Origin of the sequence: Streptomyces sp. NPDC048623, from assembly GCF_040650755.1 — a bacterium.
Classification (GTDB): Bacteria; Actinomycetota; Actinomycetes; order Streptomycetales; family Streptomycetaceae; genus Streptomyces.
In genome coordinates, this window is sequence record NZ_JBEZHV010000021.1 from 56,256 (window position 1) to 110,302 (window position 54,047).

Genomic DNA, 54,047 nt, shown 5'->3' on the forward strand with positions numbered 1-54,047 from the left:
CGACCCTGCGGGCCCGATCGAAGTCCGTTGCGCGCTCATCCCGCAGCGCTCGGCCCGCGCCGAGGTTCCCGGCCAACAGCAGATCAACATCACCCGCATGATCGTCGATGCCCACATACCCGACGTGACCTTGTGGTCGCGGGTTGAAGTGCTCGGCACGCAGTGGGACATCGTCACGCCCCCGGCCTACCACCACGGCACCCGCAAGACGCGGCACTGGTCGATCGACATCCGGGAACGCCCGTGAGCATCGACTGGGAGCAGGCCGTCAAGGGCAAGAAGCTCGAACAGTTCCTCGCCATGATGGACGGCGTCCAAGGCGCGGTCGAAGAGAGCCAGTTCGTCATCGGCGTACGCGCAGAGGAGAACCTCGCGGCACTGCGCTCGGGCAGGGACACCAAGGACGACGTCAAGGGCGCGGAGATTAAGACCGATCGCGGCCGGATCGACCGGTACGTGATCTTGGAGGACGTCTCCTCCAGCCGCCAGGGCGGCAACGTGAACTCGGCCCTCTCTATCGAGTTGGGCCGCAACGCCTACGACGTGACCCTCCTGTCCCCGGACGGCGAGACCGTCAACGAGTACACGGTCGGCGCCAAGGGCGGCTCGTACATCCTCACCGACGCCGCGCGACTGCCACGCCGGAACAAGGGCGGGGCCAAGGTCAAGCGCCACGTCAAGATCCGCATGAAGAAGGGGGGTCGAGTCCGTGGCCGGCCTTCCCGCGGAGATTAAGGCCCTGGCCGAGCTGTCCCCCGTCGAGGATCTCCTCCTCGCCGTGCTCCGGGACGGCCTGCCAGGCATCAAGGTCCAGTCGCTTATCGAGCGCGACCAGCAGTTCCCCTTCGTCCTCGTCCGCCGCGACCCGTCCTTCGGGCTGTGGGCGGGCGATACCCGATTCACCGACTCCGCCCGCGTGGTCGTGCAGACCTTCTGCGAGGACCCGGACGGAGACGCAGATGCGGCGATCCTCGCCGAGGCGGTCCGCGTAGTCCTGCGCGAAGCGTGGCTGAACCAGAAGGTCTATCCCGGTCGCGGCCACATCACCCGCGTGGACCTCGCCTCCGCCCCTCGGCGGGCTACCGACTGGGCGACGGCGAGCGGGCCCGTTCAGTACGCCGACCTGCCCACGGGTGTGTGGCGCTACGAGACGCAGTACGACGTCGAGATCCGCAAGCCACGCACCCGCCCGTTCCCCCTCCCTTAACCGCTACCCCGCACGCACCAGGCCCCGGCCGCGCACAGCGCACCGGGGCTTCTTCGCGTGCGCGAGTGAGGAGTCCCCTCAGTGGCACTGAACGACGCCGCAACCCTCGTCATCGGCTCGGGCAACTACCTGACCGCCCCCGTCGGCACTGAGATGCCGGCCGACCTCCTGACCCCGCTCTCCCCGTGGGAGGCCGTGGGTCACACCAGCCTGGAGGAGATCTTCTCGATCACCTCCGAGGGCGGCGAGGCGACCACCATCGGATCGCTTCAGAACAAGAGCCTCCGCACGAAGTACAGCGCGCGGACCGAGTCCATGACTTTCACGCTCCAGCAGTTCGACGTCGAGGGTCTGAAGCTCTACTACGGCTCGAACGCGCCCGTCCTGCCAGACGGCTCAGTCGGCGTCCCGACCGACCCGGTACCGACCACCGCGGCCTTCCTCGCCGTGTTCGTGGACGGCGAGAACGTGTTCGCCTTCTACGCCCCCAAGGCCGAGATCTACCGAGGTGACGACCTGTCCTTCGGTGACACCGAGTCCCTCGCCGGCCTTCCGCTCAGCGTGAAGCCGATGCCGCACGGCGCGAACGCCTGGTCGTACGCGATCACCCCGCTCGGCACCGTCACCGCGACCGGCGCCACCGCCGGCACCCCGGGTTCCTTCACCCCGGTCGGCGCCTCCGCCCCGGCGAGCCTCGCCGGCATGACCAGCGTGACCGCATCCCCGGTGACCGCCTGGACCACCGGTCAGCACGTCGTCCTCGGCGACGCCTCGAAGGCGTACTGGGACGGCGACTCGTGGGAGCCCGGCCAGGCCGCCTGATCCTGCACTCCCCCAGCGCGTGAGCGGTGCGCGGACCTCCTCACGCGCTGGGGGCCTCCCCTGCGGAGGCACTCCCCTCATGGTCCGCCGCCTTCCCTCTTTCCCCTTACTCCCTGGAGGTCCGCACCCCATGGCCACTTTCTCCCTCGACGACATCCGCGCCGCGGCCGACGCGAAGTACGGCTCCACCGATATCCAGCTCGACGAGAAGACCACCGTCGTGCTGCGTAACCCGCTGCGCCTGGCCAAGGCCGAGCGCGACGAGCTGGCGTCCCTCCAGGACAGCCTCGACGGCGACGACAGCAAGGACCAGGCCGACGTCCTGGCGGACGCGATCCGCCTGGTGGCGGAGGACAAGAAGCTCGCCGAGAAGCTGATCGAGCAGGTCGGTGGCGACCTCGCGCTCCTGGCGCAGATCTTCGAGACGTACAGCGCGGGCACTCAGGCGGGGGAAGCCTGAGCCTCGCGCACCTGATCGACGAGTACGGCGAGGGCCTGTATCCCGACCTCCTCTTCCACTACGGCATCGACCTAGCGGACGTGGTGGCCGGGCGCGGGCCCTCGCCGGCCCTCGTCCACCTCTTGGTGCGGAGGCTCCCAGACACCTCTCTGACCATGGCCCTCGCGTCGGGCGGCAGGGAGCACTTCGGATGGGGCGCCGACCGGCACATGACCGCCGACCTCTTCGACGCGCTCAACCAGAACACGCGGGCGACAGGCCAGTGGGGAAAGAAGGGGGCTCCGAAGTTCCCGGAGTACCCGCGCCCGAAGGCGAAGAAGAAGTCGCACAAGGGCGAGAAGAAGCGCCGCCTCTCTGTGGCGGAGATCTACAAGCAGCTCACTGCCCGGAGGTAAGCCCATGTCAGACGCGCAGATCGTTGGCCGCGTAGCGGTCAAGATCCTGCCCGACACGAGCAAGTTCAAGGAAGAGGCCAACGCCGAACTCAAGCGCGCCGAGCGCGGCTTGGAGGTCAAGGCCAAGGTCGTCCTCGACGGCGACGCGATCAAGGCTCAGGCCGAGAAGATCCACACCCAGGCGCAGCAGGCCCTCAAGGACATCAACCTGAAGGTCAACCTCGACAACGAGGCGGACCTGCGCGCCGGCATCGCCCGCATCCAGTCCGAGCTGAACCGGCTCGGTGCCGTCGACATCAACATCGACCTCAACGAGGGCGATCTGAACGCCGGCCTCGACATGCTGCGCGAGCGGCTGGCCGAGGTGCAGTCGATCAAGCTGCGCATCGACGAGTCGAGTCAGTCATCGATCAAGTCGGCCATCGACCGGATCGACGCCGAGCTGTCCAAGCTCCGCGAGGTCGAGATCGACGTCCATGTCGACGAGGCCGAGCTGCTCGCCGTGCGCGAGATGCTCGCCAACGACCTACGCCTGGACCTGACCGTCGACTTCGATGACGACGCCTCGCTGAAGGCGGCCCTCGCCAAGATCAACGGCGAGCTGGCCAAGCTGGCGGAGGTCAACCTCTCCGTCGGCATGGACGAGGAGTCGCTGCGCAAGGCCCGCGAGGAGATCCAGAAGCGGCTCGATCTGCGCGCCGAAGTCGCCCTGAACTGGGATTTGGCCGAGGCTCAGGCCACCGCCGATCGAGTCAAGGCCATGCTCACCGACATCAAGGTCAGGCCCAAGCTCGACACCGGTGAGGTCGCCAAGCTCAAGAGGCAGCTCGAAGCAGCTTTCTTCCAGATGGAGGAGCTGAAGGCGAAGATCACGCCCGAGCTGGACGCCGTAGCCAGGCGGAAGGTCGAGCGGGAGATCGACGATCTCCAGGACAAGATCGATGGCCTTAAGGCGGAGATCGAGCCCGAAACGTCGAAGGGCGCAGTGGCCGGAGTGGTCGCGGCTATGGCTCGGCTGACACGCGACCGCGTGGTCAACGTCTTCCCCAAGGTGGCGCTCTCCGCGTACGCGACGGCTGCCGCGATGCTGAAGTCGCTCTCAGGTGCCGGCCTGATCGGCGAGACCTTCGAGAAGCTCGGCAACGTCCTGAAGGACCTCGACAAGAAGGTGCCGATCGTCGGCACGCTGGCTTCCGCCATCGCCGGCCTGTCCGCCTGGGCCATCGCGGGCGCGAGCAACCTCTTCGCACTGTCCGCGTCGCTGGCGCAGATCGGCGCAACGTCGCTGGCCCTGCCCGGAATCCTCGGCGGCATGGCGATCGGCGTCGGTGCAACCATCGCCGCTTTCAAGGACTTCAACAAGGTTCTCCCGCAGGTCAAGGGCCAGCTCTCACAGCTCCAGGACTTGATCAGCAAGAACTTCTGGGCCGAGGCCAAGACGCCGATCCGCGAGCTGATCGACACCCTGCTCCCTGAGCTGACGTCCGGCTTCGCGAAGACGAGCACGCAGCTTGGCCAGTTCTTCGGCGGCTTCGCCGACTCCCTGAAGACCGCGCTCGCGCCCGCGCTCGGCGGCATGTTCGCGGACCTCTCGAAGTCGATCGAGATCGCCACGACCGGCACCGGGGCGTTCGCCAACATCATCAAGGTGCTGGGCGAAGTCGGCGCCGGCTACCTCCCGAGGCTCGCTCAGTGGTTCGTCGACATCGCCACCAAGGCGTCGAACTGGCTGAACATGAAGGGCGAGGCCGGCCTCACCCAGGAGATCAACGACGGCATCGACGCCCTGAAGGCGCTCGGCGGCGTGCTGTACGAGATGTTCGGCATCTTCGCCGGCATCTCCCGCGCAGCCACCGCGGCTGGCGGCTCCACCCTGGAGATGGTCCGGAACACCCTCGCGGGCATCCACGAGGCCATCGACTCCAGTGCTGTCCAGTCCAAGCTGACCGGCCTGTTCACTGCCGCGCACGACGCCATGTCCAACATGTCGAAGACTGGCGGCGACGAACTGAAGGCGTTCCTCGGGCAGTTCGTCGGACTCCTGACCCAGATCCTCCCCCAGGTCGGCACGATCCTCGGCACAGCGATCGGCGGCATCGCCGCTGCCCTGAACCAGGATGGCGTCTTCGCCGGGGTGTACGCCTTGTTCAACGGCCTCCAGGCCGGAGTGAACGGCGTCCTGCCCGTGCTCGCCCCGCTGGGTGCGGCACTCGGCTCCGTCATGACGATCATGGGTGCGCTCGCGGCCCAGCTCGGCCCGCTTATCGCGGCTGCGCTGACCCCACTTGCGGCGGCGTTCACCGCGCTGACTCCCTCGATTCTGCCGATCATCGACCTGCTCGGCTCGACCCTGACGGGCATCTTCCAGCAGCTCCAGCCGGTAATCGCCGCACTGGTGCCGATCATCGCCGAGGCGCTCGGCATGGCCTTCCAGGCGTTGAGCGTGATCCTTCCGGTCGTCTCCGAGGCGTTCGGTCAGATCCTCACGGCGGTCACCCCGCTGATCGAGGGGCTCATCTCGGGCCTGGCTCCGATCCTGCCGGTCGTCGCCGAGTTCCTGGCCGGGATCGTCACTGCGGCCATGCCGCTGGTCGACATCCTGATCCAGATCCTCACGGCCGCGATCCTGCCGCTGATCCCAGTGATCCAGAGCGTCGCCGAGACGATGCTGCCCCTGCTCAAGGACGCGTTCGACCGCCTGGTCCAGGCGCTTATGCCATTCCTTGAAGCGATCAAGCAGGTGATCGACTTCCTGATGCCGATCCTCGCCCCGATCATCCAGTTCATCGCCGAGCTGCTGATCGGAACGCTGGTCACCGCGATCAACGGCGTCGCCCTGGTCCTCGAAGGTTTCGTCGAGATCTTCAAGGGCGTCTGGCAGATGATCAAGGCGTACTTCGAGATCTGGATCGGCCTGTTCAAGGGCATCTTTACCGGCAACTGGGACGACCTGTGGAAGGCGTTCGAGGATCTCTGGAATGGCCTGTGGACCTTCCTCAAGGGCCTGTGGGACGTGATCCTCGGCGCGCTGATCACGTGGCTTTCGGTCGGCGTCCTCGGCGCAGCGAAGAAGGGCCTGACCGCGATCGGTGAGGGCTTCAAAGCCGGCTGGAAGGCCGTGCAGAAGTTCGGCTCGGACGCGTGGAAGTCGATCAGCGAAGGGTTCACCTCCTTCTTCTCCGGTCTGGGGACGAAGGCGATGGACGGCCTGCGCGCGATCGGCCGGTTCTTCTCCAACGGCTGGGACGACGCGGTTCGGACCACGAAGGACGCGTTCACGCGACTCGTGTCGACCGTGACTGAGTGGCTCGGCAAGGCCGTGTCCGAAGTCGGGAAGCTGCCCGGCAAGGCCAAGGATGCCCTCAAGAGCATCGGCTCAACGCTGAAGGACGCCGGTATCCAGTTGATCAAGGGCTTCATCTCGGGCATCACCGGCATGTTCGGTGACGTCAAGGACGCCCTCGGCAGCCTGACCGACAAGCTGACGAGTTGGAAGGGCCCGGAGTCTCTCGACCGCGTCCTCCTGGTGAACGCCGGCCAGCTCGTGATCAACGGCTTCATCAAGGGCCTGGAGTCCCGTTACGGCGCGGTGAAGCGATCACTTCAGGGCCTGACCCAGGATGTCGCCGACACCACGTTCGACGCCCCGGAGCTCAAGGCGTTCGGCACGTCTCGCGGCGTCACGGCCGCCGTCACCTCGGCCCTCGCCAGCCGCGACGGCGGCAGCACGAAGATCCTCAACTACTACGCAGCACCCGGTTCCTCTCTCGGCTCCGAGGAGGATCTGTTCGCCGCTGCCAGCCGAGCACGGATGGGATGGTGATCCGCTAGTGCCCAAGCTGCTCCTGAGCAGCGGCGCGGACACGCTCGACCTGAACGAGGTCATGGACAAGGGTCTGGGCTACCAGGCCACGACGGGGGCGACAGGCTTCGGCCTGCCCCCCGTCAACGTTCAGTGGCTCGAAGGGGCGGGCGACGGCGCTGTGTACCGACGAAGGCGAGTCCTGCCCAGGGACATCGACATCCCCCTGGAGATCCTCGCGCGCAACCGTCGCGACCTCCAGGCCCGCATCTCCCGGCTGGCCCTTGCGCTGGCCGGGAGGTGCACCCTCACCCTCCAGAACGACGACAACACCCGCTGGCAGACCGAGGTCTACCGCACGGGCGGAGGCGATTTCACGTACGGGATCGAGACAACCGGCGAACGTGAGTTCTCCACGATCATCTCCTTCCGCGCGCCCGACCCGTACTGGACCTCTTCGGTTACCGAGACTCGACAGATCACCGGAGCCACCTCGACCCCCTTCCTGTCGAACATGACCAAGCTGCCCGTCGCCGCCTCGCAGGCCATCGGCGAGATCCAGCTGAACAACTCCGGCGACGCCGAGGCGTACCCGATCTGGAAGGTCTACGGCCCCGGCAACACGTTCACCGCCGTCTCCCCGTCGGGCGAACGGCTGAAGTGGAACGGCACGCTCGCATCTGGCGACGTCCTGACCATCGATACGAAGCGCGGCACGGTTACCGACCGGACCGGCGCCAACCGCTACAACCAGCTCGACGCCGCGCCCCGGTTCTGGACGGTTAAGCCCGGCCTGTCGACCGCCCAGGCGTCCCTCCTGGACGTCGTGGCCAGCTCGCGCATCGTGTGCTCCTGGCAGCCGCGGAAGTGGATGGTGGTGTGAGTGCAGCTCCGAGACATCACCGTTGAGGTGCGGGACAAGACGCTGACCCGCGTCGGCTTGGTCCGCCCCGAGGAGCTGGTCTTCGAGATGCAGGACTCCTTCAACAACATCGGGTCCTGGAAGCTCACCCTCGCGGCAGAGCACCCGCTGACCCCACATCTGCGGACCCCCGGCTCAGGCGTGATCATCACGGGCCCGAGCTACACCCTGATGTCCGGACCGACCACGAAGTTCGAGCACGCTGCCACACCGGAGGACCCGGGCGGCAGCGTCGTCTTCGAGGGCGTGTCTGACGACATCGTTCTACGGGACATGCTTGCGTTCCCCGAGCCGACCAACCCGAACGGAGCGACGCAGAAGCTCGCACACGACGTGAGACAGGGCGCGGCGGAGACCGTCATGCACTCCTTCGTTCGCGCCAACATCGGTCCAACAGCCCCCGTTGGACGGCGTAAGACAGGGCTCGTCATGGGCACTGACCACGGCCGCGGACCGCAGGTCGTGAAGAGTGCCCGATTCCCAGTGCTGGGTAACCTCCTGACCGAGATCGCCCTCCTGGCCAACCTTGGTTTTCGCGTCATACAGCGCGGTGACCAGCTCGTTTTCGAAACGTACGAGGTGTTGGACAGGACCGACTTCATCCGTCTCGACGTGCTCAACGGCACGCTCAGCGGGCAGCGCGCGACGATCTCGGCGCCGGGTGTCACCCGCGCGATCGTGGCTGGCCAGGGCGAGCTAACTAAGCGGCAGCTCCTCCAGGTCTCCTCGCCGACGAGCCTGGAAGCCGAGGACGACTGGGGCCGGCGCATCGAGCGCTGGATCGACCAGCGGAACACCGACAAGTGGGACGAGCTTCAGCAGGCCGGCGATGAGGCCATCGCTGACGAGGGCTTCACCGCCGTCGATGTGCAGCTCGTTCCCATGGAGGACTCGACGATGGTTTTCGCCAGGGACTGGGGTCTGGGAGACCGGGTCGCGGTCGTGGTGGACGACCAGGAGCTGAAGTCCAACGTCACGGGCCTTGCTCTCAAGGCAGGGTCCAACGGCTTCCAGGTCGGTGCCCTCCTCGGGGACGCGACGGGGTTCAACCTCGACGTCGCACTGAACAAGCGACTGTCCCGTGCCGAGAAGCGCGTCTCCCACCTGGAGCGCGCGGACGCCGGGGGCGGCTCGGACATCATGGCGATCATGGGAGTTTGGTAGTGGCTACGCCGATCAACTTCTTCCGGGGCGCAGCCCCTACCGCCCTCACCACGGCCTACACCGTGCCCGAGGCCGGACAGGCGATCGTGACGAACATCGTCGCCGCCAACCCGAGCACCACGACCGTCGGATCGGTCGCGGTCAAGCTCGGCGGAATCGACATCGTCCCCGCGGTGAGCCTCGCCGCCAAGGGCGTACTGACCCTGGAGATCAACCAGGTGCTCGATGAGAACGAGGCGATCCAAGTGCAGGGCAGCGGAGCGGCGTGCACGCTGCACGTCTCCGGAGTGGAGGTTTAACGAGTGGGACTGAGCGTTTGGCCGGCCCCCGAGGATTCCGGCGTCGTCGGTCCCACGGGCGCGACCGGTCCACAGGGACCGAAGGGCGACACCGGAGCTTCCGGCCCGAAGGGAGACACCGGAGCGACCGGCTCGACCGGAGCCCCCGGCAGCCAGCTCCTCACCGGCACTGCGGCGCCGAACGCTGGGACCGGCGTGGACGGCGACTTGTATGTCCAGGACGACACCCGCACGTACCTCGGCGTCACGAGCACCACCCTGACCTTCTGGAAGAAGACCGCCGGCACCTGGGCCAAGGTCGGCAACAACGTCGGCGGCTCGAAGTGGTATGTCAACAACACCTCGACCTCCAGCACCGACACCAAGCCTGGCGACATGCTGCTCCGTATCGACACGGGCGACATCTGGCAGCGCGGCGCGTCTGGCTGGGGCACCGCGATCGGCAACTTGAAGGGCGCGAAGGGCGACAGTGGTGAGGCCGGCCCGCAGGGGCCGAAGGGTGACGCGGGCAGCGTCGACACGGTGAACGGCAAGGCTGGCCCGGCAGTCACACTGACCGCCACCGACGTGAACGCCCTCTCTCTCGCGGGCGGCACCCTCACCGGCCACACCGAAATCAGGCCGACCACCGGACACACGCTCACCGCGTACGGCAGCAGTGACACTTCCACGTTCTTCCGTGTCACTGACGCTGGACACCCGTACAGCAACAGCCTGCGCTCCACGTTCTACAACGTCGGCGTCGGCGACACGACCACGCCGTTCGGCGGAGGTGTACGCGTCCTCGGCATGCAGAACGCATCCACTGTGCCCACGACCAACCCGCCCAACGGCGTCGTCGCCTACGCCGAGGGTGGCGTCATGAAGGTTCGACAGCAGGACGGCACCGTCGTGACCGTGGCCAACCCGCCCGCTACGGCAACGAAGAACTCCTGGACTCCGCAGGCACTCGGCTTTCAGGCGTGGTCCCACGACCCGGCTACCATCCCCAACGCCTTCGACTGGAAGGCATACATCGATTCGAACGGCGCGACTCAGCGAAACGCCCTGAGGGCAGCCACGATCGGCCGCATGTACCTGGCTGGCATCAACATCACCGAGCCGACCACCGTCAGCAAGGTCGTCGTCTTTGCTCGCGGATGGGGCGGGTCCACGATCCTGCCGAACACCCGGTTCTTCGCCGGCATCTACAACGAGCTTGGATCTCGGGTCGCCTGGACTGGAAGCACCGCCCTCGGCGGCACCTCTAACCCCGTGCCGGGGGCCGGCCAGGAGCCAGGCACCCCGACCGACATCGTGGACAACCACACCGGCGCCGTGCCGTTCAGCCTGACCGCGCCCTACGTGATGCAGCCCGGCCGATACTGGGCGGCCTTCCTGGTGTCGGCTGGCTCCGCCACGGACTTCTACTACCACTTCGTCGAGAACTGGGCAGTCTCAGCTCCGGCCAACTTCCACCTCCTGGCTACCGCGTTCATGCGCGCCGCCCACCTCAACGGGCAGACCACGCTTCCCGCCTCGTTCGTGAAGACGAACTTGCTGACCAGTCACGATCCGATCGTCATGGCGCTCGCCTGACGTTCCCCTCATCCGCGGACCCCCGAGACATCGCACTCGGGGGTCCTTCGTCTTCCCAGGAAGGACCCCCGAGTGGCGATCACCTCCTACCCCTTTGACGAGCAGCCGGTCAGCGAAGGGGAGTTCTCCTACCTCTTCCGCGAGCTTCAGTCCACGGGCGTCGCCGACACCGTTGGAGGCCCTGGCTTCTCCGTCTACGCCGACGGCTCCGGGATGCAGGTCAAGGTCCCCTCTGGCTTCGCCCTGATCCGCGGCCACGCCGTGCAGTCCACCGACACCGAGATCGTCCCGATCGGCGCGGCCTCGACGAGCGCCCGCACCGACCGCGTGGTCCTGCGGCTCGACCCGACTGCGAACCAGATCTCGCTCGCCGTCGTCGAAGGCACGCCCGGCGGTGGCCTGCCAGCCCTGATTCAAACCGACACCGGTGTCTACGAGTTCCCCCTGGCCCAGGTGAGCGTCGCCGTCGGCGCCGCGACGATCACGCCGTCCGCCGTCACGGACGACCGCAGGTTCACCGGCAACAGTGTGGGTGGCTGGACTACGACCACCAGGCCGCAGAGTCCGCGCGTCGGCCGTCTCGGCTACAACACCGCAACCAAGACGTGGGAGTTCTGGAACGGCACCGCGTGGGCCGACCTCGCACCCACCGTCACCTGGTCGTCGATCTCGGGACGGCCGAACAACTTCGAGCCGACGTCCCACACCCACGAGTGGACCGAGGTGGTCAACAAGCCGACCTCGTTCAACCCGGCCAGCCACACCCACGACTGGGCCCAGGTCACGGGCAAGCCGGCCACCTACGCGCCGAGCACGCACGCTCACGACTGGGACACCATCACCGACAAGCCGACAACCTTCGCGCCCTCGTCACACTCCCACACGTGGGCGTCGATCACCTCGAAGCCGGCCACCTTCCCCCCGGACTCTCACTCCCACTCGGGATACCTGACGTCCGGCTCGACGATCGCCTGGGCCAACGGCACCAAGCGCGTACACGCTGACAGCGTCAGCGGCTCCGGCACCTACTACGCGGTCTGGGTGCAGGGCGACGGCACCTTCGCGCGGAACACCTCCTCGATCAAGTTCAAGGAGAACGTCCGCGACTACGAGGTCAACCCGGACGACGTCCTCGCGCTCCGCCCCGTCATCTACGACCGCAAGGACACCGTGGACGGCGACGGCACTGTGCGCCTGGGCCGCGACAACGAGGTGGGCCTGATCGCCGAGGAGGTCGAGCCTCACCTTCCGTGGCTGATCAACTACCTCGACGGAGAGGTGGACGGCCTTCGATACGACCTGCTCGGCGTCGCCCTGATCCCGGTCGTCCAGCGCCAGGCCGCGCAGCTCACCGACCTGGAGTCCCGCCTGGCGGCCCTGGAGGCGAAGGCCGCGTGACCCTCGCCCTCGAACCGACCGTACAGGTCTCCCTCGTCACGGCCGGCGGCACCGTCATGGTCGCGCTGATCGGCATCGTCGCGGAGTTCATGCGCCGCCAGGCCAAGGCGATCAGCGAGGTCGCCGGCCACGCGCAGGAGGCCCGCGACCAGGTGGCCAACACGCACAGCACGAACTTGCGCGACGACCTCGACGCCGTGGCGTACCGCATCGACCGCGTCCTGGCCCTACAGGAGCGGCACAGCGAGGAGATCAGCGCCCTGCGCCAGGACATCGCCCACGAGCGCCGCGAACGCCTGGCCGTGTCCGAGCGCCTCGACGACCACATGGCGGCCACGACCGCCTGACCACCCCACCCCGCCACGGCCCCGTCTCCATGTGAGGCGGGGCCTTCGTGTTCCCTGGAGGTTCCACTCTTGTCCGTCACGATCATCTCTCGCGCAGCCTGGGGCGCTAAGCCCTGGGACGGCTCCCCCAACCAGGTTGCGCTCAGCCAGCGCACCGAGTTCTTCATCCACTACGACGGCGCGAACCACATCGCCGCGACCGGCAACGCTGTGCCGCAGGCCATCGACCGTCAGCATCACGCGCAGGGCTGGGCGGGCATCGGCTACAACTTCGTGGTCGACCAGACCGGCGCCATCTACGAGGGCCGGGGCTGGACCTTTCAGGGCGCGCACTGCCCGGACCATAACGTGTCGGGGCTCGGCGTTCAGATCGCCATCGGCGGTGACCAGGAGCCGAGCACCAAGGCTCTGTCTGCCGCGCGTGCCCTGTACGACGAGGCGTGCCGGAAAACTGGCCGCAAGCTCGCGATGAAGGGCCACAAGGACGGCTTCGCGACGCTCTGCCCCGGCTCCAAGCTCTACGCGTGGGTCCGGGCCGGGATGCCGGCCGAGGGGTACGAGCCCACCCCTGGCGATGGCTCGTCTGGCTCGGGCTCGACTGTCGCCCGCTACCAGGTCACGGTCGGCGGTCTGACCTACGGGTACGGCGCGACCGGCGACCACGTGACCAAGGTCGGCAAGGCCCTGGTCGCGAAGGGCTTCGGCAAGCACTATGCCGAGGGCCCCGGTCCCCGCTGGACCGACGCGGACACCGAGAACTACGCCGACTTTCAGCGCAGCCTCGGCTTCTCCGGGAAGGACGCCGACGGCGTCCCCGGCGAGTCCAGCCTGATCAAGCTCCTGGGCTCCCTGCCATCCGCGGCCAAGCCCGTGCGCTTCGAGCCCTTCCCTGGCGGTGCCTTCTTCAAGAGCCGGCCTCACTCGGCCATCGTCACCGCGATGGGTAAGCGCCTGGTCGCCGAGGGATGCTCCGCCTACGCCTCGGGTCCGGGTGCGCAGTGGACCGAGGCCGACCGGCTCTCGTACCAGAAGTGGCAGCGCAAGCTCGGGTACACCGGGAGCGCGGCGGACGGATGGCCGGGGCAGGCGTCCTGGGACAAGCTCCGCGTCCCGGAGGTGTAAGCCGATGGCGAAGCACGGTAAGCCCGTGCCCCTGATACTTCCGCTCCTGCCGAAGAGGGTGCAGCCGTACGCCAAGGCGGCTGTCGCGACGATCGGCACGCTCGCCGGCCTGGCCTCGTTCTACCTCGCCGACGAGCCGAGGGTTGCGGTCGCTATCCATGTGCTGACCGCGCTGGGTGTGTATGTCCAGCCCAACGGCGAGTCCGAATAACACAACGCCCCTCACCGACCATGGCGGTCAGTGAGGGGCGTTCTCGTCGTCTCAGCCCTTGGCCTCCTGCTCCCTGAGCTGGGCCTCGATCTCCTCCATGGTCGTGACCGTGGCCTTTCGCCTGCCGTCTGCCTTCCTGGCCGACTGGGCAGTCTTGCGCGTCCTGGGTGCTCGCGAGCGGGGGGTGGACTGTGCCGCAGGTTCGTCCGACTGTGCGACGCTGGGGGCCGGGGCGTCGTCCGCCTTACCGCGAATCTGCTCGATCAGGTCGTAGACGGGGCGGGCGTGCTCTGCGCACAAGTCCATCACGACCGTCTCACCTTCCGTGGTTACCTCGAAGGTGGTCGCCGGCGTAGCTCGGTCGATGTCGCAGGCGGTGACCTGGATCTTCATCCCCACTCCCTTGTGTTCCTTATGTCCTCTTCACAGGGTACCCGATGGGTAAGGTTGACAGAACCTCGGACGACATGGGAAAGTAAGACCAAGATGTCAAGCGAATTACAGTTGCAGCATCAAGTCGAGGCAGGCAGAAGAGATGGCCAAGAAGAAGATCCAGAACGAAGAGGAAGTCATCCAGTGGTTCAGGGAGGGCCGCAGCTACCAGTGGATGACTGACATGTACATGGAGAAGTACAACATCCCCATGTCCTCTTCGTCCTGGGGGAACTTCCGGTACAGGAAGGGCCTCGATCGCCGCATCGCGCGTGACGACGACCTGATCCCGTGGGCCATGGAGGAGGAGCATCGCCAGCAGTATCCGGTGATCATGCTGCGCGCCGAGGCCCGCCGGCGAGCCAAGCTCAAGTTGAGCGATGACAAGCTGAAGCGCCTGGAGTCCTGGAAGGAGATGCTCAAGGAGCGCGATGCGGTCGTCCACTATGAGCCGAAGCTCGACGGTTTCTACTACGTCCCACGCCAGGCGGGCGACGGTGAGTTCATCCGTCCGCCTAAGGCGAAGACGACCAAGCGCCGCAACGCTGACGAGCGTCACGACGAGAACGCCAAGAAGGGCAAGCCGACGACCCGCTAAGGCCCTGACTCGCTGAGACCCCCTCTGTCAGAGGGGGTCTCTATGTTGTTCCGATGCGCACAAAATCTACTTGAGTGCTACACCAAGCGGGATAGGTTTTAGCTAACTTCCCACGTCAGACGGTTGACGCGGGGCTCCGGCACGTGACATCATCCCGGTCCGAGCTTGTCTCACTATCACACACGGAGGGGGGACGCGGAGTGATTCGAGTCCTGGAGCGGGCCGACATGGTTGCAGATGAGGGGCGCATCCGCATCTTCATCGACGCCGAGTCGGAGGACTACCGGATGATCACCAACCCACATGACCACGATCCCAAGATCATGAAGGAAGCGCTCGTCTTTTTGAAGCAGCTCGGTCTTGAGATGGTCGACCAGTTCGAGTATGACGAAGAGTTCGACGACGACGGCAACGTCATCACCTATCTGTGCGAGTGCGAGCCCGCGGTGGCCGCATGACCCTCAACCTGATCGAGATGCCGCAGAAGCCGATCCATCCGAACTACGCCGTTCCGCGGGACGGCTGGGGGCGTCCGCTCATCGTGCCGACGGCTGGCGGGAAGCCGAGGGGCTACACCCGTACGACGACGTTCATCGACTGCATCGAGGACAAGTCGAGCCTGATCGACTGGGGCAAGCGCATGGTCCTGGTCGGCGCCGCAAAGCGCGGTGACCTCGTGGATAAGGCGCGCAGTCTGGACCCCGAAGACGCAGCGCACAAGAAGACGCTGAACTTCCTCGCGGAGCAGGCCACCGACGCATCGGGCGCCAACGACAAGCGCGAGCGCGGGACCCACCTGCACAACCTGTCCGAGTTGGTCGACGCCGGCCAGCCGCTCCCGCCTACCGCCTCGCCGCAGGATGTCGAGGACATGGGGGCATACCTCATGGAGACGTCCGTGCTCACGGTGAAGGCCATGGAACAGTTCGTCGTGGTCGACGAGCTGGGAGTCGCGGGCACCTTCGACCGGATGGCCGAGTACGACGGCCCCGGCCCGGATGGCGAGCCGTTGTCGGGCAACTTCATCTGCGACCTGAAGACGGGCTCGGTGGAGTACGGCGGCCTGAAGATGGCGGCGCAGCTTGCGTGTTACTCGCGCGGAGTGCTGTACGACCACACACGTTTCCCGGTGGACGTCAACGACAGGGCCGCGGTTGCGGCCTTTAAGCAGAGTGTGATAGACGTACGGGAAGCCACTGGGGCCTACCGACCACTGCCTCCCGTCAACCAGGACTGGGGCATCATCATCCACCTGCCGGCAGGCAGGGCGGAGTGCACCCTGCACTGGGTTGACCTGAACCTCGGATGGGAGGCGGCGCAGTTGGCGCTGACGATTCGGGGGATGCGATCTAAGTCCCGTAAGGCCCTGCGCCCGTTCGCGGGGAACACCGGTAAGAACCGGGCGGCTTCGGCCGCTCAAGGTGTGATAAAGTAACTGAGCTGCCATGAGAGAGGAGCATTAGAGAGTGAGTGATTCGGGTCGGAGCATCACCGTCACGATCAAGTACGGCAAGGGTTACGACGAGTCTTGGCTGGTCTTCAAGGGCCGATCGGGGGAGGTTCGGGAGGACATCCTCGAATCGTTCGGGCTTGATAGTGATAGTGTGACAGGACTGACGCTGTCGGACATCGTCGTCAACGCGACGAACATCGCCCACGGCAAGGGGCTGATCGCGACCCAGCTCGGTGCGACGGTCATAGCCGAGGAGCCGGCGGCGCCGGCCAAGCCTCAGGGCGACCCGTGGGCCAACGTCGGTAGCACACCGCAGGCGTCGAGCGCCTGGTCGGACAAGCCGGCTACCTCCCCCGAGCAGGACAAGAGCGCCTGGATTCTCGGGGAGATCGAGAAGCAGACCACCCGCGCGGACCTGAAGAAGGTCTGGGCCGCGAACCAGTCGTTCTTCGCCGACCCGGCCGTGATGGACGCCTACAAGGTCAAGGGGAAGTCGCTCCCCGCGTGAAGCCCGCCGAGATTTCCGCGGTGGTGCTCCTCGTCGTGGGCATCATCGCCAGCTTGCTGATCTGGACGTCCGCGCCGTGCGGGATCTGGACCCTCGGCAAGGTCGGCGACATGCCGGCCCGCTGCATCACCAAGTAACTCATCACCGAACACCTAGGAGATACGCCCAGTGGCGCTCAACCTCATCGAGATCCCCGTTCAGGCCGGCGGTTGGTTCAAGCCCGGCGACAACCAGTCCGCCGTCGCCATCCTGGTGGAGGTCCACTCCTTCGAGCGTCAGCGTCCGACGCCGAACGGTCCGAAGGACTCCGTCCTCGCGGACATCACCGTTTTCAAGGACCAGGGCCAGCTCGCGGCCGGCACCCCCGAGGTGACCAAGGGCCAGCGCATCGAGCAGACCATCCTCGCTCGTGACCTGGAGACCATCGTCGGCGGCGCGACCATCGTGACCCTCGACCAGATTCCCCCGAAGAAGCCGGGCCAGCGCCCCGCGTGGGTGTGGCGTCCGCTCAACGACGCTGACGCCCGGACCAAGGTGATCGCGTACGCCAACGCCCGCGAGGCCAAGACGGAGGCGGCCCTGGACGACGCCCCCGACTTCGACTGATCTACGTGTGATAGACGTACAGATCGAGCCCGTAAGGAGGGCGATGGCGGGCGGAAGCCCCGCTGAAAGGAGGTCCCGAGTGCGTCCAACCTGGGACCAGTGGGCCCTGGAGATCGCGAAGGCAGTCTCGGCCCGCGCAGACCGGCACGAGTTGCCCGGCGCCACCTTGTACGTGACGCGCCGCCCGGGCCCTGTCTGCCACACCCTCATCGCTTCCGCTGGCGTCCAGCGGATCGTCGTCCTCGGAGAGGAGTCCGGTACGTGCTCACCCCTGGTAGGTCTCTTTCGCTCCATGCGGAGTCGGGCCGTGAACTCCCTCGAATAGAGGCGTTCGCCGACCTGTACGCCGCTGGAGTGCGACCCCGCCACGGCGAGGTTGTCATGGTGGCCGGCCGGTCGGGCACGCAGAAGTCGGGCTTCGCTCTCTTCTGGGTGGCGCAGATGAATCTACGTACCCTCTACTTCTCCGCCGACATGAGCGCGTTCACCGCCTCGTCCCGACTGGCGTCGATGGCCACGAGGGACACGACCGAGATGGTCGAGGCCGGCATGGCAGAGGGAGGGAAGTACCGGCAGGCGTACCTCGCTGCGCTGGCCGACTCGCAGATCACCTTCTCGTTCGGCAGCCCCATCACGTGGCGGCAGATCGACGAGGAGATGGAGGCGTACATCGAGCTGTGGGACGCGTACCCGCAGGTCATCGTCTTCGACAACCTGATGGACTTCGAAAACGCGGAGTCGGACTACACCGAGCAGATGGCCGTGATGCAGGGCTGCACCGAGCTGGCCCGCGACACGGGCGCAACCGTCATCATCCTGCACCACGCGAGCGACAAGGCATGGGAGGCCAAGACCTCTCCGTGGAACCCGCCGAGCCGCGACCAGGTCAAGGGCGGCCTGTCGGAGAAGCCCGAGCTGTCGCTGTCCGTGGCCCTCGACCCGACGTCGATGGCGTACCACGTGGCGTGCATCAAGCAGCGCATGGGCCCGTGCGATCCGACCGCACAGCGCTACACGACGATGATCTGCGAGCCCAAGTACACGCGCTTCCGCCGCGCGGAGCCGAGGCAGATCATCCAGGCCGCCAAGCAGCCGGCCGCACAGGAGGAGTGGAGCCCGACGAAGGTGCTCCTCGGTTCTTAGGACAGGGTGTGATAAAGTGACGGATACTTCAGCGCGGAACAAGCGCAACAAGCGCAAGGGCTCCCAGTGGGAGAGCGACCTGCGGGACGGCCTGCGCAGCGAGGGGTTCGACGTCGAGTCCCTGCGCCTGGCCGGCGCCGAGGACGAGGGCGACATGGTCCTCCGGCTCGGCAGTGAGTTCCTGGTGATCGAGGCGAAGAACGCCAAGCTCGAACCGGCGACGTTCGTCCGAGAGGCCGGCGTCGAACGCCTGAACTTCGCCAAGCACCGCGGCCTCGACGAGAAGGCGGTCCTGTCGATCGCCGTCGTGAAGGCCCGAGGCAAGTCCTGGCGGCAGGCGTACGTCCTGACCACGCTGGAGAGCTACCTCGGCCTGGACTCGAAGTGATCGGGTTCATCGGCTGGGAGGCCGTCGACTACGAGCGCGCCTGGGACGAGGCAGAAGCCTTCCGGGGGTACATCGACGACCCGGAGGCCGACCTCGCCCTGGTCCTGGCCGTCGAGGAGTGGCTGGGGGTGGGGCCGTGAGGTACCGCCGCATCGGCGAGCGCGAGCACGGCGACGACGAGAACAAGCCCAGCCTCGAAGCAGTGATGGAGCACTTCGAAGTCGACTTCAACTCGGAGCGCAACACAGGGATGGCCAAGTGCCCTCTCCATGACGACAACACGCCGTCCATGTCCTACAAGCTCGACGCCGGCCTCTGGAAGTGCCACTCCTGCGGAGAAGGCGGCGACAGCTACACGATGATCATGTTGAAGGAGAAGACCGATTTCCGAGGAGCACGAGCCCTTGCGGCCACTCTCGGCCTCCCAGCGGGCGCTGCTGGAGGAAGCGACCCAGGCGTACGAAGGAGCGCTTACGGCGGAGGTCGCTCAGTATCTCCACGCAAGGGGGCTCGGCCGGGAGGAGGCAGTTTCCGCCCGACTTGGCGTCGTCGCTGATCCGTTCCCGGGTCACGGGAAGTACCGGGGGATGCTCGCGATCCCCTACCTGGACAAGGGCGGCAAGCCGCTGACGATCCGGTTTCGCTGCCTCCAGGAGCACAACCACCGGGACTTCTTCCACGGCAAGTACAACACGATCAAGGACGACATCCCGCGCATGTACGGCATCGACGCCATCCATCAGGCCGGCGACACGATCGACATCACGGAAGGCGAGCTGGACCGCGCGATCCTGCGCAAGCTCGGCCTGTTCGCGGTCGCCGCGCCCGGCGCCAACATGTGGCAGGGCAGGCACCGGAGGATGCTGGCCGGCTTCTCCAAGGTCCGCGTGTGGGGCGACCCCGACGAGGCGGGCGCGGAGTTCTCCTCGAAGATCTGCCGCCAGCTCCGCACGGCGCAGGCCATGCGGCTGCGCGTGGGCGACGTAACCGAGACCTACCTGGCAGGGGGCGCTGAAGCCGTCCTGTCTCTTATCGACGACGAGGTGTGATAGTGGAACAGACGACGAAGCCGAAGCGAGCCCCCCGCAAGGTCGACCCCCTGGTGCGGGTCGTCGAGCAGGAGGTCCGACCCGAGATCCCCAACTACGCCGCGAAGACCAGCACCCCCAAGAAGCGGATGACTGCACACGAAGGCCGTGCGGCGGCCTGGGGCGGCGAGTTCGAGAAGACCGGCAGCCTGGACTCCCTCCTGCTGTCCCTGACCTTCGAGGTCGGCGCCGCCACCGGCCTGGCGATACGGCCCGCGCTCGTTCAGCTCGCCGCCGCAGCCCTCGGTGAGATCGAGCGCATCGACAAGGCCGGCCGATGAGCGAACCGAACGACTTCGAGGTCCCGGAAAACCTTGGCGAGCTGCTCGGCGGAGAGATCGCGATCGACTTCTACTCCAGCGTGCGGCGGGCCGCGTCCATCGTGGGCGACCTGCGCAAGGCGCTGCGCGAGGAGGGGTTCACCCGCGAGGAGACGTTCGAGCTGGTTCAGGCGTACTGGATCTCTGAGATGGGGGTGATCTAGTGCCCCTCCCCGGGAACCCGGGCCCCTCCCTCGCGCAGATCTGGGCCGCCCTCAGCGACCGCGAGCGCGACCTCTTCTTCGACCACCTCTTCGGGGGCACGTCGGCCGACTGGCTGGCCACCACCCTGCGCAAACACGGACACGAGGTGTCCGCAACGACCATCCGAACTTACCGGCGCTCCCTCGCGCCAGAGGGAGTGTGAGAGTGACGACGCTGAAGGACGAGCTTCTGGCGAAGCCCGTCGGGCCGAGCGTCCCCGCCAGGACGACGGACCCCGACAAGGACTTCACGAAGCAGATCGAGGTGACCGGCGACCAGGCGGCCGTCACCGTGCGAGGGCCGGCTGACGGGGTCGACGAGGACGCCGCAACCGCCTACCTGCGCGCACAGGGCCTCGATCCCACCGAGTGGCGGGCAACCGGCTTCCGCTCCTCTGAGTGGACGATGGCCAACGGGGACACGGGAGTGTCGACCCGCTTCACCTTCGCCCGCCAGGGCCTCGTCGAGGAGACTTACGCGATCGACGACCTTCTGGCCACGATCCAGGCGTACGAGCCGGGCCCGCCTCGCCGGGCTGGCGGTGACCACTCGTTCGTGATCGCCCTCGGCGACATGCAGTTCGGAAAAATCGACGGCGACGGCGTGGAGGGCACGCTCCAGCGCACGGTCGAGTGCATCAACGAGGCCGCGGAGCGTCTGACCTGGTACCGGAGCCGGTTCGATGTCGGACACGTTCACGTTGCTTGGCTGGGTGACCACATCGAAGGTTTCCAGTCGCAGGGCGGCGCGAACGTGTGGCGGACGCCGCTCACGCTGACCGAGCAGATCCGCCTCGACCGCCGGGTGAAGCTGCACGCGATGCTCACGTTCGCGCCGCTGGTCGAGCGCCTGACGATGGCCGCCGTGCCGGGCAACCACGGCGAAGCCGTGAGGATCAACGGCAAGGGCGTGACGAGGTACGACGACTCTCACGACACCGAGTCCCTGATCGCGGTCAAGGATGCCGCAGACCTCAATCCGGGCCTGTTCGGTCACGTCGAGTTCTTCGTGCCCGACACGGACGAGCTGACGGTCGTCGTCGACTGCTCGGGCACGGTCGCGGCGCACGCCCATGGCCACCAGTGGAGGCCGGGCAAGCACTTCGAGTGGTGGAAGGGGCAGGCGTTCAACCGCGAGTCCGCGATGCACCAGGCGGACCTTCTGCTCGCCGGCCACCTGCATCACGAGCATGTCGACACCGACGGGCACCGCACGTTCCTCCAGCCGCCGGCCATGGAGAGCGAGTCGACGTGGTGGCGGCACGCCAAGGGGACGACGGGGGCACCGGGCCTGATCGTCGCAGTGACCAAGGACGGGCGGGTGCCCGTGAAGGAGGTAGTGCACGGTTGATCAACCTGATCGACATCGAGGAGACGGCGGCCACCAACGCAGAGGCCGCGTACGCCGACTGGTCCCGCACCCGGGACCCCGAGGTGCTGAAGGTGGTGGAGCGGGCCGCCTGGCACATGGCCGACAAATACGGCAGCACCCGGACGATCGAGCGGGACGACGCCATCCAAGAGGGCCTGATCCTGGTGGCCACGAACCGCCGGCTCGCCGAGTGCCTGGACGACCCCGAGCTGGGTCCGGGGGTGCTGTACCACCGGCTCGTGCAGCTCCTGACGACGAAGGTTCGCACCGAGGCGAAGTACCGCTCGCGCAGCACCTCGTACGAGGTGGTCACTGGGGCGGCTGCCTGATGGGGGGCTACCAGCGCGCTGATGTCGAGCAGGTCCTTCCCTACCTGTTCGACGCCGAGGCGGCGTACGGGATCAAGGCTGAGGTGTACGTCGAGGACGGGATGCCCAAGGGCTACTCGGACCCGAGCAAGGGGAACTCGATCTTCGCGGCCCTGTCGGACGTCCGGCGGGCCTGGCGGGACACGGACCTCTCCCTCGTCGAGAGGCAGGCCGTACTCATGCGGCACGTCCTGGACCTGGAGCTGAAGGTGATCGCCGCCTTCCAGTCCGTCGAGGCGTCGACCGCGATGCGGCGGCACGAGCGAGGCGTCGGGAAGCTGACGGCCTGGCTGAACGGCGAGACCTACGTGGACGGGTACGACTCCCTTCCGGAGCCGGCCGCCGCGTAGCGAGCAAGGACTGGGGAAACCCCCCAGACACGTCGGCCCGGGGGGCTTCCACTCAAGGGGCGGGCGGGCCGCCCTGTCCGCCGCCGGCAAGGAAAGCGAGGACGCCGAGGCCCAGGGTGCCGACTCCGATAAAGCCGCCACCACCCCACACGACGCTGGTCGGCACTGCCTCGCCCAGGATGGCCGCAGCGATCCCGCACAGGAGGCCGCCAATCACGGAGGCCATGAACCACATCACGACAGCGGCCGGACGACTGACGTTCACCTACTCGAATCCCCTCATCTGAGGGTGGTCGGCGAATCGCGACAGACTCGACCGACCACCAGGCGTAAACACAGGTGGCGTGAAGCGCTCCGCTCTTGGCGGACTGGGAGCACTTCGGTCGAGTTCTGTCGAGCAGCCATCAACAGGACCCGTGTGGCGGATCTGGTTGGCCCGCTACTGAGGGGCCAGGTCCCTGCGAGTTCGTGCGTCCGCGCCGGCTGCTGGCACGTTCGCTCGTTAGCCTCCAAAGGGGGCACGCAGGCCCCCAAGCTAGCACAACGCGACAGCGCGAGGAGAAACCGCGACACGACGAAGCCCCCGGCCAACGCCGGGGGCTTGTCGTTGAGTTGAGGCGGCTACGGTCGATCGACCAGCGAATGTTGCCACCGTAGCGCCGACCCGTCGCTGAGCCAGTGGGATGACGTGCGGGTCGTGATCTGCTGACCGCCGATCCAGTACGTGTGACCGTGCTTGGTGACGTGGAGGCGGACGGAGGTGATGTCCGGGCTGCCGGCTACCTGCCAGGCGACGAGGGACTCCTCGACGTCATCCCACAGGGTCGCGGGTCCACCCTGCCGAACGCGCCAGCTCTCGCCGTCGTCGATGAACTCGGCGAACGATTCCCGCTCGGGATCGAAGAGGTAGAGGAGCTGTCCACCCTCGCTCGTCCTGGCACGGACGAGCTGAGCACCGGGTGCCGCAAGCTGGGTGATGAAGGCTGGCATCCACTCGTCCATCATGAGCGGCGACACCTTCGTCTGCCGCTCGCTGTCGGCGTAGGCGGCGCGGGCCGAGAGATCGCCGGACACGGGCGTGGTGGCCTGGGAGCGGGCCTGCATGAAGCTGGCTTTCCCGATGATGCGACCCTCGGCCGTGCCGTCCTCGTTCACGGTCACCTTGGCCAGGCCGCAGCCGTTCGCCCAGGAGCCGAGCGTGGCCAGGATGATTCCGCCCGGCTTGGTCTGTTGCACCCATGTGTAGGGGATGCGCCGGACCAGACAGGTGGCGATGAGCCGGTCGTACGGTGCGCGCCTGGGGTGCCCGAGGAGACCGTCACCAGTCACCGTCCACGTGGAGAAGCCCGCCGCTTCCAGGGCGGCATCCGCTCGCGCGGCGACCTCTGGGTCCACTTCGACGGTGGTCACGTTGTCCTGGCCGAGACGGTGGCACATGAGGGCACCCGAGTATCCAGTGCCGGTGCCGATCTCCAGGACTCGGTGGCCGTCCTCCACGTCCAGGCTTTCGAGCATGCTCACGACGAGGGCCGGCATCGTGGAAGAGGAGGTCGGCAGCCCCGGCACGGGTTCGCTCACCTGGTCGGCGGTGAGGTGCCCGTCGAGCTGGGTGGTCAGGGTGTCGAGGGTGTACGCGGTCCGGACCCACTCCGCAGGGTCAGAGCCGACCGCCGTCACGGGCCGCCACAGGGGACCCTCGGGCAGGAAGACCCCGGGGTGCAGGAAGAGTTCACGAGGCACCGTTTCCACGGCCGCCCGCCATTCCGGCGTCTTGAGGGCGCCGCCCTCGACGAGTTGGGCGGCGAGCCGTCGCCGTTCAGGTGCAGTGTCGGTCATGCGGTCTCTCCTGCCAGTAGGGCCGCGAACGCGGCGGACATCTGCAAACCGGTCTGCGGCTCCAGCCAACCCCACTGGCCATTGGGGTTGAGCTCCAGCCACCACAGGTCGCCCTTCTGGTCCTCGGCGAGGTCGAAGCTGCCGGAGGCCAGCCCGTACTGCTCCAGGTAGGCCAGGAGCGCCTTCTCGACCGTGCCGGGCAGGTCTACCACGTCGTAGGACAGAGCCGAGTAGTCCTTGCGCCAGTCCAGAAGGTCGGACGTGATCCGTACGGCGAACACCTGCCGGCCGACGATCAGGACGCGCAGGTCGGCCGCCTTGTCCACTACAGCCTGGAACAGGTGAGGCGCCGCCTTGAGGCTCTCGTCGATCTCCGTGGCGGTGACCACGTCGACCCATCCCGCCATCGGGACGCCGTCTCGCTGGTAGGGCGTCCAGCGCAGGGTTTTGTAGATCACCCGATCGTGCGACGAGGTGAATTTGCGGGCCTCGTCAGGCTCGTTGGTCACGAGGGTGGGCGGGACGGTGAGGCCGAGGCGCTGGGCCAGAGCCAACTGGGCGGGCTTGTAATCGGCAGCCGCTACACGGAGGGGGTGATTCACCCAGAGAGGGCCCTCCATCGCGTACAGGGAGCCCCCCAGGCCGTATCGGACCTGCGCCGCAGCGAACTGGGCGTCGTGCTCTGCTAGGGCGGGAAAGGTCGGCCAGATGGGGCGGCGCCAGTAGACCGCGCGCACGTCGGCGAGGTTGGCGGTTCTCGACGGGGTACGCACGTGCCCGGCCACAGGGGCCGGGCACGTGCCGAACCGAGCCGAGACCGTCAGGTCCGTCCCGATGTCAGCCGGGTTGAATCGGACTACCGGCACATCGAGCCGGTTGAGTTCCGCGATCACCATGTCGGCGGTGATGTCATCCGCCTCGGTGGCCACGAGCACCGGCCTCTTCTCGGTCACGGTCATCAGTCCTGGTTGCTGTCCTGGTCGCTGCCCTGGTCGTTGCCAGACTGGCCGTCGGGGCTGGTGACCGTCGAGGTCTCGGTGCCGGTGCTGGTGCCGTGCTGCCCCATCTCGACGACGCGGCCCTCGCGGTCGAGGAAGACACCGAGCTGCGTGGTGGGGTCGATGGAGACCGACACGTGAGGCCGGCGGATCGTGGTCGGGTAGGGGGAGAGTCGGTTCGCGCCCCACGGACGCGTCGAGACGGAGGGCGCAACAGAGGTGGTCATGGGACTCCTTTGCTTGTAAGCGGAGTGGTGCAGGAACCGCTCGTCCCGGTTCGGGACGGTCCCCGCAGACGAGGGCCTGACCGGGACGAGCGGAGCTTGGGGGCCTACCCTCTTCGGGCCTGACCTGGCTTCCGAAGGGGCGGGCGGGGGGTCTTAGGAGGCGACGTTGCTGCCTTCTGTCGGCCTGGAGCTGGTACGCCGGTACGCGATGCATCGCTGGCGAGCCACGCCCTTGGTGCCGTCATGGAAGGCGAGAAACCTGGCGGAGGGGCCAGACCTTCGCAGATCGACGATCTGGCGATACTTCCCGCGGAAGGGGACGAGGTCGAGCAGCTCCAGCTCGTACGGGAAGACCTCGATGGCCGTAATGGGGGCCGGCGTACCGCTCGGCCTAGCCACCGTCGCCCCAGAAGATGCCGACGAGGAGGGCCCCGCCGATGACGGCCAGGGAAATCACGTAGGCGAGCTGAGAAGACCGGTGGCTCACGTCAACACCCCGAGGTACTGCTCGGCCCGCTCGGCAACGCCAGGAATGCTGATCTCGTTGAACGCAACCCAGCCCGCTCTCTTGGGATCGATCACCGTCGGCAGGAGGGCCTCCGAGTGAGCCCGGAAGAGGAAGCGAAACCCGATACGCAGACGGGGGCCGAATTCCGGGGCCGCCTGCCGAGCGTCGATCAGGATGGGCCCCTCGACGCCCGGCATGGTCCACACGCCGTAAAGCCCCGCCTCCTCGCGCAGCACGCGCAATGCCACTTCGTCGAGCGAGTCGTCGCCGTCCTCCGGAAGGCCCTCTGCCAGCGCCCAGCGGGTCTCGTTCCGCAGAGCCAACACGCGGTTCTGCTCGTCAACGACGATCGCCCCCGCCGTGATCATCGGGCACCTCCCACCGTGACTGCATCCGCGCCTGCCGGCGTGATCCCGCAGGGCGTCGTACAGCGGCATGAGCGCCATGCGCTCGCGGGGGCGCTCGTGCATGTAGCTGCTGAGCGTCTTGACGACATCGCTGTCTCTGACGGCCACAAGTGACCCCTTCCGGTTTATGGGGTGTGAGTTGGCTTGATTGATGTGCGGTCGAAAACCTCGCTGCCGGACAAGTCGCAGGGCGGCTCGGCGTCCGAGCGTGCGTGGCGGGCGAGGCGCCTGTGCCGCGTTACCTGCACGAGCTGCCGACACTCGGGGAGGGGGCAGCGGACCATGAGGGCGCGACCTGTCGTGAAGTCCCGGACGACCTCGTTGAAGGGCCGCTCCCCCGGTTCGCCCCAGGAGATCAGGACGGCCTTACTCACTCGGTCCTCGCCGCGCTGGAAATCTCCACCCACACGCGCTTTCCGCCAGCGAAGTCCTCCGCGCCCCACCGGTCGGACAGGATGTCGACGAGGGCAAGTCCACGGCCGGACTCGTCGGTGGGCTGAGGGCACTCCAGGCGCGGCAGCACTTTCGAACTGTCGGTGACCTCGATGCGGATGCGGCTCGGTCCAGCTCGCTGCACACACACCTTCATCTCGGTTCCCCCGCTGTGCACGACCGCGTTGCCGGCCAGTTCTGAAACGGCAACCAGAGCCTCGGGCGCGATGTGCCCCATGCCCCAGGTCTGAAGGGCAGACTGAACAAGGCCACGCGCCCCGCGGACGGACTCGGGGTTGCACGCGAAGTTGGAGCTGTAGCCGGGTTCTCCAGTTGCCACGGGCTTGATCACAGTCGTACTCACGGGAATCCCTCCAAGGTGGTGAGACACCCAGCCCCGACGGGGGGCGAGGCTGGGTGTGCTCCTCCTAGCCACCACCCCGCGCTGGGGGAGCGCGAACCGAGTTGCCGAAGGGGTGCTGGCTGATGCCCAGTCAACGCCTCACCGGCAACGACAGGTAGGGCGATCAAGGCCCCCGAACGCGGCGTTGCCTAGGGCGATTTGACGCTTCCTTTAAGTGCGCGGGGTTGGCGTCGAGTCCTAACGTGGACCCGTGGACAAGCGAAACAGCGCGTTCGTGGACTGGATGAAAGAGGCGAACTTATCGGCCCGCGAGGTCGCTGAGCTGGTTAATCAGGCCGTAGGAGAGCTCACAGGCAGGATGGGGGGCCTTGAAGGCTCCAACATTCGCGACTGGCGCTCGGGGCGCGTCAGGTGCCCGAACGGTCCGCAGCTTCGAGCCATCGAGCTTGTATCGGGCAGGAGCGCCCTGGAACTAGGGTTCAGGCGTCGTAGTCGCGCCACCTTTCGGACGTCTGAGGAGCCGCCAGTGGATCGTCGGGACTTCTCCCTCGGCACAGTCGCAATCGCAGCCTCCGCAGCGATCGGCACCGCCGCCCCAGCCGTCGCCGGCGCCCGGCGCAGGGTCGGCATGTCCGATGTGGCCCGGGTTCGACAGAGCTTCGACGAGATCATCGCCTCAGATCACAGGCATGGTGGCCAGCTCGGAATCGAGAAGGCGTCAGAGCGGCTTGCTGACGAAGCACTGGCCTTGCAGGGGGCTGGGGCGGCCTCACAGCGGGTGCGGGGGGCCCTCTACGGGGCGGCTGCCGCGTTCCGCTCATCCGCGATGTGGGCGGCCATCGACGGCCGTCGCTTTGATGCCGCCGAAGATCACCTGCGGAAGGCCGCGGAGATCGCGACCATGAGCTGCGACCAGACGATCCAGTTCCGCATCTGGAGCCACGCCGGGACCATGTACCGGCACATGGGCAGGCCGGGGGAAGCGGACGCCGCCAACATGGTTGCGCGACGTCTCGGCATCGTTCGGCGTGACTCCGTCTTCGCTTCTCTCGGGCTCGCTCGCCACGGAGCGATCCACGCGGCGGCCGGAGACCGCAGGGCCGCGAAGCGCGCCTTCCAGCAAGCCGAAGAAGCCTGGCACCGCTCCAAGCGAAGTGACGACCCGGGGCGGCCGTCGTGGCTGCTCGCGTTCTACGACGAGGCCGAGATCAACTCCTTGGCCATGTCGGCATACCTCAGCCTCGGCATGTGGGCCGAGGCGGAATCGCATGGGCACCGATGCCTTGCTAATCTCCGCCCCCACATGCGTCGATCCCGAGCCATTGCCACGACTCGGCTCGCCAGAGCGCAGCTCGAACAGGGCGAAGTCGAAGCAGCCGTCACGACAGCTCTGAGAGTCCCCGAGGATTCCGCGGCCAACCACCCCCGCGTGATCGGAATGCTGGCCGGCTTCGGTGCACGGCTGTCCGACATCGCGCCAGATAGCCCCTTCGCCGTGACGTGGCGGGAGCATGTTCGAGAGATCAAGGAGAACCGCGAGTGACGATGCGCACGGCTCGCCTGCAACATCACACCACTCTCACGCCCCAGGTGCGGACTGTGCTTGGTGGGCTGTACGCGCAGGTACGCGCTGAACTGCTGGAGCACCCGAACTACCGGCTCGACGTGTTTCTGGAGAGGCTGGATCGCCATGGTGCCGAACCAGGCTGGGGTGCGGTCGTCGGGCACGATCCCGCCGACGGAAAGCCCATCGGATACGCCTATGGCAACACCGTGGCCCCGGGAGACCGCTGGTGGAAGAGGATGACCACGCCGGCCCCCAGCAAGTACGCCTCAAAGGACGCCATCGCCGTGAAGGAGATCGGCGTGATCCCGGCCTGGCGCGGGATAGGCGTCTCACGACAAATGCACGACGAACTCATGAATCACCGTACGGAGCCCCACACGACGCTCATGGTCAACCCGAGCGCAGGCGACGGCAAGGTCATGCGGCTGTACGAGGGCTGGGGCTACCAGGAAATCGGGGTCGTCCAGCCCTCCCCAGACTCTCCGTGGCTTGTCTGCATGGGGCGGAACACGCACTAGCCAGCGCTGGCTTCGGTCGGAAGGCGCGGGCACACGCCAAGAGGCCCCCACGGAGTAACCTGGGGGCCTCTGGTGTCTGTCCGCATGACTTCACTCAGCTCGGCGGTACTTCCGTACCGACAGCGTCCGGAACACCGCGATGATCAGCACCGACCAGATGATCGACGCCCATACCGGGTGGACCATGGGCCAGGCGTCGGAGGTGGAGACCCCCGGGTTCCCGAACAGCTCGCGACACGCCTGCACAGTCGCGCTGAACGGGTTCCACTCGGCGATCGGTTGGAGCCAGCTGGCCATCTGCGCGGAGTCCACGAACGCGATCGAGATGAACGTGACCGGGAAGAGCCAGATCAGTCCGCCGGACGTGGCCGCCTCCGGGGTGCGCACCGAGAGGCCGATCAGGGCGCCGATCCAGGAGAAGGCATAGCCGAGGAGCAGGAGCAGCGCGAAGGCGGCGAGGGCCTTCGGGACGCCCTCGTGGATGCGCCAGCCCACCAGCAGGGCGACGACCGCCAGGACGACGACGGTGAGGGCGGTCTGCACGAGATCGGCGAGGGTGCGGCCGGTGAGTACCGCGCCCCGGGCCATCGGGAGCGAGCGGAAGCGGTCGATCAGGCCCTTGTGCATGTCGTCGGCGATGCCCGCGCCCGCGCCCGCCGTGGCGAAGGTGACGGTCTGGGCGAAGATGCCGGCCATCAGGAACTCTCGGTAGGTCTGCGGGTCCGTGGTGCCCCCGACGGTCATCGAGCCGCCGAAGACGAAGCTGAACAGCACCACGAACATAACTGGCTGGATCACCCCGAAGATCAACATCTCGGGAATCCTGGACATGCGAATCAAGTTCCTGCGGGCGATTACCAGGGAGTCGGCCATCATGCTCATGCGACCTGCCCCTTCCCGGTGAACGCCCGCTGACCTGCGCTTACGCAGCTGTAATGAAACTCAACTCTGCGAACGAGATTCGGGATGCGCAGCATGCGGATCAGATTGCGCCTGGTGACGACCAGCGAGTCGCTGATCGACTGGGCGATGGCGCCGCGCCGCTGCGGCTTGGCCAGGGTGTCGGTCACCGCGGTCACTTGACGGCCTCCTTCCGCTTCTCGGACCCGCTCTTCTCCGACCGGGGCTTCTCCGCCCGGGACTTCTTCGCCTCGGCCGTCTTCCCCTCGCCGTTCTCCTCCGCCTGTTCCGCCACGTGGCCGGTCAGCGAGAGGAACACGTCGTCGAGGGTGGGGCGGCGCAGGCCGATGTCGTCGATCTCGACGCCGACGGCGTCCAGGTCGCGGATGACCTCGGCGAGGAGCTTGGCGCCGCCGGTGACCGGGACGGTGAGCTTGCGGGTGTGGTCCTCGACGGTGATGTCGCCGTGGCCGATGCCCGCCGTGCCGTAGCGGGCGAGGACGTCGCGGGCGGCGGGGATGGTGTCGCGGTCGTGGACGACGACCTCGACGCGCTCGCCGCCGGTCTGGGCCTTGAGCTGGTCGGAGGTGCCGTGGGCGATGACCTTGCCGTGGTCGACCACGCAGATGTCGTGGGCCAGGTGGTCGGCCTCCTCCAGATACTGCGTGGTGAGGAGGAGGGTGGTGCCGGCGGCCACCAGTTCCTGGATGATCTCCCACAGGGCCTGCCGGTTGCGGGGGTCGAGGCCGGTGGTGGGCTCGTCCATGAACATCACGGGCGGGGAGACGACGAGCGCGGCGGCCAGGTCGAGGCGGCGCCGCATGCCGCCCGAGTAGGTCTTGGCGGTCCGGTCGGCGGCGTCGGCGAGGTCGAAGCGCTCCAGGAGCTGGCCCGCGCGGGCCTTCGCCGCCCGGGCGTTCATCTGGTAGAGCTGCCCGACCATCTGGAGGTTCTCGCGGCCGGTCAGATACTCGTCGACGGCGGCGAACTGGCCGGACAGGCCGATCGAGCGGCGCACCTCGTCGGGGTGCTTGAGCACGTCGAGCCCGGCGACGACGGCCCGGCCGCTGTCGGGTCTGAGGAGGGTGGTGAGGACGCGCACGGCGGTCGTCTTCCCCGCGCCGTTCGGGCCGAGCAGGCCCAGGACGGTGCCCTCGGGTACGTCGAGGTCCACCCCGTCCAGGGCTCGTACGTCGCCGAAGGTCTTCACCAGACCTTCGGCGTGAATCGCGCCTGGCATGCGTTTCTCCCAGGTGATGTGAGAGGTTCTGTCCAAGTTTAGGTACGCCGGACGGGCAGCGCCCGGCGTTCGAGTGACCTGGACCACACGCTAACGCGATACATCGCGACACACAAGCGTTTTACGCCGACCCCGACACGCGACACGCCCTGACGGGGATCGGACCGGGCCGCTCAGGCCAGTCCGAGCACCGTGTACCCCGCGTCCCGCAGCGCCTCCGTGACCTCCTCGCAGTGCTCCGGGCCCTTCGTCTCCAGGTGCAGTTCGACCTCCGCCTCCGTGAGCCCGAGCCGCGGATCGGTCCGTACATGGCTCACGTCCAGGACGTTCGCGTCCACCACCGTCAGGACCGCGAGCAGCGTCGCCAGCGTGCCCGGCCGGTCGGTCACCTTCAGGCGCAGGCTCAGATAGCGGCCCGCGGCCGCCATGCCGTGGCGCAGCACCCGCTGCAGCAGGAGCGGGTCGACGTTGCCGCCGGACAGCACCGCGACCACCGGGCCGTGGCCGCGGAACGCCGCCGGGTCGGCGAGCAGCGCCGCCACCGGGCTCGCCCCGGCCGGCTCCACCACCAGCTTGGCCCGCTCCAGACAGAGCAGCAGCGCCGAGGAGAGCGCGTCCTCCGAGACCGTACGCACCTCGTCCACGTACTCCCTGACCAGGGCGAACGGCACATCCCCCGGCCGTCCCACCTTGATCCCGTCGGCCATCGTCACCGGCGACTCGATGGCCACCGGATGCCCCGCCGCCAGCGAGGGCGGATACGCCGCCGCGCCCTCCGCCTGCACGCCGATCACCCGCACATCGGGCCGTACCGACTTCACCGCGAGCCCGATGCCCGCCGCGAGCCCGCCGCCGCCCATGCCCACGACGATCGTCCGGACCTCCGGGCACTGCCCCAGGATCTCCAGGCCCACCGTGCCCTGCCCGGCGATGACGTCGGGGTGGTCGAAGGGGTGGATGAACACCGCGCCGGTCTCCCGCGCGTAGTCCTCGGCCGCCGCGAGCGTCTCGTCGACCACGGTCCCGTGCAGCCGCACCTCCGCGCCGTACTCGCGGGTCGCCGCCACCTTCGGCAGCGGGGCGCCGACCGGCATGAACACCGTGGCGTGCACCCCGAGCAGCGCCGAGGCGAGCGCCACGCCCTGCGCGTGGTTGCCGGCCGAGGCCGCGACCACCCCGGCGGCCCGCTGCTCGGGCCGCAGCCCGGCGATCCGCACGTACGCGCCGCGCAGCTTGAAGGACCCGGTGCGCTGCAGGTTCTCGCACTTGAGGTGGACCGGCGCCCCGACCAGGGCGGACAGATGACGGCTGCCCTCCATCGCGGTCGTCCGCGCCACCCCGGCCAGCATCTTCTGCGCGCCGCGCACGTCGTCGAGCATCAGCGCGTGCGCGTACGGATGCGCCTGCGGGCGCGCGTGCGGACCGGGGCGGTGAGCGAAATGAAAGGGGTCTGACGTACCGAAGCTCATGACCGAAGTCTCGCAGCTCACAGGGCCGACGGCCCTCCGGCGCAGCCCCGCCGCACCCCGTTCGTACCCGGATCGTGCAGCGCCGGTACGGACCCGGTCCGGGCCGCGTACTCTGTCCCCCACCACACGCCCGTCGCACGAGAGAGCCCCCACAGCCATGCCCCCAACTCCGGACATGACGCCTGAGTTCGACCCCGGTCTCCTCGACGCCCTCCAGCACCAGGTGGCCGTCTTCGCGCGACGGGCCGAGCAGACCCGCCTCGGCGGCACCGGGCAGCTCCGCAACTCCATGGACCGCGCTGCCTATCTGCTGCTCAACCGGCTCGACCTGGAAGGCCCGATGGGCGTCAAGGCGCTCGCCGCGGGCATGGGCATCGACTCCTCGACCGTGACCCGGCAGGTCGCCCCGCTCGTCGACACCGGTCTGGTCAAGCGCACCTCGCACCCCGAGGACGGGCGCGCGGTGGTCCTTCAGCTCTCGCCGCGCGGCCAGGCCCGCCTGGAGGAGGTGCGCGCCTCGCGCCGGCAGCTGATGAGGGAGCTCACCGAGAGCTGGACGCCCACCGAGCGCGAGTCGTTCTGCTCGCTGCTCACCCGCTTCAACTCCGCGCTCTCGGCGCGCCAGTCGGGCCTGCCGGCCGCCACCGAAGCGGGCAGCGGCACGGGTGCCGGTACGGGTGCCGGTACGGGCAGCGACGCCGCCGCGTCCAAGTCGTGACCTTGAGCCCCGTCCACGGGGCTTGACCCGGGCCGTACGCCGGACTCAACTGAGGACGTGCACGAGCCCGCAGACGGCCAGACCGGCGAACACGCGCGCCGCACCCGGGAGTTCAACGCGTTCGCGGCCGGGGCGTCGGGCCGGCTGCTCCATGCCGCGACGCTGCTCACCACCGAGCCCGCGGCCCGCAATCCGCTCGCCCAGGCGCTGCTCACCGCCGCCCTCGCCCACACCTACGCCCACTGGGACCGGCTGCGCGGCGAGGATCCGTACGAGTTCACGCGCTCCGATCTCGCGACCCGCTTCGCCCGCACCGCCTGGCGCCACCACAAGGGCCGCGGCGGGGTGCTCTCGGCGCTGACCCCGCAGGAACGCCTGGTCGTCGTGCTCCGGCTGTACGAGGGCGTCGCCGAGGAGCAGACCGCCGCGCTGCTCGGGGTGCCGGAGGACCGGGTACGGGCGATCTGCGCGCGGTCCGTGAGCGCGCTGCGGGCGGCCTCGTGAACCGGCACGAGCGCAAGGAGGACGAGGTCCGCCGGATGATCGCCTCCGGCCACCCGCACGTTCCCAACGACCTCGCGGCCCGGGCGGTGGCCCGCGGCGTACGGCTGCTGCGCAGGGCGCGGGCCCTGCGCCGGCTCGGCTGGACGCTGCTCGCGCTCGCCGTCCTGGCCTTCCTCGTCTGGGCCTCGGTGGCCCGCCCCTGGGAGGTCCCGCCTGCGGACGTGACGCCTCCGCTCGAAGGCTGGTGAGGACGGGCCTAGCCTGGAAAGAGGAGCCTGCGGGGGGCTTGACAGGAGGTCGACATGGCCAGGAAAGCAACCGACTGCCGGGACTTCCCCAGCGTCTCCAACTGCTCGATGTACATGGCGGGCGAGGAGGACGAACTCCTGAAGGCGGCCATCGCGCACGTGATCTCCGTGCACGGGCACACCGACAGCCCCCAGCTGAGAGAGGACGTCAAGGCGAGCATGAAGGACCCGGTACCCGGCTCCTGAACGCGCGTGGGCCGGCCCCCGCAGCGGAGGCCGGCCCGTACCCGTACAGCCCGGAGGACTAGCCCAGCGCCTCGCGCAGGTCCGCGATCAGGTCGTCGGCGTTCTCGATGCCGACGGAGATACGGACCAGGTCCGCCGGGACCTCCAGGGCCGAGCCCGCGACGCTCGCGTGGGTCATCCGGCCCGGGTGCTCGATCAGCGACTCGACGCCGCCGAGGGACTCGCCCAGGGTGAAGAGCTTGGCGCGGTTGCAGACCTCGACCGCCGCCTCCTCGCCGCCCTGGACGCGGAACGACACCATGCCGCCGAACGCGCGCATCTGCTTGGCCGCGATCTCGTGGCCCGGGTGCTCCGCGAGGCCCGGGTAGAGGACCTGGGTGACCTTCGGGTGCTGGGTCAGCATCTCGACGACCTTGCCGGCGTTCTCGCTGTGCCGGTCCATGCGGACGGCGAGCGTCTTGATGCCGCGCAGCACGATCCACGAGTCGAAGGGGCCGGCGACCGCGCCCATCGCGTTCTGGTGGTACGCCAGTTCCTCGCCGAGCTCCGCGTCGGCCGCGACCAGGGCGCCGCCCACGACGTCCGAGTGGCCGCCCATGTACTTGGTGAGCGAGTGCACGACGACGTCCGCGCCGAGGGACAGCGGCTGCTGGAGGTACGGCGAGGCGAAGGTGTTGTCGACGACCAGCTTCACCCCGGCCTCGCGGGCCACGCCCGCGACGGCCTCGATGTCGGTGATGCCGAGCAGCGGGTTGGAGGGGGTCTCCACCCAGATCAGCTTGGTGCGGTCGTTGATCGCGGCGCGCACCGCGGCCACGTCGGACGTGTCGGCGACGGAGAAGTCCACGCCCCAGCGCTGGACGACCTTGGCGAACAGGCGGAAGGTGCCGCCGTAGGCGTCGTTGGGGATGACGACGTGGTCGCCGGGCACCAGGAGGGTGCGGAGCAGGCAGTCCTCGGCGGCGAGGCCGGAGGCGAAGGCGAGGCCGCGGCGGCCGCCTTCGAGGGCCGCCAGGTTCTCCTCCAGGGCGGTCCGGGTGGGGTTGGCGCTGCGGCTGTACTCGTATCCGCCGCGCAGCCCGCCCACACCGTCCTGCTTGTAGGTGGACACCTGGTAGATGGGCGGGACGACCGCGCCGGTCAGCGGGTCGGCGGTGTTGCCCGCGTGGATGGCGCGGGTCTCGAAGTTCTGGTGGGAGTGCAGGTCGCTCATGAGGCAGGAGCGTAGTCGTGCGGGGCCCCGGTCGCCGCTTGATGGGACGGCCCGTCTCATCAGGTGTCCGGGGGCGTCCTGGACAATGGGCGCATGGAGATTCTGTGGTTCCTGATCGCCCTCGGCATGATCATCGGTGTCCTGGGCCCCCTCGTGTACCGCCGGCGCGCCGGCGGCATCCGCCAGGTGGCTCCCGGATCGCCGGACGCGGCGGACCCCGCGGCGTACGGGTTCCTGCGCCAGGAGGAGCAGGACGTACGGCTGCCGGGGCCGGACCGGGATCTCCTCGACGTGCTCGACGTGGTGCAGGCGACGCAGAACTGGCGGGCGGCCTCGCAGCTTCTGAAGGGGACGGTGCCGGAGGGCGAGGTGCGCTGGCAGCGGGTGCAGGCCTTCGCGGGCGCGGCCTCGCTCGAACTGGCCGAGAAGCCCCAGGTGGGCGCGGCGTGGCTGCGCTCGTGGCGGGCCGAGGCGCCCGAGGACCCGGGCTGCGCGCAGGTGTACGCGGAGTTCCTGGTGCAGCAGGCCTGGCGCACGTCGACGGCCGGCACGCAGGACTTCCGGGTGATCCTGGAGGAGGCGCGGGCGGCGGCCGAGCAGGCCGCGGCGCTCGCCCCGGGCGACCCCGTGCCGTACATCTCGCAGCTCGCCGTGGCCCGTGGACTCGGCTACTCCCACGAGGAGTTCGACCTGCTCTGGGCCAAGGTGATCGACCGCGCGCCGGAGCACATGGGGGCGCATCTGGCGGCGCTGCACTACTGGTGCGAGAAGTGGCACGGCTCGCGCGAGGAGGCGGACCACTTCGCGACGACGGCCGCGGCGCGCGCCCCGCGCGGTTCGCTGCTCGCCGCGCTGCCGCTGTTCGCGGTGTTCGAGAACCGGCCGGAGTTCGTGGTCGGCGTCGACTTCTACCGTACGGCCGTGGTGTCGAAGGCGGTCGAGGGTGCGATGTACGCGGTGCACTCGGCGCGCTCCGACGACCCGATGCTCGCGCATGTACGCCATCTGCTCGTCGAGTTCCTGATGGGGCAGGAGCGCTGGGCCGAGGCCATGCAGCTGCTGGTGCGGGTGGACGGCTACGTGGGCGCGCTGCCGTGGACGCTGAACGAGGACCCGGCGCTCGCGTACACGGTGCACCGGAACCTGGTGGTGGCCGGGTACGAGTCGGCGGGCGGGAGCCCGGCGACGCTGCCGGGGTGAGCGGGGCGGGAGCCGGTTGACAGGCGGTACGGAATCTCCTGGACGCCGTACCCGCGCGTAGGTGATACTCCGCTTCCCCCCACACTGTTCGAACAAGCATCGACATTCGAGGTTCGAAGCTCGAAGCTCGAAGCTCGAAGTCCGACGCCTGTTCGAAGACCGAAGCTCGAAGCTCGACGTTGCTCGACGTTCCGTATTTCCCGTGGGGGGACTCTGCCCGATGGGCGCGACTCTGCGCGCTGCACGCGCGTTCGTACTGCTGTCCGGTTTCTATCTGCTCAGCCTGCTGCTGCTCGCCGCTCTCGGCGGCATCGACTGGGCGGCCTGGGTGTGGGCGCCGGGCGCCGCCCGGCTCAAGATCTTCTTCGTCAGCGTGGTCCTGGCGATCCCCGTCGTCCAGGGCATGTTCATGCTGCGCACCCCGCGCGACGGCGAGCCCGGCGGGCTCCCGGTCACCGAGGCCGACGAGCCGCGCCTGTGGGCGACCGTCCGCGAACTGGCCGAGCGGGTCGGCACCCGCGCCCCCGACGAGATCCGGCTGACCGCCGACGTCAACGCCGCCGTCGGCGAGGACGCCCGCCTCCTCGGACTGATCGGCGGACGGCGCCGGATGTACGTCGGGCTGCCGCTGATGTCCGGCCTCGACGAGGCCGGACTGCGCGCGGTCCTCGCCCACGAACTGGGCCACTACGGCAACGCCGACACCCGCCTCTCGGCGCTCACCGCACGCGGGCGCGTGCAGGTCGCGCGCATGATCGAGATGTTCCACGCGAAGGCCGACGCCAAGGTCGCGCAGGAGCGGGCCCGCCAGGAGCAGAAGGCCGAGAAGCGGCTCGCCAAGGGCAAGGCGGCCAAGGAGATCGACACCGCGGGCGCCGGCATCACCTACCGCACCATGGCGAAGATCTACACCGCCTACGGAAACCTCTACCTGCGCGCCACCCTGTCCGGCGCCCGCCGCCAGGAGCTCGCCGCCGACCTGGCCGCCGCCGGGATCGCGGGCCGCGACGCCACCGCGCGGGCGCTGCGCGCGATCCCCGCGCTCGACGCGGCCCACGACTTCTACCTCTCCTCCTACGCCACCCTCGGCACCGAGTTCGGGCTGCTGCCCGCGCGCGGCGAGGTCTTCGGCGGCGTACGGCATCTGCTCGCCGCCCGCGCCGAGGAGCTGGCCGGGCTGCGCGAGGAACTGCCCCAGGAGCCCGCCTCGCCGTACGACTCCCACCCGCCGATGGCCGAGCGCGTCGCCCGCATCGAGGCGCTGCCCGACGACGGGCGCTCGGCGGAGGGCACCGGGCCCGCGCTCGCCCTGCTCACCGCGCCCGACACGGCGCTCGCCGCCGTCGAGGACGTCTCGCTCACCCCCGAGGCCCGGCGGATGCGCCGTCTGGCGTGGCCGGAACTGGTCCACGAGTCGATGAGCGCCCGGGTCGCCCAGGGCACCGAGGAGCTGCGCGCGGCGGCCGACGGGGCGGACCTCCCGGCCCTGCTCGACGCCATCGACGCGGGCCGGGCCTGGGAGATCGCCGGCCGGCTGCCCCGGTCCGAGGAGGCCTCGGCCGCCACCGGCCGCGCGGCCCGCGAGTTCGCCCGCCCCGGGCTGCGCCGCGGTCTGTCGGCCATGGTCACCGAGGAACTCCTCCGCTCGGGGCAGGCCCGCTGGCAGCTCTCCTGGACCGGCCCCGCCACCCTCGACCTGCCGGACGGCACCCCCGAGCAGCTCACCGCGGCCCTGGACGCGGCCACCGCGGACCTCCCGGACACGGCCCCGCTGCGGGCCCTGCTCGCCCCGCTCGCGACGCGCTGACGCCCGTACCGCCCACGCCCACGCCCACGTATCTCTCCCCCGTACCCCGGCATCCCCTGCCCCCTGCCCCCCGTGCCCCCGTCCCCCGGAAGGACCTCCGACCGCCCATGCCCCGTCTCATCCCGCTGATCGTGATCGCGATCGCGCTCTACTTCTGGATCAAGAACCGCCGGACCGCCAAGAGCGGCGGCGGTGCGGGCGGCTCGGACGGCTCCCGCGCCAAGAACGCCGAGGCGGCCGCCCGGCTCGGCCTGCTGCCCGCGGACCGGCTCGACAGCGAGAACCTGACCCCGCCGTCCGCCGTGCACACCGCCGCCAAGGAGGCCGTGCAGGCCGGCGACTGGGCGGCCGGGGCCGCGTACGTCGAGGAGGCCGGGCGCGACTGGTACGAGCGGCGGCGCCGGATCGGCCGGCTCGCGGACGCCGCCGTGCAGGACGACGCCTGGCTGCTCGCCTGGCGGGCGGCGCGGCCGGAGGACCCGGCGGCGGCCGCCGTACACGCCAGTTCATTGGTGTACCTGGCCTGGGAGATCCGCGGCTCGAAGCAGGCGAAGTACACGACGGACGAGCAGTTCGCCTCCTTCCACCGGGTCCTCGCCCAGGCCCGGGAGACCTTCGCGCAGGCCCAGGAGCTCGCGGGCGACGACCCGAGCCCGTTCATCGGCGAGCTGCCGCTGGCGATGGGCCTGGGCTACCCGAACGAGGCCGTCGAGGCGATCTGGGCCGAGATCGAGAAGCGTGACCCGCTCAACTACCTCGCGTACTCCAGCGCCCTGCAGTACTGGTGCGCCAAGTGGTGCGGCTCGCACGAGGCGGCGCTCGCGTTCGCCCGGCGCGGGGCCGAGCGCGCGCGGCCCGGGCAGCTGCTGACGAACTTCGTCCTGGAGGCGTACTTCGAGCAGGAGTCGTACGACTCCGACCTCGAACCGCAGGAGTTCTACAACCGGCCCGAGGTCGTGGCGGCAACGGACGCGGCCCTCGTCGACCTGGCGGCGGCCGAGAGCCTGCTCGACCCGGCCGACCCGCGGCTCGCGGAGACCCGGCACATGGTGGCCTGGATGCTGTACTGGCAGGACCGTTACGAGGCGGCCCTGGCCCAGTTCCGGCTCGTCGACGGCTACATCGGCACCGCACCCTGGAGCTACGCGGGCGACCCGAAGGCCCGCTACACGAACGTGCGCGACTACACGGCGGCGCAGGTCCTGAAGGCCCGCGGGGAGTAGCCCCGGCCGCTTCCCCTCACACTGTTCGAACCGATCGAGCCGATCAAGTTGATCGAACACTCATCGAAGCACTCATCGAAGCACGCGTCGCAGCACGCATCGACATTCCGTAGGGCACCGTGATCATCCTGTTGTGGGTCGTCCTGACCCCCCTCGTCCTCGGCCTGCTCGGCCTCGGGCTGTACTTCCTCAAGGCCATCGTGCAGGGCGCCGTCGAGGGCTGGCGCACCGGCTCCGTGTCGCCGGAGGAGGAGGCCGCCGCCGCGCTCCTCGCCGAGCGTCTCGGCACGCTGGGCCTGCTGCCCGCCGAGCGCCAGAACACCGACCTCGCCGCACCGCTGGAGCCGGCCCTCACGGTGGCCCTCGCCGACGCGAGGGCCGGGAACTGGCAGCCCGCCGCCGCCCTCCTCGACGAGACGGCCGCGGCCCGGGACTGGGAGCGGCGTTCCTTCCTCGCCGGGCAGTTGGGCATGGCGGCGGCCGACGAGGACGCCTGGCTGACGGCCTGGGAGTCGGCCCGCCCCGACGATCCGGGCGCGGCGGTGGTCCGGGCGCGCAGCACCGTCCAGCTCGCCTGGAAGCTCCGGGGCGCGAAGCGGGCGCGGTACACCACCGCCGAGCAGGCCGCGGGCTTCCACCGCACGCTGCCGCTCGCGGACGAGCAGCACGTCCGGGCCGCGGCGCTGGCGCCGCAGGACGACCCGACCCCGTACATCGGCGAGATGTGGAGCGCGATCGGCCTCGGCCGCGGCCACGACGAGATGCACCGGATCTGGAAGGAGATCACCAGCCGGGCTCCGCACCACTACGAGGCGCACTGGACGGCGCTGCAGTTCTGGTGCGCCAAGTGGCGCGGCTCGGAGGCGCTGGCCCGGGCGTTCGCCGTGCGGGCGGCGGCGGAGGCGCCGGCGGGCAGCCTGATGACGGTGTTCCCGCTGATCGCGCACTTCGAGCACGACGAGTCCGACAGCACGGACGTGGACCGGACGCCGGAGATGTACGCGGCGGTCGACGCGCTGCTCGCGGACATCGCCGCCGCCGATCCGGCGCACCCGCGCCTCCCTGAGGCCCGCCATCTGGCGGCGTACTTCCTGAACCTGCAGGGCCGGTGGGACGAGGCCGTGGAGCAGTTCCGCCTGGTGGACGGGCATGTGGGGGTGCTGCCGTGGTCGTACCGGGCGAATCCGGCCGAGCACTACTGCTTCACGCGCGACGAATGCGTGGCCAACGCGTCCTGAGCGTGCGGCGCGGCGGGGTGGGGCCGGGGCCGGACAGTGGCCGGGCCGGGGCGGGGCCGGGAGGGAATCCCTTCCGGCCCCGCCGCGTTGTCCTGGAGGCCACCGTCGAGGAGAGATGCCGCATGTTCCTGTCCCGCACCCCCGTCCTCCCCACCCCGGAGCAGGCCCTGGGCGGGCGTCCCGAGCCTGCCTTCGCCGTCCCGGAGCGCCACACGGTCCTCGGCACCCCGCTGCTCGGCCCGTACCCGGAGGGCCTGGAGACCGCCGACTTCGCCCTGGGCTGTTTCTGGGGCGCCGAGCGCAAGTTCTGGCAGACCCAGGGCGTCTACACGACCCTCGTCGGCTACCAGGGCGGCTACACCCCGCACCCGCTGTACGAGGAGGTCTGCTCGGGCCTCACCGGTCACACCGAGGTCGTCCGGGTGGTCTTCGACCCCGCGCAGGTGTCGTACGAGCGCCTCATGAAGCTGTTCTGGGAGTCGCACGACCCGACCCAGGGCTTCCGCCAGGGCAACGACGTCGGCACGCAGTACCGCTCGGCCGTCTACACCCACTCCCCCGCCCAGGCGGCCACCGCCGAGGCCTCCCGCGCGGCCTACCAGCAGGTCCTGACCGGCTCCGGCTACGGCGAGATCACCACCGAGATCCTCCCGGCCGAGGACCGCGTCTTCTATCCCGCCGAGGCCTATCACCAGCAGTACCTGGACAAGAACCCGGCGGGCTACTGCGGCATCGGGGGTACGGGTGTGTCGTGCCCGATCGGTGTCGCGAAGGCGGACGGATGATCCCGGGGAACGGACGACCCGTGAAGGTGAGGGCAATCGCCGCGTGAGCTCGGCCCGGGGGCCGAGTGATGCCTGCCGTCAGGGGGTGGCCTGCTTCTCGTCGGGGCGCCTCAGGAAGAGGGCCAGGCCCGCCGCGCCGCCGAGCAGCCAACTCACCACCATCAAGGCCCCCTGACCGAGAGCGAGCCCCACGGCGAAGCCCTTGAACGCGGCCGTCAGCACGGCATCGACGACCTGCCGGTGGCGGCCCCGGCCACGACGGAGTGGACCGGTCGGCCGCCACAGGGCCCACAGGCCGAAGGCTTCCGCAAGAACCATGGGCAGGAGATAGGCCGCGGGCACCTGCGGTAGCCCGCCTGCGAGCCCGCCGCTCCATGCCTCGATCGCCCCCAAGGCCAGGACCGCGCACCCGAGATTGGTGCACATCAACGCCGCGCCACGGAGGAAGGAATCGCCCGGGGACTTCCACCCGAGGCGATTCGCCTCCTCATGGACGTCCCGCGCGACGACCAGGCCGACGCCTGCCGTCCAGGTTCCCCACAGCAGCGCGAAAAGCCCACCACCCGCGCCGATCCCCGTCATCCCAGCCCCCTCCCCCGGCCCGCCCTGGTCGTGCGCAGCCGGCGTTCGAAGGTAGGCAGCGCCGCAGACCCGCGTCATGCCGCATCCCGGCAGTGTTCAGGGCATCCCGGTTGCCTGCCTCCCGCCGTCGCCGCAGGTGGCCAGTGAGCACCAGCGGCGGCGGCCGGACTCGTCCGGGAAGAGCCAGCCGCAGTCGGGGCCCGGGCAGGCGCGCAGGGTGAGGCGGCGCGGGTCCGCGAGGAGGTCGGCGGCGGAGCGGGCGACGGCGAGGAGGGGGAGGTCGAGGCCCGCCGAGGGGGCCAGGCGCCAGTGGGCCAGGCCGTCGGGGCCGAGGGTCAGTACGGCGGAGCGGGCGGCGTCCTGCGCGACGGCGGCGACCGCGCGGAAAGCGCGGGTGTCGGCCGGGTCGGTCAGACAGGCGTAGAGGGCGGTACGGAAGGCCTTGGCGCGGTCGAGGGCGGCGGCGGCCTCGACGGGACGGGCGGCGGCCTCCTGGAGGAGTCGGTCGACGACGGGATCGTCGGCGAGGTCGTGGTGGCCGGCCCACACGGCCAGGGTCGGATAGCCGCGCAGCCAGTCGGAGCCGGGCACGGCCGGGGCGGTGGCCCGGGCGCGGGGCCAGCCCGCGTAGGTGTTGCAGAACTCCAGGGCCGGGTGGCCGCTGGTGGTCCAGGGCAGCCACTGGTCGCGGACCCGGACCGCGTAGAGCGGGGCCGGGGGCCGGTCGAGGCGGGCGTCGCCGGCGAGGATGCGGTCGTGGAGGGTGGTCAGGGCCGGGCCGGGGTCGATGCCGAGCCCGGTGACCAGATGGTGGCGGGTGATCCGGTAGAGCTCCAGGGCCTCGGCCTGCCGGCCGGCCCGGTAGAGCGCGGTCATCAGGGCGGCCACCAGGCGTTCCCTGCCGGGGAGTTCGGCGGCGAGCGGGGTGAGGTCGGCGAGGACCCGTTCGTGCAGGCCCATGGTCAGCTGGGTCTCGGCACGCTGTTCCAGGGCGTTCAGGCGCAGTTCGGCGAGCCGGCCGCCGAGCCGGTCGCGCAGGGCCGCGTCGACGGTGCCGTCGAGCAGCGGGCCGCGCCACAGGGCGAGGGCCCGGTCGTGGCAGCGGACCTGTTCACCGGGGTCGCCGGCGACCGCCGCCTGCCCGAGCAGATCCAGGAACTCCCGTACGTCCACGGTGTGTTCCGTGCCCTCACCCGCCTCGACCGCGTAGCCGTCGTGGCGGGTGGCGACGGTCACGCCGTACGGCTTGAGCACGGCCCGCACCCGGCCGACGTAGGTGTGCAGGGTGGCCCGCGCACCGGCGGGCGGGGCGCCGTTCCAGAGCAGATCGGCCAGGCGGGGCACGGAGACGACCCGGCCCGCGTCGAGCAGCAGGATCGCGAGCAGACAGCGCTCCTGGCGGCGCCTGCCGAGCGGCACGCGCACGCCTTCGTGGCGGGCCTCGAAGGGGCCGAGGAGGGTGAAGTCCATGGTGCGGGTCACCTTAGGGCGTGTCCGGCGGTGTTGGTCAGGTTGTGGTCAGCGGGCGGCGGGAGGGTGGACGGCGCAGGCACCGCCACCTCAACCGCCCTTCCCCGCAAGGAGTTTCCATGCGTCGACGCACCCTCGCTCCGCTCGTCCCCTTCATGGCGGCCGCTGCCACGGCCGCTCTGCTCGGCACCGCCTCCCCCGCCGCCGCCGAGAGCCCGATCGGCGCCTGGGAGCCCGCCCCTTCCGCCCCCTGGTCCTTCCCGGCCGGCGCCCGCTGCGACTTCCCCGTACACGGCTCCCCCGTGGTCGACGAGGTCGTCCGGCGCACGGTCGCCGTCCGCGAGGACGGCACGCAGGTCTTCGAGTACAAGGGCGCGCTGGTCATCCGCGTGGTCAACTCCACGACCGGCGCCACGTACGACGCGGACGCGGGCGGCCGCGCGCTGGTGGAGGTGCATCCCGACCACTCGCAGAAGTGGTACGTGATCGGCCCGATCCTGGCGGGCTTCGCCGAGTACGGCGGCAACCTGGCCCGCGGCCTGTACACGCCGGACGGCGTCTACACGCTGGACGTCTCCCCGACCGGCTACAAGACGCTGACGTTCCTGCACGGCTCGGCCGATGCGCTCTGCGAGAGGGTGGGGTAGCGGGGGGCAAGGGGCGGCTGGCGTCGGGCGGCCGACGACGTCACCCCCGGCGGGGCGCCAGGCCGGGCGGCGCGACAGGCTGCCGGCGGACGGCGGAACCGCGCCGGCCGCCCCCGGACGGGCGCCGGTCGGGACGTGTCGCCCGCCCGGCCGCCCGGCCGCCCCCGGGCGGGCGCCATGCCGGGCCTGGTCAGGCAGGCCCGGTCAGGCCGAGCGGAGCAGGCCTGGGGCCGCCCCGGCGGCGCCCTCGGAGCCCGGGTGCCCGGTCTACTCCTGCTCCGGGTCCTTGCCCGTAACGGCGTCGTCGCCCGGGGCCTCGCCGGGCTCCCCGGTCGGGGTGTTCACGACCAGCGTGAGGATGCCCGCCGCGCCGAACACCGCCCAGCTCACCACCATCAGGACCTCCTGTCCGAGGACGATCCCGGCGGCGAAGCCGAGCCATCCGAGACTCGACGCGACCGCGAGGGCCCGCCCGAGCCGGCCGCCGCCCACCCACTGCAGCCGCAGCTGGCCCTCCGGGCGCCACACCGTCCACAGGCCGACCGCCGCGACGATCACCATCCAGGCGAGGAACGGCAGCGGTAGCCGCGGCATGCCGCTCACGAAGGCGTCGCCCCGCATCAGCTCGCCCACCCCCTTGACGAGGGTGACCGGCCCCACCAGTGCGAACACCCCGGCGATCACGCGGTGGAAGCCGACACCCGGCGAGCGCCCCCTCGCGCCCGGCCATGGCCGGGCCATGTCGTTCACCCGGTACGCCGCGCCCCGGAAGTTCGTGGCGACGATCGTCCCGAGCACCGTCGCGAAGATTCCCCACATCACCAGGAAGAGCCCTGGGCTCACCATCCCGTCCCACCCCCGCACCCCGGCCCCCTGCCGGGCGCGCCGACAGTAGGCCCCGGCGCGGCCCCGCGGCATGCCGGAGCCCGGCAGTGAACGGGGCTCCCGGCTGCCGGATGTCACAAACGGCCGGGCTGTCTCGTCTTCCCTGGGGAAGATGGGGACCATGAGGTGCAGGGCCGAGGAGGCGTCGCGATGAACGGGACCGGTGGAGCGACCGGTGGAGCCGGGGAGACCACGGGGTCCGGTGAGCCGGGGCAGGCCGCGGAGGTCGCCGTCTTCGAGGAGCTGCGGCCGCTGCTCTTCTCCATCGCGTACCGCGTCCTCGGCAGTGTCGGCGAGGCCGAGGACGCCGTGCAGGAGACCTGGCTGCGCTACGCCTCCGCGCCGAATCCGCCCGTCTCTCCCAAGGCCTTCCTGTCCGCGACCGTCACCCGGATCTCGATCGACGTGCTGCGCTCCGCCCGTGTGCGGCGCGAGCAGTACGTCGGCGACTGGCTGCCCGAGCCGCTGCTCTCCGATCCGTACGAGGACCCCGAGCGCGCGGCCGAGCTGGCCGACTCGGTGTCGATGGCGGCGCTGCTGCTCCTGGAGCGGCTGAGCCCGCTGGAGCGGGCGGTGTTCGTGCTGCGCGAGGTGTTCGGCTTCGGTTTCCCCGAGGTGGCGGCGGCCGTGGACCGCTCGGAGGCTGCCTGTCGGCAGCTCGCGGTGCGGGCGCGGCGGCACATGGCGGACGGGCGGGCCCGGTTCGAGGCGGACCGGGTGGAGCGGGAGGAGCTGGCGGCGCGGTTCTTCGACGCCCTGCAGGCGGGCGAGGTCGACGGGCTGCGGTCGCTGCTCTCGGCGGACGTGCAGCTGGTGGGGGACGGTGGCGGCAAGGCGCCGGCGCTGTCGCGGACGCTGGTCGGCGCCGAACCCGTGGCCAAGCTGCTCACCTCGTACGTCGGCCGGCTGTCCCTGGTGGACGCGAGCTTCGAGGCGCGCGAGGTCAACGGCCGCCCGGGCGCGGTGTTCCGGGACCGGGACGGCCGGGTGCTGTTCATCTGGTCGCTCGACGTGCTCGACGGGCACATCCAGACCGTCCGCGCGATCACCAACCCCGACAAGCTCGATCACGTGGGGCCGGTGGCGGACGGCTGGAAGGTGGCCGCCGAGGCCCAGGAACGGCAGCGCGAGGAGCACCGCCGGCAGCGGGAGCGGTGACCCCTCAGGACTGCCCCAGGACCGCCTTCAGGACTGGGCCGCCCGCAGCAGGGCCGCGGTGGCGGCGGCCTCGTACCCCTCGGGCACGCCCTCGATGAGCAGCACGTCCCCGTTCATGTGGCGGGTGCGCAGCGGTATCAGCGCCTGGTAGGCGGCGGAGTCGTACCAGCCGCGGGCGTCCTCGTAGGTCGGGAAGCCGATGACGACGAGGGCGCCGGGCCAGCTGCCCTCGCGGACCTCGCGGGCGGGGGCGCCGTGGACGAGGAAGCGCCCGCCGAAGGGGTCGAGCGTGTCCTGGATGCGCTCCATGTAGGTGAAGACCTCGTCGTCGAGGACGGGCTTCGGGTGCAGGTTTCCGATGGCGTACGCGCTCATGTCTGCGGTCATGGGGACCAGCGTGCCGGGGCACGGCCCAGGGGTCGATTACCCCGGAGGTCATGCCCTGGCGCTGTCAGGATCAGATCGTCGCCGCGTCGATCACGAAGCGGTACCGCACGTCCGAGGCCTCGACCCGCGCGTACGCCTCGTTGACCTGGTCGGCGCTGATCAGCTCGATCTCGGCGCCGAGCCCGTGGGCGGCGCAGAAGTCCAGCATGTCCTGGGTCTCCTTGATGCTGCCGATCATCGAGCCGGCGAGGGTCTTGCGGCCGCCGATGAGGGAGAACAGGTTGACCTTGACCGGCTCCTCCGGGGCGCCGACGTTCACCAGGGCGCCGTCGGTCTTGACCAGGCTCAGGTAGGCGTCGAAGTTCAGCGGCGCGGAGACCGTGGAGATCACCAGGTCGAAGCTGCCGCGCAGCGCGGTGAAGGTCTCCGGGTCGCTGGTGGCGTAGTAGTGGTCGGCGCCCAGCTTGAGGGCGTCCTCCTGCTTCTTCAGGGACTGGCTGAGCACGGTCACCTCGGCGCCGAGCGCGTGGGCGATCTTGACGCCCATGTGGCCGAGGCCGCCGAGGCCGACGATCGCGACCTTCTTGCCGGGGCCGGCCTGCCAGTGGGTGAGCGGCGAGTAGAGGGTGACGCCGGCACACAGCAGCGGGGCGGCGACGTCGAGGGAGATGCCCTCGGGGATGCGCAGGGTGTAGTTCTCGTCGACGACGATGTGGGTGGAGTAGCCGCCGTAGGTCGGCTCACCGTTCTTGTCGAGGGCGTTGTACGTGCCGGTGCCGCCGGTCACGCAGTACTGCTCCAGGCCCTGCAGGCAGTACTCGCACTCGCGGCAGGAGTCGACGAAGCAGCCGACGCCGACCCGGTCGCCGACCTGGTGCCTGGTCACACCCGGGCCGACCTCGGTGACGATGCCGGCGATCTCGTGCCCCGGCACCATCGGGAAGATGCCCTCTCCCCAGCCGTTGTGGGCCTGGTGGATGTCGGAGTGGCAGATGCCGGCGTACTTGATCTCGATGAGCACGTCGTGCTCGCCGACGGCACGGCGCGGGATGGTGGTGCGGGCGAGCGGGGCGTCGGGGGCGGGGGCGGCGATGGCGGAAACGTGGGTGCCGGAAACGGGGGTGGTGGTCATGCGTCCAGCCTGCCGAAGGTTTCCGGCCTTACCCAGAGCACTGCTCTGCCTAGGACCGGCGTTCCTACCACTGGCAGGGACAGGATCGTCCGTCCGGTTCCGGACGCGACCGGGAATACTGGGGAGGTATGGACCTCAGCTCCGAACTCAGCGAATTCCTGCGCACCCGCCGGGCCCGGCTGAAGCCGCAGGACGTCGGGCTGCCGGAGTTCGGGCGGCACCGCCGGGTGCCGGGCCTGCGCCGGGAGGAGCTGGCGCAGCTGGCCGGGGTCTCGGTGGCGTACTACACGCGCCTGGAGCAGGGCCACGGCAAGAACGTGTCCATGGAGGTCCTGGACGCCATCGCGCGGGCGCTGCGCCTGAGCGACACCGAGCGCGCGCATCTCACGCACCTGGCGAAGCCGACGCAGAAGAAGCGGCACCGCGCGTCCGCCGCCCGTCCGCAGCAGGTCCGGCCGGGGATCGTGGCACTGATCGACTCGATGGAGAGCGTTCCGGCCTTCGTCCTGGGGCGGCGGGGCGACATCCTGGCCTGGAACCGGATGGCACGGGCGTTGATCGGCGACTTCGCCACCTGGGAGCCGCGCGAGCGGAACATGGCCCGGATGATCTTCCTCGACCCGAACGCGCGTGATCTGTACATCGACTGGGAGTGCAAGGCCACCGAGGTCGTGAGCCTGCTGCGGCTGTACGCGGGCGTGTATCCGGACGATCAGGAGCTGCTGTCCCTGGTGGGCGAACTGTCGGTCAGGAGCGAGGAGTTCCGCTCGCTGTGGGCGGCGCACACGGTGACCGACAAGGGGCACGGCACGAAGGGGATGCGGCATCCGCTGGTGGGCGAGATGACGCTGGCGTACGAGTCGCTGAAGATCTCGGGCGACGACCCGGAGCTCGTCCTCGTGACGTACCACGCCGAGCCGGGCTCGCCGGCGGCGGACGCGCTGCGGCTGCTCGCGCAGTGGGGCGTGGACGAGCCCGTGGACGTACAGAAGTAAGCACGCGAAGTAAGGACGACGGAAACGACGAAGCGGCCCCCTCCAGGGAGGGGGCCGCTTCTGTGCACTGCGCTTGCGTGCGGATCAGACCGCCGAACCGGCCTTCCAGGCGGACCAGCTCAGGTTCCAGCCGTTGAGGCCGTTGTCGGGGGCGATCACCTTGTCCGCGGAGTTCTTCACGATGACGACGTCGCCGACGATCGAGTTGTTGAAGAGCCAGGCGGCCTGCTGGTTCGGGTCGCCGGCGCCCTTGACGTCGGCGAGGCCGACGCAGCCGTGGCTGGTGTTCACGCTGCCGAAGATGGAGCGGGCACCCCAGTAGTTGCCGTGGATGAAGGTGCCGGACGTGGACAGGCGCATGGCGTGCGGCACGTCCTTGATGTCGTACTCGCCCTTGCCGTCGTCGTCGGTGAAGCCGACGGTGGCGCCGTTCATCCGGGTCTCCTTGAACTTCTCGGAGATCACCATCTGACCGTTGTAGGTGGTGTTGTCCGGGGAGCCGGCGGAGACCGGGATGGTCTTGATCGTGCGGCCGTCCTGGGTGACGGTCATCGTCTTGGCCTTCACGTCGACCGTGGAGACCTGGTTGCGGCCGATCTTGAAGGTGACGGTCTTCTGCTGGACGCCGAAGACGCCGCTCGCGCCCTCGACGCCGTCGAGGTCGAGCTTCAGGGTGACCGTGGAGCCCTCGGCCCAGTAGTTCTCCGGGCGGAAGTCGAGCCGGGTCGAGTTGAACCAGTGACCGACGACCTCCTGACCGGAGGTGGAGGTGACGCTGATGCCGCCCTGGACGGCCTTCTTGTCGGTGATCGCCTTGTTGAAGTTGATCGAGACGGGCATGCCGACGCCGACCGTCGAGCCGTCCTCCGGCGTGAAGTTGCCGATGAAGCTGTTGGCCTTGGTGACGGTGGTGAACGAGGCGTTCTCGTGCGCCTCCAGGCCGTCGGCGTCCTTGGCGGTCGCGGCGATCTTGTAGACCGTGCCGCGCTCCAGCTGCCCGGTGGGCTTCCAGCTCAGCCCGTCGGCCGATATCTCGCCGGCGACGCTCTTGCCCTCGGCGGAGGTCATGGTGACCTCGGTCAGCTTGCCCTCGGTGACGGAGACCTTGGCGTCGTCGTTGATCGACGCGTTCTGGGCGCCGTTCTTGGGCGTGATGGTGATCTGCGCCTTGGAGGTCTTCTGCGCGGCGGCCTCGTCGACCTGGGCCTGCGACTGGGCGCTCTGCGAGGCGTCGGAGGCGCTGCCGCCCTTGTCGCTGTCGCTGCACGCCGAGAGCACCAGCACGCCGCCGAGCACCGCGGCGGCGGCCGCCAGGCTCTTACGACGCTTGCCGTCCGTCATCACACGCTTCTCCATCGTCGCCGGCTACCTGCCACTACTGACTGATACTTACTGAAACACCCATGAGAACCCGTCCGGTTCCGTAACCGGCGGGTATGTGGGGAACACCACTGATCCACACGCGCAGGCGGACTGTTCGGTTCCCCACCCCTCCCCCCCCAGATCATCCCCGATCTTCTCCCTTACGGGAAAGGGCCCCTGGACGCGGTGGTCCCGGGGCCCGGAGGGTCGGCGTCAGCCGAGGTCAGTCACCGATGTCGTCGCCCTCGTCGTCCTCGTCGCCCAGGTCGTCCTCGTCGAGGTCCCATTCCTCCGCCTCGGGGTCGTAGTCGATCTCCTCGGTGCTCCAGGAGGCCTGGACCAGCTCGACGCCGGGGACGGTGCCGACCACGTCGAAAGGTTCGACGAGGTACGCGAGGGCCTCCGCGCTGTCCTCGGCGACGGCGGCGCGGGCGTGGGTCCGCTCCTCCTCCGGCATGGAGGTGTCGGCCTCGATCCGGCCGAGGGCGGCCTCGGCCACCTCGGCGGGCCCGTCGATCTCCAGGACCAGATCGACCCGAAGCCGTACATAGCGTGATGTCTCGGAAGTACTCATGGGCGGAGCGTAGAGCGCCGGGGGACCTCGGGTTTCCCGCGACCCGCGGTGTTCAATACCATCAGCGCACACACCAGTTCGCGGTTTCCGCAAGGGGGATCGAATACCCGTGTCCGTCGCTCGACGCCCGCTGTTCACCGCCACCGCCGCAGGAACACTGCTCTGTGCGCTGTGGTTCGTGCCGTCCGCGAACGCCACCGGAGAACAGGGCAGAGACGGCACCACGCAGTCCGTCGCGGCGGAGGACGGCGCCACCACGAACCTCGCCGAGACGGGCGGGCCGGACACCACTCCGTACCTGCTCGGCGGGACGCTGTTCCTGGGCGTGGGGGCCGGTTTCGTGACGCTGGCGATGCGGCGGGGCGGCCGGGCCTCCTGAGGCGTGAACCCGTAAACGTACGGAACAAGCCGTAGACGTACCGATCACGCGGAAGGGCCGCCCCCACGGATTCGGGGAGCGGCCCTTCTGCGGTTCTCGGGGTTACGCCAGGGGGCCGGTGACCGGCTCGACGGCGGCGACGAGGTGGCCGGCGCGTACGAAGGCGTCGGAGGCGGCCAGGTCGGGGGCGAGGAAACGATCCGGCCCGGGGCCGGCGACACCGGCGGCGCGCAGCGCCTCGATGGCGGCGGTGGAGGCGGGCGCCGGGCTCAGGCCGTGGCGGAGCTCGATGCCGCGGGTGGCGGCGTAGAGCTCGACGGCGATGATCCGGGTGAGGTTGTCGATCGCGGTGCGCAGCTTGCGGGCGGCGGACCAGCCCATGGAGACGTGGTCCTCCTGCATCGCGGAGGACGGGATGGAGTCGGCGGAGGCCGGGACGGCGAGCCGCTTCATCTCGCTGACCAGGGCGGCCTGCGTGTACTGGGCGATCATGAGGCCCGAGTCCACGCCGGCGTCGTCGGCGAGGAAGGGCGGCAGGCCGTGCGAGCGGTTCTTGTCGAGGAGCCGGTCGGTGCGGCGCTCGGCGATGGAGCCGAGGTCGGCGGCGGCGATGGCGAGGAAGTCGAGGACGTACGCGACGGGGGCGCCGTGGAAGTTGCCGTTGGAGCGGACCGTGCCGTCGGAGAGGACCACCGGGTTGTCGACGGCCGCGGCGAGCTCGCGCTCGGCGACGAGCCGGGCGTGCGCCATGGTGTCGCGGCCGGCGCCGGCGACCTGCGGGGCGCAGCGCACCGAGTAGGCGTCCTGGACGCGGGGGGCCTCGCCGCTCTGGTAGTGGCCGGTGAGCTCGGAGCCCTTGAGGACGGCGAGCATGTTGGCGGCGGAGGCGGCCTGGCCGGGGTGGGGGCGGATGGCGTGCAGCTCGGGCTCGAGGACCTTCTCGGTGCCGAGGAGGGCTTCGAGGGAGAGGGCGGCGGTGATGTCGGCCGACTTGTAGAGGTTGTCGAGGTCGGCGAGGGCCATGATCAGCATGCCGAGCATGCCGTCGGTGCCGTTGAGGAGGGCGAGGCCCTCCTTCTCGCGCAGCTCGACGGGCTCGATGCCGGCGGCGGCGAGCAGCTCGCCGGCGGGCTTCACGGTGCCGTCGGGGCCCTCGGCGTCACCCTCGCCCATGAGGGCGAGCGCGCAGTGGGAGAGCGGCGCGAGGTCACCGGAGCAGCCGAGCGAGCCGTACTCGTGCACGACCGGGGTGATGCCCGCGTTGAGCAGGTCGGCCATGGTCTGGGCGACCTCGGGCCGGACGCCGGTGTGCCCGGAGGCGACGGTCTTGAGGCGCAGGAACATCAGCGCGCGCACGACCTCGCGCTCGACCCGCGGCCCCATGCCGGCGGCGTGCGAGCGCACGATGTTGCGCTGCAGCTGGGTGCGCAGGTCATGCCCGATGTGCCGGGTGGCGAGGGCCCCGAACCCGGTGGAGACGCCGTACACCGGCTCGGGCTTCGCGGCGAGCGCGTCGATGCTGGCGCGGGCGGCGGCGAGCGCCTCGACGGCGTCGGATGACAGCTCGACGCGCGCGCCGTGGCGGGCGACGTCGATGACGTCCTGCGGGGTGGTGCCGGACGTCCCAAGGACGACAGTCTGCATATCCATATTCAGAACCTTACGGATTGAAGAGCGACCTGTCACTAGGTGACTTTGTCATCGGTCCGGCGGCAATGGACCCCTTACCGGCGCGGGGCATGCCGAGGAGCGGACGGAGCGGACGAAGCGGTTCCAGTCTGACCCGCGGGGCGCTCGACTGCGCAGCAGGCGGCGCTGGAGGGGGTGGCCGGGGCTAGAGGGGGTGGCCGGGGCGGTCGGGGTGGAGCGCGGAGTCCATGGACGCGAGACTCCTGGCGTACGCGACGACATCGGGGTGGATGTCACCGAGGACGCTCCGCAGCTCCGCCACCGCCCTGTCGAGCAGCGCGGCGGCCTCCGCGCGGCGGCCCAGCTCCCAGTAGGTGACGGCGAGGTTGGCCCGCAGGAAGGACGTCTGGTGGTGCTCGGGGCCGAGCAGCCGCTCGGCGTCCGCGAGCGTCCGCTCCTTCAGCGCCGCCGCCTCGGCGTGCCGTCCGGCGTCGTGGTAGGCGGCGGCCAGGTTGTTCCGTACGACGAGGAGGTTGGGGTGGTACGGCCCCACGGCTCCCTCGATCTCTTCGAGGGCCTGCTCGGCCAGGACGATGGCCTCGGAGAGGCGGCCCGTCTGCTGGAGGAAGGTCGCCAGGTTGGC

The 54,047-nt window shown here is 69.5% G+C and carries 68 protein-coding genes (2 of these 68 cut by a window edge); 47 read left to right on the plus strand and 21 right to left on the minus strand.

From position 1 onward, the window contains the following. From AB0C73_RS26780 to AB0C73_RS26850, 15 genes are all read left to right on the plus strand, one after another. On the plus strand, positions 1-247 hold the 3' portion of the coding sequence (locus tag AB0C73_RS26780) for a phage head-tail adapter protein (RefSeq protein WP_362534919.1). It extends 92 nt beyond the left edge of the window; only the last 247 of its 339 coding nucleotides appear in the window; the start codon falls outside the window, past its left edge; its stop codon occupies positions 245-247. Next, the gene (locus AB0C73_RS26785) at positions 244-735 is read left to right on the plus strand and encodes a hypothetical protein (RefSeq protein ID WP_362534921.1); all 492 of its coding nucleotides are present in this window, start codon (positions 244-246) and stop codon (positions 733-735) included. The genes AB0C73_RS26780 and AB0C73_RS26785 overlap by 4 nt, the downstream gene beginning before the upstream one ends. After that, positions 710-1,207 carry a hypothetical protein gene (locus AB0C73_RS26790; protein WP_362534924.1) on the plus strand — a complete coding sequence of 166 codons (498 nt, stop codon included), beginning with the start codon at positions 710-712 and terminating at the stop codon, positions 1,205-1,207. The genes AB0C73_RS26785 and AB0C73_RS26790 overlap by 26 nt, the downstream gene beginning before the upstream one ends. 81 nt (positions 1,208-1,288) lie before the next feature. Continuing rightward, positions 1,289-2,029, plus strand: a complete 741-nt coding sequence (locus AB0C73_RS26795; protein WP_362534927.1) for a hypothetical protein — start codon at positions 1,289-1,291, stop codon at positions 2,027-2,029. Positions 2,030-2,159: 130 nt separating this feature from the next. Next, positions 2,160-2,489 carry a phage tail assembly protein gene (locus AB0C73_RS26800; RefSeq protein WP_362534930.1) on the plus strand — a complete coding sequence of 110 codons (330 nt, stop codon included), beginning with the start codon at positions 2,160-2,162 and terminating at the stop codon, positions 2,487-2,489. A 155-nt stretch (positions 2,490-2,644) separates the two neighbouring features. Beyond that, the gene (locus AB0C73_RS26805; RefSeq protein WP_362534933.1) at positions 2,645-2,884 is read left to right on the plus strand and encodes a hypothetical protein; all 240 of its coding nucleotides are present in this window, start codon (positions 2,645-2,647) and stop codon (positions 2,882-2,884) included. A gap of 4 nt (positions 2,885-2,888) precedes the next feature. Then, positions 2,889-6,707 (plus strand): hypothetical protein, encoded by a 3,819-nt coding sequence (locus AB0C73_RS26810; RefSeq protein ID WP_362534936.1) that lies wholly within the window; start codon positions 2,889-2,891, stop codon positions 6,705-6,707. 7 nt (positions 6,708-6,714) lie between these two features. Beyond that, positions 6,715-7,569 (plus strand): phage tail family protein, encoded by an 855-nt coding sequence (locus AB0C73_RS26815; RefSeq protein ID WP_362534938.1) that lies wholly within the window; start codon positions 6,715-6,717, stop codon positions 7,567-7,569. After that, positions 7,570-8,772 (plus strand): siphovirus ReqiPepy6 Gp37-like family protein, encoded by a 1,203-nt coding sequence (locus tag AB0C73_RS26820; RefSeq protein ID WP_362534941.1) that lies wholly within the window; start codon positions 7,570-7,572, stop codon positions 8,770-8,772. Then, positions 8,772-9,071, plus strand: a complete 300-nt coding sequence (locus AB0C73_RS26825) for a hypothetical protein (protein WP_362534944.1) — start codon at positions 8,772-8,774, stop codon at positions 9,069-9,071. The genes AB0C73_RS26820 and AB0C73_RS26825 overlap by 1 nt, the downstream gene beginning before the upstream one ends. Positions 9,072-9,074: 3 nt before the next feature. Beyond that, complete coding sequence (locus tag AB0C73_RS26830) at positions 9,075-10,649, plus strand: hypothetical protein (protein ID WP_362534947.1); 1,575 nt, start codon at positions 9,075-9,077, stop codon at positions 10,647-10,649. 72 nt (positions 10,650-10,721) lie between these two features. Beyond that, positions 10,722-12,047, plus strand: coding sequence for a tail fiber domain-containing protein (locus AB0C73_RS26835; protein WP_362534950.1), 1,326 nt, complete (start codon positions 10,722-10,724; stop codon positions 12,045-12,047). Next, positions 12,044-12,394 carry a DUF2746 domain-containing protein gene (locus tag AB0C73_RS26840; protein WP_362534953.1) on the plus strand — a complete coding sequence of 117 codons (351 nt, stop codon included), beginning with the start codon at positions 12,044-12,046 and terminating at the stop codon, positions 12,392-12,394. The genes AB0C73_RS26835 and AB0C73_RS26840 overlap by 4 nt, the downstream gene beginning before the upstream one ends. Positions 12,395-12,463: 69 nt before the next feature. After that, positions 12,464-13,516 (plus strand): peptidoglycan-binding protein, encoded by a 1,053-nt coding sequence (locus AB0C73_RS26845; RefSeq protein ID WP_362534956.1) that lies wholly within the window; start codon positions 12,464-12,466, stop codon positions 13,514-13,516. A gap of 25 nt (positions 13,517-13,541) precedes the next feature. Next, complete coding sequence (locus AB0C73_RS26850; protein WP_362534958.1) at positions 13,542-13,727, plus strand: hypothetical protein; 186 nt, start codon at positions 13,542-13,544, stop codon at positions 13,725-13,727. 51 nt (positions 13,728-13,778) lie between these two features. Here the strand turns inward: AB0C73_RS26850 and AB0C73_RS26855 are convergent, their stop codons facing one another. Next, the gene (locus tag AB0C73_RS26855) at positions 13,779-14,120 is read right to left on the minus strand and encodes a hypothetical protein (RefSeq protein ID WP_362534960.1); all 342 of its coding nucleotides are present in this window, start codon (positions 14,118-14,120) and stop codon (positions 13,779-13,781) included. 142 nt (positions 14,121-14,262) lie between these two features. Here AB0C73_RS26855 and AB0C73_RS26860 point away from each other — a divergent pair, with 142 nt between their 5' ends. The 17 genes from AB0C73_RS26860 to AB0C73_RS26940 all read left to right on the plus strand — a co-directional run bounded on the left by AB0C73_RS26860 (position 14,263) and on the right by AB0C73_RS26940 (position 22,556). Continuing rightward, a complete protein-coding gene (locus AB0C73_RS26860; protein WP_362534962.1) occupies positions 14,263-14,757 on the plus strand; it encodes a hypothetical protein in 495 nt (164 codons plus the stop codon). Positions 14,758-14,984: 227 nt separating this feature from the next. Continuing rightward, a complete protein-coding gene (locus AB0C73_RS26865) occupies positions 14,985-15,215 on the plus strand; it encodes a hypothetical protein (protein WP_362534964.1) in 231 nt (76 codons plus the stop codon). After that, positions 15,212-16,192: a hypothetical protein gene (locus AB0C73_RS26870; RefSeq protein ID WP_362534967.1), complete on the plus strand. Its 981-nt coding sequence runs from the start codon at positions 15,212-15,214 to the stop codon at positions 16,190-16,192. Before AB0C73_RS26865 ends, AB0C73_RS26870 begins: the two co-directional genes overlap by 4 nt. A gap of 31 nt (positions 16,193-16,223) precedes the next feature. Beyond that, positions 16,224-16,718: a hypothetical protein gene (locus AB0C73_RS26875; protein WP_362534970.1), complete on the plus strand. Its 495-nt coding sequence runs from the start codon at positions 16,224-16,226 to the stop codon at positions 16,716-16,718. Further along, the gene (locus AB0C73_RS26880) at positions 16,715-16,855 is read left to right on the plus strand and encodes a hypothetical protein (RefSeq protein WP_362534972.1); all 141 of its coding nucleotides are present in this window, start codon (positions 16,715-16,717) and stop codon (positions 16,853-16,855) included. The genes AB0C73_RS26875 and AB0C73_RS26880 overlap by 4 nt, the downstream gene beginning before the upstream one ends. A 31-nt stretch (positions 16,856-16,886) precedes the next feature. Further along, on the plus strand, positions 16,887-17,324 hold the full coding sequence (locus AB0C73_RS26885) for a hypothetical protein (protein WP_362534975.1): 438 nt from the start codon (positions 16,887-16,889) through the stop codon (positions 17,322-17,324). Between the two features lie 354 nt (positions 17,325-17,678). Beyond that, positions 17,679-18,467 (plus strand): AAA family ATPase, encoded by a 789-nt coding sequence (locus tag AB0C73_RS26890; protein WP_362534978.1) that lies wholly within the window; start codon positions 17,679-17,681, stop codon positions 18,465-18,467. 16 nt (positions 18,468-18,483) lie between these two features. Further along, on the plus strand, positions 18,484-18,855 hold the full coding sequence (locus AB0C73_RS26895) for a hypothetical protein (RefSeq protein WP_362534980.1): 372 nt from the start codon (positions 18,484-18,486) through the stop codon (positions 18,853-18,855). Then, a complete protein-coding gene (locus AB0C73_RS26900; RefSeq protein ID WP_362534982.1) occupies positions 18,852-18,995 on the plus strand; it encodes a hypothetical protein in 144 nt (47 codons plus the stop codon). The genes AB0C73_RS26895 and AB0C73_RS26900 overlap by 4 nt, the downstream gene beginning before the upstream one ends. Then, positions 18,992-19,411, plus strand: coding sequence for a CHC2 zinc finger domain-containing protein (locus AB0C73_RS26905; RefSeq protein ID WP_362534984.1), 420 nt, complete (start codon positions 18,992-18,994; stop codon positions 19,409-19,411). The genes AB0C73_RS26900 and AB0C73_RS26905 overlap by 4 nt, the downstream gene beginning before the upstream one ends. Positions 19,412-19,442: 31 nt before the next feature. After that, positions 19,443-19,904 carry a toprim domain-containing protein gene (locus AB0C73_RS26910; RefSeq protein WP_362534987.1) on the plus strand — a complete coding sequence of 154 codons (462 nt, stop codon included), beginning with the start codon at positions 19,443-19,445 and terminating at the stop codon, positions 19,902-19,904. A 2-nt stretch (positions 19,905-19,906) separates the two neighbouring features. Next, positions 19,907-20,224 (plus strand): hypothetical protein, encoded by a 318-nt coding sequence (locus tag AB0C73_RS26915; RefSeq protein ID WP_362534990.1) that lies wholly within the window; start codon positions 19,907-19,909, stop codon positions 20,222-20,224. Beyond that, positions 20,221-20,427, plus strand: coding sequence for a hypothetical protein (locus AB0C73_RS26920; protein WP_362534993.1), 207 nt, complete (start codon positions 20,221-20,223; stop codon positions 20,425-20,427). The genes AB0C73_RS26915 and AB0C73_RS26920 overlap by 4 nt, the downstream gene beginning before the upstream one ends. Next, positions 20,427-20,630, plus strand: a complete 204-nt coding sequence (locus AB0C73_RS26925) for a hypothetical protein (protein WP_362534996.1) — start codon at positions 20,427-20,429, stop codon at positions 20,628-20,630. The genes AB0C73_RS26920 and AB0C73_RS26925 overlap by 1 nt, the downstream gene beginning before the upstream one ends. A 2-nt stretch (positions 20,631-20,632) precedes the next feature. Continuing rightward, the gene (locus tag AB0C73_RS26930; RefSeq protein WP_362534999.1) at positions 20,633-21,817 is read left to right on the plus strand and encodes a hypothetical protein; all 1,185 of its coding nucleotides are present in this window, start codon (positions 20,633-20,635) and stop codon (positions 21,815-21,817) included. Next, positions 21,814-22,167 (plus strand): hypothetical protein, encoded by a 354-nt coding sequence (locus AB0C73_RS26935; protein ID WP_362535002.1) that lies wholly within the window; start codon positions 21,814-21,816, stop codon positions 22,165-22,167. Before AB0C73_RS26930 ends, AB0C73_RS26935 begins: the two co-directional genes overlap by 4 nt. After that, positions 22,167-22,556 (plus strand): hypothetical protein, encoded by a 390-nt coding sequence (locus AB0C73_RS26940; protein WP_362535005.1) that lies wholly within the window; start codon positions 22,167-22,169, stop codon positions 22,554-22,556. The genes AB0C73_RS26935 and AB0C73_RS26940 overlap by 1 nt, the downstream gene beginning before the upstream one ends. 52 nt (positions 22,557-22,608) lie before the next feature. On the opposite strand, the gene AB0C73_RS26945 is transcribed toward AB0C73_RS26940, so the two are convergent. The 6 genes from AB0C73_RS26945 to AB0C73_RS26970 all read right to left on the minus strand — a co-directional run bounded on the left by AB0C73_RS26945 (position 22,609) and on the right by AB0C73_RS26970 (position 27,403). Continuing rightward, complete coding sequence (locus AB0C73_RS26945) at positions 22,609-22,821, minus strand: hypothetical protein (protein WP_362535008.1); 213 nt, start codon at positions 22,819-22,821, stop codon at positions 22,609-22,611. A gap of 356 nt (positions 22,822-23,177) precedes the next feature. Further along, positions 23,178-24,392: an ATP-grasp peptide maturase system methyltransferase gene (gene tgmC / locus AB0C73_RS26950; protein WP_362535010.1), complete on the minus strand. Its 1,215-nt coding sequence runs from the start codon at positions 24,390-24,392 to the stop codon at positions 23,178-23,180. Beyond that, positions 24,389-25,345 (minus strand): ATP-grasp ribosomal peptide maturase, encoded by a 957-nt coding sequence (gene tgmB / locus AB0C73_RS26955; RefSeq protein ID WP_362535174.1) that lies wholly within the window; start codon positions 25,343-25,345, stop codon positions 24,389-24,391. Before tgmB ends, tgmC begins: the two co-directional genes overlap by 4 nt. Before the next feature lie 5 nt (positions 25,346-25,350). Further along, a complete protein-coding gene (tgmA, locus tag AB0C73_RS26960) occupies positions 25,351-25,617 on the minus strand; it encodes a putative ATP-grasp-modified RiPP (RefSeq protein WP_362535013.1) in 267 nt (88 codons plus the stop codon). A 483-nt stretch (positions 25,618-26,100) separates the two neighbouring features. Then, positions 26,101-26,640: an NUDIX domain-containing protein gene (locus AB0C73_RS26965; protein WP_362535016.1), complete on the minus strand. Its 540-nt coding sequence runs from the start codon at positions 26,638-26,640 to the stop codon at positions 26,101-26,103. A 262-nt stretch (positions 26,641-26,902) separates the two neighbouring features. After that, positions 26,903-27,403, minus strand: a complete 501-nt coding sequence (locus tag AB0C73_RS26970; RefSeq protein ID WP_362535019.1) for an ATP-binding protein — start codon at positions 27,401-27,403, stop codon at positions 26,903-26,905. Between the two features lie 175 nt (positions 27,404-27,578). On the opposite strand from AB0C73_RS26970, the gene AB0C73_RS26975 reads away from it, so the two are divergent. Continuing rightward, a complete protein-coding gene (locus tag AB0C73_RS26975) occupies positions 27,579-28,871 on the plus strand; it encodes an XRE family transcriptional regulator (protein WP_362535021.1) in 1,293 nt (430 codons plus the stop codon). 2 nt (positions 28,872-28,873) lie between these two features. Further along, positions 28,874-29,413 (plus strand): GNAT family N-acetyltransferase, encoded by a 540-nt coding sequence (locus AB0C73_RS26980; protein ID WP_362535176.1) that lies wholly within the window; start codon positions 28,874-28,876, stop codon positions 29,411-29,413. A 90-nt stretch (positions 29,414-29,503) separates the two neighbouring features. Here AB0C73_RS26980 and AB0C73_RS26985 read toward each other — a convergent pair whose 3' ends face one another. The 4 genes from AB0C73_RS26985 to ilvA all read right to left on the minus strand — a co-directional run bounded on the left by AB0C73_RS26985 (position 29,504) and on the right by ilvA (position 32,932). Beyond that, entirely contained in the window at positions 29,504-30,286 is a 783-nt protein-coding gene (locus AB0C73_RS26985; RefSeq protein WP_362535178.1) for an ABC transporter permease, read from the minus strand. Positions 30,287-30,291: 5 nt separating this feature from the next. Then, positions 30,292-30,492 (minus strand): hypothetical protein, encoded by a 201-nt coding sequence (locus tag AB0C73_RS26990; RefSeq protein ID WP_362535024.1) that lies wholly within the window; start codon positions 30,490-30,492, stop codon positions 30,292-30,294. Beyond that, positions 30,489-31,553 carry an ATP-binding cassette domain-containing protein gene (locus AB0C73_RS26995; protein WP_362535026.1) on the minus strand — a complete coding sequence of 355 codons (1,065 nt, stop codon included), beginning with the start codon at positions 31,551-31,553 and terminating at the stop codon, positions 30,489-30,491. Before AB0C73_RS26995 ends, AB0C73_RS26990 begins: the two co-directional genes overlap by 4 nt. 173 nt (positions 31,554-31,726) lie before the next feature. Further along, positions 31,727-32,932, minus strand: a complete 1,206-nt coding sequence (gene ilvA, locus AB0C73_RS27000) for a threonine ammonia-lyase (RefSeq protein ID WP_362535181.1) — start codon at positions 32,930-32,932, stop codon at positions 31,727-31,729. A gap of 247 nt (positions 32,933-33,179) precedes the next feature. On the opposite strand from ilvA, the gene AB0C73_RS27005 reads away from it, so the two are divergent. The 4 genes from AB0C73_RS27005 to AB0C73_RS27020 are packed head-to-tail and all read left to right on the plus strand — an operon-like array spanning position 33,180 to position 34,738. Then, positions 33,180-33,740 carry a MarR family transcriptional regulator gene (locus AB0C73_RS27005; RefSeq protein ID WP_362535029.1) on the plus strand — a complete coding sequence of 187 codons (561 nt, stop codon included), beginning with the start codon at positions 33,180-33,182 and terminating at the stop codon, positions 33,738-33,740. A 57-nt stretch (positions 33,741-33,797) separates the two neighbouring features. After that, the gene (locus AB0C73_RS27010; RefSeq protein ID WP_362535032.1) at positions 33,798-34,244 is read left to right on the plus strand and encodes a sigma factor-like helix-turn-helix DNA-binding protein; all 447 of its coding nucleotides are present in this window, start codon (positions 33,798-33,800) and stop codon (positions 34,242-34,244) included. Next, entirely contained in the window at positions 34,241-34,492 is a 252-nt protein-coding gene (locus AB0C73_RS27015) for a hypothetical protein (RefSeq protein WP_362535035.1), read from the plus strand. The genes AB0C73_RS27010 and AB0C73_RS27015 overlap by 4 nt, the downstream gene beginning before the upstream one ends. Positions 34,493-34,546: 54 nt before the next feature. Further along, positions 34,547-34,738: a DUF1059 domain-containing protein gene (locus AB0C73_RS27020; protein WP_362535037.1), complete on the plus strand. Its 192-nt coding sequence runs from the start codon at positions 34,547-34,549 to the stop codon at positions 34,736-34,738. A gap of 58 nt (positions 34,739-34,796) precedes the next feature. Here the strand turns inward: AB0C73_RS27020 and AB0C73_RS27025 are convergent, their stop codons facing one another. Next, the gene (locus tag AB0C73_RS27025; protein ID WP_362535040.1) at positions 34,797-35,951 is read right to left on the minus strand and encodes a cystathionine gamma-synthase; all 1,155 of its coding nucleotides are present in this window, start codon (positions 35,949-35,951) and stop codon (positions 34,797-34,799) included. 93 nt (positions 35,952-36,044) lie between these two features. On the opposite strand from AB0C73_RS27025, the gene AB0C73_RS27030 reads away from it, so the two are divergent. From AB0C73_RS27030 to msrA, 5 genes are all read left to right on the plus strand, one after another. Beyond that, positions 36,045-37,151: a hypothetical protein gene (locus AB0C73_RS27030; protein ID WP_362535042.1), complete on the plus strand. Its 1,107-nt coding sequence runs from the start codon at positions 36,045-36,047 to the stop codon at positions 37,149-37,151. A gap of 220 nt (positions 37,152-37,371) precedes the next feature. Further along, positions 37,372-38,958 (plus strand): M48 family metallopeptidase, encoded by a 1,587-nt coding sequence (locus tag AB0C73_RS27035; protein WP_362535045.1) that lies wholly within the window; start codon positions 37,372-37,374, stop codon positions 38,956-38,958. A 107-nt stretch (positions 38,959-39,065) separates the two neighbouring features. Further along, positions 39,066-40,181, plus strand: coding sequence for a hypothetical protein (locus AB0C73_RS27040; RefSeq protein ID WP_362535048.1), 1,116 nt, complete (start codon positions 39,066-39,068; stop codon positions 40,179-40,181). Positions 40,182-40,300: 119 nt separating this feature from the next. Then, entirely contained in the window at positions 40,301-41,419 is a 1,119-nt protein-coding gene (locus AB0C73_RS27045; protein WP_362535051.1) for a hypothetical protein, read from the plus strand. A gap of 122 nt (positions 41,420-41,541) precedes the next feature. Continuing rightward, positions 41,542-42,204 carry a peptide-methionine (S)-S-oxide reductase MsrA gene (gene msrA, locus AB0C73_RS27050; RefSeq protein WP_362535054.1) on the plus strand — a complete coding sequence of 221 codons (663 nt, stop codon included), beginning with the start codon at positions 41,542-41,544 and terminating at the stop codon, positions 42,202-42,204. Positions 42,205-42,282: 78 nt separating this feature from the next. Here msrA and AB0C73_RS27055 read toward each other — a convergent pair whose 3' ends face one another. Together AB0C73_RS27055 and AB0C73_RS27060 are read right to left on the minus strand one after the other, a co-directional pair. Further along, positions 42,283-42,786: a hypothetical protein gene (locus AB0C73_RS27055; protein WP_362535057.1), complete on the minus strand. Its 504-nt coding sequence runs from the start codon at positions 42,784-42,786 to the stop codon at positions 42,283-42,285. Positions 42,787-42,882: 96 nt separating this feature from the next. Continuing rightward, positions 42,883-44,256, minus strand: coding sequence for a BTAD domain-containing putative transcriptional regulator (locus AB0C73_RS27060; protein WP_362535060.1), 1,374 nt, complete (start codon positions 44,254-44,256; stop codon positions 42,883-42,885). Positions 44,257-44,375: 119 nt separating this feature from the next. On the opposite strand from AB0C73_RS27060, the gene AB0C73_RS27065 reads away from it, so the two are divergent. Beyond that, positions 44,376-44,903 (plus strand): hypothetical protein, encoded by a 528-nt coding sequence (locus AB0C73_RS27065; protein WP_362535063.1) that lies wholly within the window; start codon positions 44,376-44,378, stop codon positions 44,901-44,903. A 267-nt stretch (positions 44,904-45,170) separates the two neighbouring features. Here AB0C73_RS27065 and AB0C73_RS27070 read toward each other — a convergent pair whose 3' ends face one another. Beyond that, positions 45,171-45,749, minus strand: a complete 579-nt coding sequence (locus tag AB0C73_RS27070) for a hypothetical protein (protein WP_362535065.1) — start codon at positions 45,747-45,749, stop codon at positions 45,171-45,173. A gap of 189 nt (positions 45,750-45,938) precedes the next feature. On the opposite strand from AB0C73_RS27070, the gene AB0C73_RS27075 reads away from it, so the two are divergent. Then, complete coding sequence (locus AB0C73_RS27075) at positions 45,939-46,946, plus strand: RNA polymerase sigma-70 factor (protein WP_362535068.1); 1,008 nt, start codon at positions 45,939-45,941, stop codon at positions 46,944-46,946. A 27-nt stretch (positions 46,947-46,973) separates the two neighbouring features. Here the strand turns inward: AB0C73_RS27075 and AB0C73_RS27080 are convergent, their stop codons facing one another. Both AB0C73_RS27080 and AB0C73_RS27085 read right to left on the minus strand, forming a co-directional pair. Then, positions 46,974-47,321: a DUF1330 domain-containing protein gene (locus AB0C73_RS27080; RefSeq protein WP_362535183.1), complete on the minus strand. Its 348-nt coding sequence runs from the start codon at positions 47,319-47,321 to the stop codon at positions 46,974-46,976. A gap of 82 nt (positions 47,322-47,403) precedes the next feature. After that, positions 47,404-48,465 carry an NAD(P)-dependent alcohol dehydrogenase gene (locus AB0C73_RS27085; RefSeq protein WP_362535071.1) on the minus strand — a complete coding sequence of 354 codons (1,062 nt, stop codon included), beginning with the start codon at positions 48,463-48,465 and terminating at the stop codon, positions 47,404-47,406. Positions 48,466-48,593: 128 nt separating this feature from the next. Here AB0C73_RS27085 and AB0C73_RS27090 point away from each other — a divergent pair, with 128 nt between their 5' ends. Further along, positions 48,594-49,460: a helix-turn-helix transcriptional regulator gene (locus AB0C73_RS27090; protein WP_362535074.1), complete on the plus strand. Its 867-nt coding sequence runs from the start codon at positions 48,594-48,596 to the stop codon at positions 49,458-49,460. A gap of 84 nt (positions 49,461-49,544) precedes the next feature. On the opposite strand, the gene AB0C73_RS27095 is transcribed toward AB0C73_RS27090, so the two are convergent. Further along, the gene (locus AB0C73_RS27095; RefSeq protein WP_362535077.1) at positions 49,545-50,816 is read right to left on the minus strand and encodes an Ig-like domain-containing protein; all 1,272 of its coding nucleotides are present in this window, start codon (positions 50,814-50,816) and stop codon (positions 49,545-49,547) included. A 229-nt stretch (positions 50,817-51,045) separates the two neighbouring features. Beyond that, positions 51,046-51,396, minus strand: a complete 351-nt coding sequence (locus AB0C73_RS27100) for a hypothetical protein (protein ID WP_362535080.1) — start codon at positions 51,394-51,396, stop codon at positions 51,046-51,048. 109 nt (positions 51,397-51,505) lie between these two features. On the opposite strand from AB0C73_RS27100, the gene AB0C73_RS27105 reads away from it, so the two are divergent. Continuing rightward, positions 51,506-51,775 carry an LAETG motif-containing sortase-dependent surface protein gene (locus AB0C73_RS27105; RefSeq protein ID WP_362535083.1) on the plus strand — a complete coding sequence of 90 codons (270 nt, stop codon included), beginning with the start codon at positions 51,506-51,508 and terminating at the stop codon, positions 51,773-51,775. Between the two features lie 102 nt (positions 51,776-51,877). Here AB0C73_RS27105 and hutH read toward each other — a convergent pair whose 3' ends face one another. Further along, positions 51,878-53,419: a histidine ammonia-lyase gene (hutH, locus tag AB0C73_RS27110; protein ID WP_362535186.1), complete on the minus strand. Its 1,542-nt coding sequence runs from the start codon at positions 53,417-53,419 to the stop codon at positions 51,878-51,880. 190 nt (positions 53,420-53,609) lie between these two features. Then, on the minus strand, positions 53,610-54,047 hold the end of the coding sequence (locus AB0C73_RS27115; protein WP_362535086.1) for a tetratricopeptide repeat protein. Its footprint extends 1,800 nt past the window's final position; only the last 438 of its 2,238 coding nucleotides appear in the window; the start codon falls outside the window, past its right edge; its stop codon occupies positions 53,610-53,612.

What these genes read in the sequence shown, in the direction of transcription:
- AB0C73_RS26800 (WP_362534930.1), top strand. Translation starts at nt 2,160, where the DNA reads ATGGCCACTTTCTCCCTCGACGACATCCGCGCCGCGGCCGACGCGAAG.
- AB0C73_RS26805 (WP_362534933.1), top strand. Translation starts at nt 2,645, where the DNA reads ATGGCCCTCGCGTCGGGCGGCAGGGAGCACTTCGGATGGGGCGCCGAC.
- AB0C73_RS26810 (WP_362534936.1), top strand. Translation starts at nt 2,889, where the DNA reads ATGTCAGACGCGCAGATCGTTGGCCGCGTAGCGGTCAAGATCCTGCCC.
- AB0C73_RS26855 (WP_362534960.1), bottom strand. Translation starts at nt 14,120, where the DNA reads ATGAAGATCCAGGTCACCGCCTGCGACATCGACCGAGCTACGCCGGCG.
- AB0C73_RS26860 (WP_362534962.1), top strand. Translation starts at nt 14,263, where the DNA reads ATGGCCAAGAAGAAGATCCAGAACGAAGAGGAAGTCATCCAGTGGTTC.
- AB0C73_RS26865 (WP_362534964.1), top strand. Translation starts at nt 14,985, where the DNA reads ATGGTTGCAGATGAGGGGCGCATCCGCATCTTCATCGACGCCGAGTCG.
- AB0C73_RS26870 (WP_362534967.1), top strand. Translation starts at nt 15,212, where the DNA reads ATGACCCTCAACCTGATCGAGATGCCGCAGAAGCCGATCCATCCGAAC.
- AB0C73_RS26910 (WP_362534987.1), top strand. Translation starts at nt 19,443, where the DNA reads ATGCTCGCGATCCCCTACCTGGACAAGGGCGGCAAGCCGCTGACGATC.
- AB0C73_RS26920 (WP_362534993.1), top strand. Translation starts at nt 20,221, where the DNA reads ATGAGCGAACCGAACGACTTCGAGGTCCCGGAAAACCTTGGCGAGCTG.
- AB0C73_RS26940 (WP_362535005.1), top strand. Translation starts at nt 22,167, where the DNA reads ATGGGGGGCTACCAGCGCGCTGATGTCGAGCAGGTCCTTCCCTACCTG.
- tgmC (WP_362535010.1), bottom strand. Translation starts at nt 24,392, where the DNA reads ATGACCGACACTGCACCTGAACGGCGACGGCTCGCCGCCCAACTCGTC.
- tgmA (WP_362535013.1), bottom strand. Translation starts at nt 25,617, where the DNA reads ATGACCACCTCTGTTGCGCCCTCCGTCTCGACGCGTCCGTGGGGCGCG.
- AB0C73_RS26980 (WP_362535176.1), top strand. Translation starts at nt 28,874, where the DNA reads ATGCGCACGGCTCGCCTGCAACATCACACCACTCTCACGCCCCAGGTG.
- AB0C73_RS26985 (WP_362535178.1), bottom strand. Translation starts at nt 30,286, where the DNA reads ATGGCCGACTCCCTGGTAATCGCCCGCAGGAACTTGATTCGCATGTCC.
- AB0C73_RS26995 (WP_362535026.1), bottom strand. Translation starts at nt 31,553, where the DNA reads ATGCCAGGCGCGATTCACGCCGAAGGTCTGGTGAAGACCTTCGGCGAC.
- ilvA (WP_362535181.1), bottom strand. Translation starts at nt 32,932, where the DNA reads ATGCTCGACGACGTGCGCGGCGCGCAGAAGATGCTGGCCGGGGTGGCG.
- AB0C73_RS27005 (WP_362535029.1), top strand. Translation starts at nt 33,180, where the DNA reads ATGCCCCCAACTCCGGACATGACGCCTGAGTTCGACCCCGGTCTCCTC.
- AB0C73_RS27020 (WP_362535037.1), top strand. Translation starts at nt 34,547, where the DNA reads ATGGCCAGGAAAGCAACCGACTGCCGGGACTTCCCCAGCGTCTCCAAC.
- AB0C73_RS27025 (WP_362535040.1), bottom strand. Translation starts at nt 35,951, where the DNA reads ATGAGCGACCTGCACTCCCACCAGAACTTCGAGACCCGCGCCATCCAC.
- AB0C73_RS27030 (WP_362535042.1), top strand. Translation starts at nt 36,045, where the DNA reads ATGGAGATTCTGTGGTTCCTGATCGCCCTCGGCATGATCATCGGTGTC.
- AB0C73_RS27035 (WP_362535045.1), top strand. Translation starts at nt 37,372, where the DNA reads ATGGGCGCGACTCTGCGCGCTGCACGCGCGTTCGTACTGCTGTCCGGT.
- AB0C73_RS27040 (WP_362535048.1), top strand. Translation starts at nt 39,066, where the DNA reads ATGCCCCGTCTCATCCCGCTGATCGTGATCGCGATCGCGCTCTACTTC.
- msrA (WP_362535054.1), top strand. Translation starts at nt 41,542, where the DNA reads ATGTTCCTGTCCCGCACCCCCGTCCTCCCCACCCCGGAGCAGGCCCTG.
- AB0C73_RS27055 (WP_362535057.1), bottom strand. Translation starts at nt 42,786, where the DNA reads ATGACGGGGATCGGCGCGGGTGGTGGGCTTTTCGCGCTGCTGTGGGGA.
- AB0C73_RS27060 (WP_362535060.1), bottom strand. Translation starts at nt 44,256, where the DNA reads ATGGACTTCACCCTCCTCGGCCCCTTCGAGGCCCGCCACGAAGGCGTG.
- AB0C73_RS27065 (WP_362535063.1), top strand. Translation starts at nt 44,376, where the DNA reads ATGCGTCGACGCACCCTCGCTCCGCTCGTCCCCTTCATGGCGGCCGCT.
- AB0C73_RS27070 (WP_362535065.1), bottom strand. Translation starts at nt 45,749, where the DNA reads ATGGTGAGCCCAGGGCTCTTCCTGGTGATGTGGGGAATCTTCGCGACG.
- AB0C73_RS27075 (WP_362535068.1), top strand. Translation starts at nt 45,939, where the DNA reads ATGAACGGGACCGGTGGAGCGACCGGTGGAGCCGGGGAGACCACGGGG.
- AB0C73_RS27080 (WP_362535183.1), bottom strand. Translation starts at nt 47,321, where the DNA reads ATGAGCGCGTACGCCATCGGAAACCTGCACCCGAAGCCCGTCCTCGAC.
- AB0C73_RS27085 (WP_362535071.1), bottom strand. Translation starts at nt 48,465, where the DNA reads ATGACCACCACCCCCGTTTCCGGCACCCACGTTTCCGCCATCGCCGCC.
- AB0C73_RS27090 (WP_362535074.1), top strand. Translation starts at nt 48,594, where the DNA reads ATGGACCTCAGCTCCGAACTCAGCGAATTCCTGCGCACCCGCCGGGCC.
- AB0C73_RS27095 (WP_362535077.1), bottom strand. Translation starts at nt 50,816, where the DNA reads ATGGAGAAGCGTGTGATGACGGACGGCAAGCGTCGTAAGAGCCTGGCG.
- AB0C73_RS27100 (WP_362535080.1), bottom strand. Translation starts at nt 51,396, where the DNA reads ATGAGTACTTCCGAGACATCACGCTATGTACGGCTTCGGGTCGATCTG.
- hutH (WP_362535186.1), bottom strand. Translation starts at nt 53,419, where the DNA reads ATGCAGACTGTCGTCCTTGGGACGTCCGGCACCACCCCGCAGGACGTC.